This window comes from Streptomyces sp. NPDC087263 (assembly GCF_044744645.1).
GTDB lineage: Bacteria > Actinomycetota > Actinomycetes > Streptomycetales > Streptomycetaceae > Streptomyces.
This window is the reverse complement of the sequence record NZ_JBIUYT010000011.1, coordinates 1-56,413: the sequence shown is the minus strand read 5'-3', so window position 1 is coordinate 56,413 and position 56,413 is coordinate 1. Positions and strand designations below refer to the sequence as shown.

The 56,413-nt window shown below is 69.6% G+C and carries 51 protein-coding genes and 1 tRNA gene (1 of these 52 cut by a window edge); 20 read left to right on the top strand and 32 right to left on the bottom strand.

The genetic code is table 11. From position 1 onward, the window contains the following. The 4 genes from ACIPC1_RS31460 to ACIPC1_RS31445 form a co-directional block, all read right to left on the bottom strand. On the bottom strand, positions 1 to 1,274 hold the 5' portion of the coding sequence (locus tag ACIPC1_RS31460; protein ID WP_402523086.1) for a GH1 family beta-glucosidase. It extends 154 nt beyond the left edge of the window; 1,274 of the gene's 1,428 nt are visible here — the first part of the coding sequence; its start codon is at positions 1,272 to 1,274; its stop codon lies off the left edge, out of view. A gap of 104 nt (positions 1,275 to 1,378) precedes the next feature. Beyond that, on the bottom strand, positions 1,379 to 2,284 hold the full coding sequence (locus ACIPC1_RS31455) for a carbohydrate ABC transporter permease (RefSeq protein WP_384375923.1): 906 nt from the start codon (positions 2,282 to 2,284) through the stop codon (positions 1,379 to 1,381). 35 nt (positions 2,285 to 2,319) lie between these two features. Beyond that, the gene (locus ACIPC1_RS31450; protein ID WP_402523523.1) at positions 2,320 to 3,336 is read right to left on the bottom strand and encodes a carbohydrate ABC transporter permease; all 1,017 of its coding nucleotides are present in this window, start codon (positions 3,334 to 3,336) and stop codon (positions 2,320 to 2,322) included. Positions 3,337 to 3,341: 5 nt separating this feature from the next. After that, a complete protein-coding gene (locus ACIPC1_RS31445; protein ID WP_402523083.1) occupies positions 3,342 to 4,661 on the bottom strand; it encodes an extracellular solute-binding protein in 1,320 nt (439 codons plus the stop codon). 386 nt (positions 4,662 to 5,047) lie between these two features. Here ACIPC1_RS31445 and ACIPC1_RS31440 point away from each other — a divergent pair, with 386 nt between their 5' ends. Then, on the top strand, positions 5,048 to 6,103 hold the full coding sequence (locus ACIPC1_RS31440) for a LacI family DNA-binding transcriptional regulator (RefSeq protein ID WP_402523081.1): 1,056 nt from the start codon (positions 5,048 to 5,050) through the stop codon (positions 6,101 to 6,103). Positions 6,104 to 6,195: 92 nt separating this feature from the next. Next, positions 6,196 to 7,023 (top strand): serine/threonine protein kinase, encoded by an 828-nt coding sequence (locus tag ACIPC1_RS31435; protein WP_402523079.1) that lies wholly within the window; start codon positions 6,196 to 6,198, stop codon positions 7,021 to 7,023. A 2-nt stretch (positions 7,024 to 7,025) separates the two neighbouring features. Here the strand turns inward: ACIPC1_RS31435 and ACIPC1_RS31430 are convergent, their stop codons facing one another. The 5 genes from ACIPC1_RS31430 to ACIPC1_RS31410 all read right to left on the bottom strand — a co-directional run bounded on the left by ACIPC1_RS31430 (position 7,026) and on the right by ACIPC1_RS31410 (position 10,593). Then, positions 7,026 to 7,541 carry a GNAT family N-acetyltransferase gene (locus ACIPC1_RS31430; RefSeq protein WP_402523077.1) on the bottom strand — a complete coding sequence of 172 codons (516 nt, stop codon included), beginning with the start codon at positions 7,539 to 7,541 and terminating at the stop codon, positions 7,026 to 7,028. Between the two features lie 77 nt (positions 7,542 to 7,618). Next, a tRNA-His gene (locus ACIPC1_RS31425) sits at positions 7,619 to 7,691 on the bottom strand. 136 nt (positions 7,692 to 7,827) lie between these two features. Continuing rightward, the gene (gene orn, locus ACIPC1_RS31420) at positions 7,828 to 8,430 is read right to left on the bottom strand and encodes an oligoribonuclease (RefSeq protein WP_384373404.1); all 603 of its coding nucleotides are present in this window, start codon (positions 8,428 to 8,430) and stop codon (positions 7,828 to 7,830) included. Positions 8,431 to 8,545: 115 nt separating this feature from the next. Further along, complete coding sequence (locus ACIPC1_RS31415) at positions 8,546 to 9,781, bottom strand: helix-turn-helix domain-containing protein (RefSeq protein WP_402523074.1); 1,236 nt, start codon at positions 9,779 to 9,781, stop codon at positions 8,546 to 8,548. Positions 9,782 to 10,158: 377 nt separating this feature from the next. Next, a complete protein-coding gene (locus tag ACIPC1_RS31410; RefSeq protein ID WP_402523072.1) occupies positions 10,159 to 10,593 on the bottom strand; it encodes a hypothetical protein in 435 nt (144 codons plus the stop codon). 324 nt (positions 10,594 to 10,917) lie between these two features. On the opposite strand from ACIPC1_RS31410, the gene ACIPC1_RS31405 reads away from it, so the two are divergent. After that, positions 10,918 to 11,445, top strand: a complete 528-nt coding sequence (locus ACIPC1_RS31405) for a universal stress protein (RefSeq protein WP_365436699.1) — start codon at positions 10,918 to 10,920, stop codon at positions 11,443 to 11,445. Positions 11,446 to 11,894: 449 nt separating this feature from the next. On the opposite strand, the gene glmS is transcribed toward ACIPC1_RS31405, so the two are convergent. Both glmS and ACIPC1_RS31395 read right to left on the bottom strand, forming a co-directional pair. Next, positions 11,895 to 13,712: a glutamine--fructose-6-phosphate transaminase (isomerizing) gene (glmS, locus tag ACIPC1_RS31400; RefSeq protein WP_402523068.1), complete on the bottom strand. Its 1,818-nt coding sequence runs from the start codon at positions 13,710 to 13,712 to the stop codon at positions 11,895 to 11,897. Between the two features lie 27 nt (positions 13,713 to 13,739). Beyond that, on the bottom strand, positions 13,740 to 13,997 hold the full coding sequence (locus ACIPC1_RS31395) for a hypothetical protein (RefSeq protein ID WP_266461726.1): 258 nt from the start codon (positions 13,995 to 13,997) through the stop codon (positions 13,740 to 13,742). Positions 13,998 to 14,161: 164 nt separating this feature from the next. On the opposite strand from ACIPC1_RS31395, the gene ACIPC1_RS31390 reads away from it, so the two are divergent. Continuing rightward, positions 14,162 to 15,742: a purple acid phosphatase family protein gene (locus ACIPC1_RS31390; protein ID WP_402523066.1), complete on the top strand. Its 1,581-nt coding sequence runs from the start codon at positions 14,162 to 14,164 to the stop codon at positions 15,740 to 15,742. A gap of 98 nt (positions 15,743 to 15,840) precedes the next feature. Here the strand turns inward: ACIPC1_RS31390 and ACIPC1_RS31385 are convergent, their stop codons facing one another. Continuing rightward, entirely contained in the window at positions 15,841 to 16,701 is an 861-nt protein-coding gene (locus ACIPC1_RS31385) for a DUF4429 domain-containing protein (protein WP_402523063.1), read from the bottom strand. A 108-nt stretch (positions 16,702 to 16,809) separates the two neighbouring features. Between ACIPC1_RS31385 and ACIPC1_RS31380 the strand changes: the two genes are divergently transcribed. Further along, positions 16,810 to 18,357, top strand: a complete 1,548-nt coding sequence (locus ACIPC1_RS31380) for a beta-N-acetylhexosaminidase (protein ID WP_402523061.1) — start codon at positions 16,810 to 16,812, stop codon at positions 18,355 to 18,357. A 58-nt stretch (positions 18,358 to 18,415) separates the two neighbouring features. On the opposite strand, the gene ACIPC1_RS31375 is transcribed toward ACIPC1_RS31380, so the two are convergent. From ACIPC1_RS31375 to ACIPC1_RS31345, 7 genes are all read right to left on the bottom strand, one after another. Continuing rightward, positions 18,416 to 20,188, bottom strand: a complete 1,773-nt coding sequence (locus tag ACIPC1_RS31375; RefSeq protein WP_402523059.1) for an IucA/IucC family protein — start codon at positions 20,186 to 20,188, stop codon at positions 18,416 to 18,418. Next, positions 20,185 to 20,745 carry a GNAT family N-acetyltransferase gene (locus ACIPC1_RS31370; RefSeq protein ID WP_402523520.1) on the bottom strand — a complete coding sequence of 187 codons (561 nt, stop codon included), beginning with the start codon at positions 20,743 to 20,745 and terminating at the stop codon, positions 20,185 to 20,187. The genes ACIPC1_RS31375 and ACIPC1_RS31370 overlap by 4 nt, the downstream gene beginning before the upstream one ends. Before the next feature lie 32 nt (positions 20,746 to 20,777). Further along, positions 20,778 to 22,058, bottom strand: coding sequence for a lysine N(6)-hydroxylase/L-ornithine N(5)-oxygenase family protein (locus ACIPC1_RS31365; RefSeq protein WP_402523057.1), 1,281 nt, complete (start codon positions 22,056 to 22,058; stop codon positions 20,778 to 20,780). After that, positions 22,042 to 23,508: a lysine decarboxylase DesA gene (desA, locus tag ACIPC1_RS31360; protein WP_402523055.1), complete on the bottom strand. Its 1,467-nt coding sequence runs from the start codon at positions 23,506 to 23,508 to the stop codon at positions 22,042 to 22,044. The genes ACIPC1_RS31365 and desA overlap by 17 nt, the downstream gene beginning before the upstream one ends. Before the next feature lie 295 nt (positions 23,509 to 23,803). After that, positions 23,804 to 24,646, bottom strand: coding sequence for a siderophore-interacting protein (locus ACIPC1_RS31355; protein ID WP_402523053.1), 843 nt, complete (start codon positions 24,644 to 24,646; stop codon positions 23,804 to 23,806). Positions 24,647 to 24,712: 66 nt separating this feature from the next. Then, entirely contained in the window at positions 24,713 to 25,759 is a 1,047-nt protein-coding gene (locus ACIPC1_RS31350; RefSeq protein WP_402523051.1) for an ABC transporter substrate-binding protein, read from the bottom strand. Between the two features lie 304 nt (positions 25,760 to 26,063). Continuing rightward, positions 26,064 to 26,852 (bottom strand): amidohydrolase family protein, encoded by a 789-nt coding sequence (locus tag ACIPC1_RS31345; protein WP_402523049.1) that lies wholly within the window; start codon positions 26,850 to 26,852, stop codon positions 26,064 to 26,066. A 99-nt stretch (positions 26,853 to 26,951) separates the two neighbouring features. Here ACIPC1_RS31345 and ACIPC1_RS31340 point away from each other — a divergent pair, with 99 nt between their 5' ends. The 4 genes from ACIPC1_RS31340 to ACIPC1_RS31325 all read left to right on the top strand — a co-directional run bounded on the left by ACIPC1_RS31340 (position 26,952) and on the right by ACIPC1_RS31325 (position 30,496). Continuing rightward, positions 26,952 to 27,308: a MerR family transcriptional regulator gene (locus tag ACIPC1_RS31340; RefSeq protein WP_402523047.1), complete on the top strand. Its 357-nt coding sequence runs from the start codon at positions 26,952 to 26,954 to the stop codon at positions 27,306 to 27,308. Between the two features lie 204 nt (positions 27,309 to 27,512). After that, a complete protein-coding gene (gene argG, locus ACIPC1_RS31335; RefSeq protein ID WP_402523044.1) occupies positions 27,513 to 28,961 on the top strand; it encodes an argininosuccinate synthase in 1,449 nt (482 codons plus the stop codon). A 356-nt stretch (positions 28,962 to 29,317) separates the two neighbouring features. Continuing rightward, the gene (locus ACIPC1_RS31330; protein ID WP_402523042.1) at positions 29,318 to 29,959 is read left to right on the top strand and encodes a hypothetical protein; all 642 of its coding nucleotides are present in this window, start codon (positions 29,318 to 29,320) and stop codon (positions 29,957 to 29,959) included. Between the two features lie 159 nt (positions 29,960 to 30,118). Continuing rightward, on the top strand, positions 30,119 to 30,496 hold the full coding sequence (locus tag ACIPC1_RS31325; protein WP_402523040.1) for a hypothetical protein: 378 nt from the start codon (positions 30,119 to 30,121) through the stop codon (positions 30,494 to 30,496). A 94-nt stretch (positions 30,497 to 30,590) separates the two neighbouring features. On the opposite strand, the gene ACIPC1_RS31320 is transcribed toward ACIPC1_RS31325, so the two are convergent. From ACIPC1_RS31320 to ACIPC1_RS31310, 3 genes are read right to left on the bottom strand one after another with little or no spacing between them, the layout of a single operon-like run. Continuing rightward, positions 30,591 to 30,986: a contact-dependent growth inhibition system immunity protein gene (locus ACIPC1_RS31320; RefSeq protein ID WP_402523038.1), complete on the bottom strand. Its 396-nt coding sequence runs from the start codon at positions 30,984 to 30,986 to the stop codon at positions 30,591 to 30,593. Between the two features lie 25 nt (positions 30,987 to 31,011). Beyond that, positions 31,012 to 31,212: a DUF397 domain-containing protein gene (locus tag ACIPC1_RS31315; RefSeq protein ID WP_402523035.1), complete on the bottom strand. Its 201-nt coding sequence runs from the start codon at positions 31,210 to 31,212 to the stop codon at positions 31,012 to 31,014. Between the two features lie 3 nt (positions 31,213 to 31,215). After that, positions 31,216 to 31,452 carry a Scr1 family TA system antitoxin-like transcriptional regulator gene (locus ACIPC1_RS31310; RefSeq protein WP_402523033.1) on the bottom strand — a complete coding sequence of 79 codons (237 nt, stop codon included), beginning with the start codon at positions 31,450 to 31,452 and terminating at the stop codon, positions 31,216 to 31,218. A gap of 249 nt (positions 31,453 to 31,701) precedes the next feature. Between ACIPC1_RS31310 and ACIPC1_RS31305 the strand changes: the two genes are divergently transcribed. Further along, complete coding sequence (locus ACIPC1_RS31305) at positions 31,702 to 32,853, top strand: polyprenyl synthetase family protein (RefSeq protein ID WP_402523031.1); 1,152 nt, start codon at positions 31,702 to 31,704, stop codon at positions 32,851 to 32,853. Next, entirely contained in the window at positions 32,850 to 33,479 is a 630-nt protein-coding gene (locus ACIPC1_RS31300) for a biliverdin-producing heme oxygenase (protein ID WP_402523029.1), read from the top strand. The genes ACIPC1_RS31305 and ACIPC1_RS31300 overlap by 4 nt, the downstream gene beginning before the upstream one ends. Before the next feature lie 44 nt (positions 33,480 to 33,523). Here the strand turns inward: ACIPC1_RS31300 and ACIPC1_RS31295 are convergent, their stop codons facing one another. Genes ACIPC1_RS31295 through ACIPC1_RS31280 form a run of 4 tightly spaced genes read right to left on the bottom strand, consistent with a single transcriptional unit; the run spans position 33,524 to position 39,226 of the window. After that, on the bottom strand, positions 33,524 to 34,684 hold the full coding sequence (locus ACIPC1_RS31295; protein WP_402523518.1) for an acyl-CoA dehydrogenase family protein: 1,161 nt from the start codon (positions 34,682 to 34,684) through the stop codon (positions 33,524 to 33,526). An 11-nt stretch (positions 34,685 to 34,695) separates the two neighbouring features. After that, complete coding sequence (locus ACIPC1_RS31290; protein WP_402523516.1) at positions 34,696 to 35,616, bottom strand: hydroxymethylglutaryl-CoA lyase; 921 nt, start codon at positions 35,614 to 35,616, stop codon at positions 34,696 to 34,698. A 23-nt stretch (positions 35,617 to 35,639) separates the two neighbouring features. Continuing rightward, positions 35,640 to 37,583 carry an acetyl/propionyl/methylcrotonyl-CoA carboxylase subunit alpha gene (locus ACIPC1_RS31285; protein ID WP_402523026.1) on the bottom strand — a complete coding sequence of 648 codons (1,944 nt, stop codon included), beginning with the start codon at positions 37,581 to 37,583 and terminating at the stop codon, positions 35,640 to 35,642. 8 nt (positions 37,584 to 37,591) lie between these two features. Further along, positions 37,592 to 39,226: a carboxyl transferase domain-containing protein gene (locus ACIPC1_RS31280; RefSeq protein ID WP_402523023.1), complete on the bottom strand. Its 1,635-nt coding sequence runs from the start codon at positions 39,224 to 39,226 to the stop codon at positions 37,592 to 37,594. A gap of 86 nt (positions 39,227 to 39,312) precedes the next feature. Here ACIPC1_RS31280 and ACIPC1_RS31275 point away from each other — a divergent pair, with 86 nt between their 5' ends. From ACIPC1_RS31275 to ACIPC1_RS31255, 5 genes are all read left to right on the top strand, one after another. After that, positions 39,313 to 39,906, top strand: a complete 594-nt coding sequence (locus ACIPC1_RS31275) for a TetR/AcrR family transcriptional regulator (RefSeq protein ID WP_402523021.1) — start codon at positions 39,313 to 39,315, stop codon at positions 39,904 to 39,906. A gap of 171 nt (positions 39,907 to 40,077) precedes the next feature. Then, positions 40,078 to 41,235: an acyl-CoA dehydrogenase family protein gene (locus ACIPC1_RS31270; protein ID WP_402523019.1), complete on the top strand. Its 1,158-nt coding sequence runs from the start codon at positions 40,078 to 40,080 to the stop codon at positions 41,233 to 41,235. A gap of 83 nt (positions 41,236 to 41,318) precedes the next feature. Next, on the top strand, positions 41,319 to 42,185 hold the full coding sequence (gene tesB, locus ACIPC1_RS31265; protein ID WP_402523017.1) for an acyl-CoA thioesterase II: 867 nt from the start codon (positions 41,319 to 41,321) through the stop codon (positions 42,183 to 42,185). A 25-nt stretch (positions 42,186 to 42,210) separates the two neighbouring features. Next, positions 42,211 to 43,185 carry a cation diffusion facilitator family transporter gene (locus ACIPC1_RS31260; RefSeq protein WP_384373474.1) on the top strand — a complete coding sequence of 325 codons (975 nt, stop codon included), beginning with the start codon at positions 42,211 to 42,213 and terminating at the stop codon, positions 43,183 to 43,185. A gap of 95 nt (positions 43,186 to 43,280) precedes the next feature. After that, complete coding sequence (locus tag ACIPC1_RS31255) at positions 43,281 to 43,964, top strand: maleylpyruvate isomerase N-terminal domain-containing protein (protein WP_402523014.1); 684 nt, start codon at positions 43,281 to 43,283, stop codon at positions 43,962 to 43,964. Between the two features lie 16 nt (positions 43,965 to 43,980). On the opposite strand, the gene ACIPC1_RS31250 is transcribed toward ACIPC1_RS31255, so the two are convergent. Beyond that, a complete protein-coding gene (locus ACIPC1_RS31250) occupies positions 43,981 to 44,769 on the bottom strand; it encodes a phosphatase (RefSeq protein ID WP_402523011.1) in 789 nt (262 codons plus the stop codon). A gap of 203 nt (positions 44,770 to 44,972) precedes the next feature. Beyond that, positions 44,973 to 45,452: a DUF6194 family protein gene (locus ACIPC1_RS31245; protein WP_402523513.1), complete on the bottom strand. Its 480-nt coding sequence runs from the start codon at positions 45,450 to 45,452 to the stop codon at positions 44,973 to 44,975. A 47-nt stretch (positions 45,453 to 45,499) separates the two neighbouring features. On the opposite strand from ACIPC1_RS31245, the gene ACIPC1_RS31240 reads away from it, so the two are divergent. Next, on the top strand, positions 45,500 to 46,258 hold the full coding sequence (locus ACIPC1_RS31240) for a MerR family transcriptional regulator (protein ID WP_402523009.1): 759 nt from the start codon (positions 45,500 to 45,502) through the stop codon (positions 46,256 to 46,258). A gap of 5 nt (positions 46,259 to 46,263) precedes the next feature. On the opposite strand, the gene ACIPC1_RS31235 is transcribed toward ACIPC1_RS31240, so the two are convergent. Beyond that, on the bottom strand, positions 46,264 to 47,910 hold the full coding sequence (locus tag ACIPC1_RS31235) for a helix-turn-helix domain-containing protein (protein ID WP_402523007.1): 1,647 nt from the start codon (positions 47,908 to 47,910) through the stop codon (positions 46,264 to 46,266). A gap of 172 nt (positions 47,911 to 48,082) precedes the next feature. On the opposite strand from ACIPC1_RS31235, the gene ACIPC1_RS31230 reads away from it, so the two are divergent. From ACIPC1_RS31230 to ACIPC1_RS31220, 3 genes are all read left to right on the top strand, one after another. Continuing rightward, positions 48,083 to 49,543 carry a sodium:solute symporter gene (locus tag ACIPC1_RS31230; protein ID WP_402523005.1) on the top strand — a complete coding sequence of 487 codons (1,461 nt, stop codon included), beginning with the start codon at positions 48,083 to 48,085 and terminating at the stop codon, positions 49,541 to 49,543. An 83-nt stretch (positions 49,544 to 49,626) separates the two neighbouring features. Further along, positions 49,627 to 50,598 carry an agmatinase gene (gene speB / locus ACIPC1_RS31225; protein ID WP_402523002.1) on the top strand — a complete coding sequence of 324 codons (972 nt, stop codon included), beginning with the start codon at positions 49,627 to 49,629 and terminating at the stop codon, positions 50,596 to 50,598. Positions 50,599 to 50,603: 5 nt separating this feature from the next. Continuing rightward, positions 50,604 to 52,289 (top strand): thiamine pyrophosphate-binding protein, encoded by a 1,686-nt coding sequence (locus ACIPC1_RS31220; RefSeq protein WP_402523000.1) that lies wholly within the window; start codon positions 50,604 to 50,606, stop codon positions 52,287 to 52,289. Positions 52,290 to 52,319: 30 nt separating this feature from the next. Here ACIPC1_RS31220 and ACIPC1_RS31215 read toward each other — a convergent pair whose 3' ends face one another. The 3 genes from ACIPC1_RS31215 to ACIPC1_RS31205 all read right to left on the bottom strand — a co-directional run bounded on the left by ACIPC1_RS31215 (position 52,320) and on the right by ACIPC1_RS31205 (position 56,131). Next, a complete protein-coding gene (locus tag ACIPC1_RS31215; RefSeq protein WP_402522997.1) occupies positions 52,320 to 52,760 on the bottom strand; it encodes an ATP-binding protein in 441 nt (146 codons plus the stop codon). A gap of 95 nt (positions 52,761 to 52,855) precedes the next feature. After that, entirely contained in the window at positions 52,856 to 53,659 is an 804-nt protein-coding gene (locus ACIPC1_RS31210; protein WP_402522995.1) for an endonuclease I family protein, read from the bottom strand. 240 nt (positions 53,660 to 53,899) lie between these two features. After that, on the bottom strand, positions 53,900 to 56,131 hold the full coding sequence (locus ACIPC1_RS31205) for an ArnT family glycosyltransferase (protein ID WP_402522993.1): 2,232 nt from the start codon (positions 56,129 to 56,131) through the stop codon (positions 53,900 to 53,902). Between the last annotated feature and the right edge of the window lie 282 nt (positions 56,132 to 56,413).

Sequence of the window (56,413 nt, the reverse complement as noted above, 5' to 3'; positions counted from 1 at the left end):
AGGGACCAGAGGTAGTAGCCGCGGACGTCGGCGCCGTCGGTGATGGCGCGGCGTACGGCCGACAGGTGGCCGTGCAGGTAGGCGATCCGCTCGGGGTCGTGGACGCGGCCCTCGGGGTCCGGCTTGTCGTCGTAGGCGGCGCCGTTCTCGGTGATGTAGAGGGGCAAGCCGGGGGCCTCGCGGGCGTACCGCGTGATCAGGTCGTACAGGCCCGTCGGGTCGATCGTCCAGCCCATCCCCGTACGCTCGCCCGGGGTCTGGTGGAAGGCGACGTCGTCCGCGCCCGGCCAGGGGGAGTGCGCACTCGCGCCATGGCCGTCCGCTCGCGGGCCGTCCGGCACGGTCGGTGCGGCCGAAACCAGCGTCGGGGTGTAGTAGTTGAGGCCGAGCGCGTCCAACGGCTGTTTGATCAGGGCGAGATCGCCGTCCAGGACGTACGACCAGTCAGTGACGGACGCCGTCGACGCGAGCAGACCCTGCGGGTACGCGCCGTGCAGGATCGGCCCGTGGAAGACCCCGTTGGCGAGGTCGTCGATGCGGCGTGCCGCCGACCGGTCCGCCGGGTCCTGTGAAACCGGCCTGACGACCGAGGAGTTGAGGCTCACCGCAATCGTGTTGCGGTGGGGCATCACGGCGCGCAGGGCCGAAGTGCCCAGACCGTGCGCGAGGTTCAGGTGATGCGCGGCTTTCAGGGCCGCCGCCGGGTCGGTGCGGCCGGGCGCGTGTACCCCGGAGCCGTACCCCAGAAAGGCGCTGCACCAGGGCTCGTTGAGGGTGGTCCACTGCTCCACGCGGTCGCCCAGGGCGTCGCCCACGATCTGCGCGTACTCGGCGAATCGCAGCGCGGTGTCGCGCGCGGGCCAGCCGCCCGCGTCCTCCAGTTCCTGCGGGAGGTCCCAGTGGTAGAGGGTGACGGCCGGCTTGATGCCGTGTGCCAGCAGCTCGTCCACCAGGCGGCGGTAGAAGTCCAGGCCGCGCTGGACCGCGGGGCCGCGGCCCGTCGGCTGCACCCGGGGCCAGGAGACCGAGAAACGGTACGCGGTCAGGCCCAGGTCCGCCATCAGGGCCACGTCGTCGCGGTAGCGGTGGTAGTGGTCGACGGCCACGTCACCGGTGTCGCCGCCCGCTGTCCTGCCCGGCGTATGGCTGAAGGTGTCCCAGATCGAGGGCGTGCGGCCGTCCTCCCGTACCGCCCCCTCGATCTGGTACGCGGAGGTCGCCGCGCCCCAGAGGAAGGCGGGAGGAAAGGTCACGGGCGTCACAGGCTCAGGCATGGAAGCGCTCCCATAGGAGGTCGTGGAGACCGACAGTAAGAGGGGGGAGAGGGAGTTGGGTGGGAAAGGGGCCGAGACAGCGGTGGCTCGGCCCCACCAGGGTGTCATCCCTTGACGGCGCCCTGCATGATGCCGCCCACGATCTGCTTGCCGAAGAGCGCGAAGACGAGCAGCAGCGGCAGTGTGCCGAGCAGCGCGCCCGCCATGATCAGGGACTGGTCGGGGGTGAAGCCGCGGCCGAGGCCGGCGACCGCGACCTGCACGGTCGGGTTGCCCATCTGGGTCAGCACCAGGAACGGCCACAGGAAGTCGTTCCACGTCTGGACGAAGATGAGCATGCCGAGGACGGCCATCGCGGGGCGCGCGGCCGGGAACACCACGTGCCAGATCACCCGCCAGCTGCTCGCGCCGTCCACCCGGGCCGCCTCGATCAGCTCGTTCGGCAGCGCCTGGATCAGGTACTGCCGCATGAAGAAGACGCCGAAGGCGCTCACCAGGGACGGAAAGATCACCGCCTGGAGCTGGTCGGTCCAGTCGAGCTTGGCGACCATCATGTAGAGCGGTATCACGCTGAGTTGGGGCGGGATCATCATGGTGCCGATGATGATCAGCATCATGGCGTTACGGCCCCTGAAGCGCAGCTTGGCGAAGGCGAACCCGGCGATCGTGGACAGCACGACGACGGTGACCGCCGAAATCCCGGCCACGATCGTGGTGTTGAGCATCGCCTCGCCCAGATTGGCGTCCTTCCAGGCGAGTTCGAGCTTGTCGAACAGGCCTGAGCCGAACCAGAACGGCGGCGGTGTCTGCGCCAGCCGGTTGTTGTCGCGCGAGGCGGCGATCGCCGTCCACACCAGCGGGAAGAGCGAGCCGAGGGTGAACAGCACGAGTACGGCGTATGCGATCGGGCCGCCGTGCAACTGCCCGCCCGCGCGCGCGGACTTGGGGCGCCGGACGCGCTTGGGCGGTTCCGTTGCGGGGTCGGACGGAGGCGTCAGGGTCGTCGTCACGGCCGGTTCTCCTGTCTGCTGGCTTACCTGCCGGCTCAGCTACTGGCGCGCAGCCGGCGCGAGATGACGTAGTTGACGATCCCGATCACGATGAGGATCAAGAACATGGTCCAGGCGATGGCGGAGGCCCGGCCCAGGTGCTGGTTCACCCAGCCCTGCTCGTACAGATAGAGGCCGAGCGTCTGGAACTGGTGCTGGGCGCCGCCCGATGCGCCCTTGTTGGCGTCGAAGAGGAGCGGCTCGCCGAAGACCTGGCTGGCACCGATCGTCGAGACGACCACGGTGAACAGGATCGTCGGACGCAGCGACGGCAGGGTGACGTGCAGGAACTGCTTCCAGCGCGAGGCGCCGTCCAGGGCCGCCGACTCGTACAGGTCCTGCGGGATGGCCTGCATCGCCGCCAGATAGATCAGCGCGTTGTAGCCGGTCCAGCGCCAGATGATGATCGACGAAACGGCTATCTGTGAGGGCCACTTGTCGTTCTGCCAGTCGATGTGGTCGAACCCGACAGCGTTCAGCGCCCAGTTGATCATCCCGTAGTCGCGGCCGAAGAGCAGCACGAAGACGAGCGAGGCCGCGGCGATCGAGGTGGCGTACGGCGCGAGCATCGCGACCCGGTAGAAAGTCGAGCCGCGCAGCTTGTAGTTGAGGATGTGGGCGAGACCCATCGCCATCATCAGCTGCGGGACGGTGGAGATGATCCCGATGGTCAGGGTGTTCTTCGCCGCGTTCCAGAAGAAGTCGTCGTCGAAGATCCGCGTGTAGTTGCGCAGGCCCACCCAGTCCATGTCGGTGGGCGCCGTCAGCTCCACCGTGTGCAGCGAGGCCCAGCCGGTGTAGATCAGCGGGAAGAGGCCGAAGGCGAGGAAGAGCAGGAAGAACGGGGAGACGAAGGCGTACGGGCTCCAGCGCATGTCCCGCTGCCAACGGCGGGAGAGCCGGGCCCGGCGCCGAACGTCCGCCTCCGCGGGCGTGGTTGACGGGGTCCGGTCGGCCGGGGCCGCGCCCCCCTCCTGCTCGGGGGGCGCGGCGATGTCGTGCCGGGCGGCCATACCGGTCACTTCTCCAGGTTGTTGTCGATGGTCTTCACGGCGTTGTTCCAGGCCTCTTCGGAAGACTTGCCCTGGGTCACCAGGACCACGCCGTTGTCGGTCAGCCCCTGCTGGATGATCTGGTCCTTCGGGCCGATCGTCTGGACCGGGATGTTCTTGGCGGCCTCGGCGAAGATCGTGCCGAGCGGCGCGGTACCCGTCATGTCGTTCTTCGCGTCCTTCACCGCGGCCGAGTCGTACGCCGCCGGGGTGCTCGGGAAGCTGCCCTGCACGGCGAACAGCTTGGCCTGCTGCTCGGGCGCCGTCAGCCAGGCGGCCAGCTTCGCGGCCTCCTCGGTGTTCTTGCCGGCCTTGGGCACGGCGAGGAAGGAGCCGCCCCAGTTGCCGGCCTTGGGCGCCTGGGCGATCTCCCACTTGCCGGCCGCGTCGGGCTTCGACTTGCCCTTGATGTAGCCGAGCATCCACGGCGGGCAGGACATCGCGGCGAACTTGCTGTTGGCGATCGTCGTGTCCCAGGCGGGCTGGAACTGCGTCTGGTTGCCGATCAGTCCGTCCTCGGCGGCCTGCGCGGTGAGGTCGAACGCCGACTTCACGGCCGGGTTCGTCTTGTAGATGACCTCGCCCGCGGAGTCGTAGAACCGCTCGGTCTCACCGCTGAGGATCGCCTGGAGCAGACCGCCGGGGGAGTCCAGGAAGGTGGTGCCCTTGGGTGCCTTCGCCTGGTACTGCTTGCCGACGTCCACGAACTTGTCCCAGCTGCCCGTCCACAGCTTGCCGACCGCCTCGCGTTCGCTGGGCAGGCCGGCCGCCTCGAACAGGTCCTTGCGGTAGCAGATCGCCATCGGACCGATGTCGGTGCCGACCCCGATCGTCTGCCCGTCCTTGGTGGTGGCCTGCTTCCACTTCCAGTCGAGGTAGTCGCTCTCCTTGCCGTACTTCGACAGGTCGAGCAGCTTGGACGCCTGGGTCTCGACGATCTCGGCGATGTTGCCGACTTCGACCATCTGGATGTCCTGGAGGCCACTGCCGGTGGTGAGGTGGTTGATGAGCGCGGGGTAGTAGTTCTCGTTGCGCTCCACTACGGTCTGCTGGATGTCGATGTCCGGGTGGAGCTTCTCGTACTCCTTGTACAGGCCGGATTCCTCGAAGCCCGCGGTGCCGAAGAGGCCGAGCGTGATCTTGGTCTTGCCGCCGCCACCGCCTGCCGACGAGTTGGAGCCCTCGTCCGTGCCGTCGTCGGCACATCCGGCCAGCAGCCCGGTGCCGAGCGACGCTATCGTCGCGAGGACCACCACCCTGCGGGCGGCTCCTGTACGTGCTCGCATTGCGTCCTCCTGTTGCCCTGACGTGCCGACCCCCCGGCCAACTGCATTGTTGGGCCCGTTTTTTGCACGCTGCGGCTCGGGCGGGGAACGTGCGGGATGTGTATGTGTCAGGTACCGTGGGAGCGCTCCCACAAGTGATGTGTTGAAGAGTCGTCGGTTCGCGCAGGGGTGTCAAGGGAGCGGACGCGGAGAACTGCCTTCAGTTATCGGGCTGTTAGCCAACTGCGGGAGACGGTACGAAATCGGCTGAGGCCGGGGGTTTTTCAGTCCGTCACCGGGGGCCTCCGGTACGGGCGACACCTGTGCGGGGCCCGGGTTCATGAACAGGGCTGTTAGATTCCAGGCCAGTCGCGGAGTGATCCGCGGTGTGACGGGAGGCGACGACGATGGCAGGCCACCGAGCGCGGGGCCGGAGCGGTGGGCGGCCGACCCTTGAGGAGGTCGCCGTGCGGGCCGGGGTGGGCCGCGGGACGGTGTCCCGGGTGATCAACGGCTCCCCACGGGTCAGCGACGCGACCCGCGCGGCCGTCGAGGCAGCGGTCGCGGAGCTCGGCTACGTCCCCAACACGGCGGCCCGTGCCCTCGCGGCCAACCGCACCGACGCGATCGCCCTCGTCGTCCCCGAGCCCGAGACCCGCTTCTTCGCGGAGCCGTACTTCTCGGACATGCTGCGGGGGGTCGGAGCGGCGCTGTCCGACACCGAGATGCAGCTCCTGCTGATCTTCGCGGGCAGTGACCGCGAGCGCCAACGCCTGGCCCATTACCTGGCCGCACACCGGGTGGACGGCGTCCTCCTGGTCTCGGTGCACGCGGACGACCCGCTCCCCGATCTCCTCTCCCAGCTGGAGATCCCGGCGGTGATCAGCGGCCGCCGCTCGGCGGAGGAGATCCTGCCGTCCGTCGACTCGGACAACTACGGCGGGAGCCGCGCGGCCGTCGAGCACCTGATCGCCCAGGGCCGCCGCACGATAGTCCACCTCGCCGGCCGGCTGGACGTCTACGGCGCCCAGCGCCGCGTCGACGGCTACCGCGAGGGCCTGCGCGAGGCCGGCCGGGAGCCCGACGACCGATTGATCGTCCCCGGCGACTTCACCGAGGAGGGCGGCCGCCGAGCGATGGCGGAGCTCCTCGCCCGCTGCCCGTCCCTCGACGCGGTCTTCGCCGGCTCCGACGTCATGGCCGCCGGCGCCCGCCAGGTCCTGCGCGAGCAGGGCCGCCGTATACCGGATGACGTGGCCCTCGTCGGCTACGACGACTCCGCCATCGCCCGTCACATGGACCCCCCGCTCACCAGCGTGCGCCAGCCCATCGAACTGATGGGCCGCGCGATGATCGACCTCCTCCTCGACGAGATCGCGGACCGCCGCCCGGCGGTCTCCCGGGAACTGGAGAAACGACAGGTCGTCCTCCCCACGGAACTGGTGGTCCGGGCGTCTGGGTGACGCCGCCCCTGACTGGGCCGGTTGCCGTCCCCTTCGCCTTCGCCGTCGCCGAAGAGCAGCGCGGGCGCGGTTCGGTGAGGCAGGCTGACGCCATGGTTCTGCATCCCCTGCTCGGAGTCGACGAAGTGCCTGCCGTGGAGCCCTATCTGGGCCGGGTGGGAGAGGTGTTCAAGGCGTACCGCGAGCAGGACTCGGGGTGCGTGTCGTACGGGGTGCAACTGCTCGACGGAGCACGCTGGTTCGTGAAAGAGGCGATCACCGACGACGCGCGGCGGTCCCTGGAGCGCGGCTGGGCGTTCCACCGGACGGTGCGGCACCGGGCGATCGTGCCGCAGGTCCACCGGATCGCCGTACGGCAGAGCTGGGCGGCGGTGATGCCCTGGCGGGACGGCGAGGTGCTGTATCACCCCACTCTCGGCGGCCCGCAGGACCGTACGAACCCGGCCGGCCCGATGGCCCGCTTCCGCGCCCTGCCGACCGACCGCGTCCTCCGCGCCTTCGACCGGGTCCTCGACGCGCACCTCGCGGTCGAGTCCGCCGGCCAGATCGCGGTCGACTTCTACGACGGCGCGCTGCTCTACGACTTCGCGGGCGACGTGACCCACCTGGTCGACCTCGACGAGTACCGGCCGGGCCCCTTCGTGCTGGAGGAGGACCGACTGCCGGGCTCCCGGCGGTTCATGGCGCCCGAGGAGTTCGTACGCGGGGCCGTGATCGACACCCGTACGACCGTCTTCACCCTGGGCCGCGCCGCCCGGCTCCTCCTCGACGCCGGTGACGAGGAACGCGCCTGGCGAGGCACACCCCAGCAGCTGGCGGTCATCGAACTCGCCACCGAAGCCGACCCCGACGCCCGCTTCGAGAACGTCCACACCTTCGCCGACGCCTGGCGCGCCGTCACCACACCCCGGGGCGCGTGAGGTTACGGCCGCAGCGCCAGCTCCCACCGGACCTCGCCGTCCTCGCAGCGGTCGGTCGGCGTCAGCCCTGCCGCGCCGGCGACGGCCGCGGAGGCCCGGTGACCGGGGTGGATGTGGGCGACGACCACGCGGATACGGGGCTGCCGCCCGAGCCGGTCGACCAGCCCCCGCGCCGCTTCGACGGCGAAGCCACGCCCCTGCCAGGGCGTCCCCAGCACCCAGGCGATCTCAGCGACGTCTCCCGTGACCGTCGCCTGGACCGTCCCCACCAGGCATCCGTCCTCCCGGCGCCGGAGCACCCAGTTCCACCAGGTGACAGCGGGGTCCGGGGAGCCCGCGACGAGCCGTTCGTAGCGCGAGCGCAGCGCGTCGGGGGTGGCGGGCCTACCGCCGATGAAGGCGTGCAGCGCCGGATCGGCCAGGACCTGGGCCATCTCCTCGGCGTGCTCGATGCGTAGGGGGAGGGCGTCCAGGCGGGCGGTGTGGATGATCGGGGCGGAGGTGGAGGGCTCGGGCATGGGGGATGTCCATGGCGAAGTCGGGGTGAACACCAACAAGGCCCGGCCTGTTTCCAGGTCGGGCCTTGATCATTCAGGGTGAGTGACGGGACTTGAACCCGCGGCATCCTGGACCACAACCAGGTGCTCTACCAGCTGAGCTACACCCACCATGTCCGGTCTGGGTTTTTCCGACCGGCCGAGAAAAAGTGTACAGGGTCCGAAGGGGTGCTCGCGCCCGGCTTTTGTGGGGGCCCATCAGGGCCCCGACAAAGGTCTGTCCGGTTCCGAAAGGGCCTGGCCGGCTCTACTCGACGGGCAGGACGTGCTTCGCGGCGATGGCGCGGGCGGTCTCCGAGTCGGGGCCGGGCTGCGGGACGAAGACCGCCTCGCGGTAGTAGCGGAGCTCGGCGATGGACTCGCGGATGTCCGCCAGGGCGCGGTGGTTGCCGTTCTTGTCCGGGCTGTTGAAGTACGCGCGGGGATACCAGCGGCGGGCCAGTTCCTTGACGGAGGAGACGTCCACGATGCGGTAGTGGAGGTACTCCTCCAGGGTCGGCATGTCACGGAGGATGAACCCCCGGTCCGTGCCCACCGAGTTTCCGCACAGCGGCGCCTTGCCCGGTTCCTTGACGTGCTCACGTACGTAGGCGAGGACCTGTGCCTCGGCGTCCGCCAGGGTCGTACCCGCGGCCAGCTCGGTGAGGAGGCCGGACTTCGTGTGCATGGCGCGCACCACGTCCGGCATCGTCTCCAGCGCCCTGTCCGGCGGCTTGATCACGATGTCCACGCCTTCACCGAGTACGTTCAGCTCAGAGTCGGTGACCAGCGCGGCCACCTCGATGAGCGCGTCATCCGACAGCGAGAGACCGGTCATCTCGCAGTCGATCCACACCATGCGATCGTTCATGTGCCTCACCCTACGGCCCACCACGCCCGGGTGAACCGCCCGTGCGTGCGGCACGGGCGGGGACCCGAGGGCCCCCGCCCGTGGAGAACGGCGCGAATGGTGGAAATGGTGGGCGTTACTGGACGCCGCGCGGCCCCGGAAGGCTCGCCCGCCCTGCCGCGTACAGCTCAGCGCCCACCTTGCCCGCGTCCATCGACATGGACGCCGACGCACCGACGATGCCCGCAGCCGCCGTACGGCGGGTCTGCGACGGAACCGAGCTCTCCTGGTGGATGGCCGGTGGCGGCCCCGCCGGACCGCCGCCGTCCGGGTCCGACTGCCGGTCGGCGGACTGCGGACGACGGGCCCGGTACGCGGCCCGGTACGCAGCCGGCGACGAGCCGAGCTGGCGCCGGAAGTGGCCCCGCAACGCGACCGGCGAACGGAAGCCACAACGGCCCGCCACCTCGTCGACCGAGTAGTCCGACGTCTCCAGAAGACGCTGCGCCTGGAGCACCCGCTGCGTGATCAGCCATTGCAGGGGAGCGCTCCCGGTGAGCGACCGGAAACGGCGGTCGAAGGTCCGCCGGCTCATGTACGCGCGTGCCGCCAGCGTCTCCACGTCGAACTGCTCGTGCAGATGCTCCAGCGCCCAGGCGACGACCTCCGCGAGGGGGTCGGCGCCGATCTCCTCCGGCAAGGACCGGTCGAGGTAGCGCTCCTGACCGCCGCTGCGGCGCGGGGGGACCACCAGACGACGGGCCAGCGCGCCGGCCGCTTCGTTGCCGTGGTCCGTCCGCACGATGTGCAGACAGAGGTCGATTCCGGCCGCGGTACCCGCCGATGTCAGTACGTCTCCGTCGTCCACGAAGAGTTCTCGTGGGTCGACGTGGACGGACGGGTAGCGCTTGGCGAGCGTCGGCGCGTACATCCAGTGGGTGGTCGCCGGACGGCCGTCCAGCAGGCCCGCCGCGGCCAGCACGAAGGCGCCGGTGCACAGCCCGACTATGCGGGCGCCCTCCTCGTGCGCCCGGCGCAGTGCGTCGAGTGCCTCCTCCGGTGGTGGCGAGGTGATCGACCGCCAGGCGGGCACGACCACCGTGCCTGCCCGCGAGATCGCTTCCAGGCCATGTGGCGCGGTGAGTTCCAGGCCCCCTGTGGTCCGCAGCGGGCCTTCCTCGCCCGCGCTCACCAAAAGGCGATAGCGCGGTACGCCGGCGTCCTGGCGGTCAATCCCGAACACCGACAGCGGTATGGAACTCTCGAAGATGGGGCCGCCGCTGAACAGCAGCACCGCGACGATCTCCTTGCGGCGTCGCCCGGAAAGTTTCCGGGCCGCGGCTTCCGGCGCGGCAGTGGAGTCGTGGCTCATCCTGCTAAGCCCCCCTCGGTGGTCGCGGCTCCTCGGTTGTGTCGCTCCTGCACGTTTCCCCTCGGTCCTGCACGAGTCCCCCGCCGTAAGACGTCAAGATCGAATCTACTGTGTCCCGTGGCGCCAAGGTGACCAGTTCGATACTCAACAGAATGTCGACAAGGCAACTTGGCGTGAAGCATTCGATCACGAAGCGTTGCACTCGTGGGCCGTGCAGGGAAGTACGCCTCGTGCCAGTGGCCAATCCACGTAGGGTGCGCGAGCCCTCTACGGTCCTTTCATTGCAGGTCGAACGGGGGGTGAGGGGTCGTTCGACCACGGAACGAGCCATGCGCAGAAGTTGGCTGAAAAGAAGCGGGCGCGTGCGCGTAAACCGGTCAGTCGACCGGCCTGTTTCCCCCACCGTGCCGACCGCCTCTGTGCGCCCCCGCGCCAGACCTGCCGTGCGGGCCGCCCGCGCCCTGCGCTCCGCGGGAGGCCGGCACTCCGTTGGGGACGGTCGCTCCGCGGGAGGCCGCAACTCCGTGCCCGCCGTGCCGTCCGCGGGCCGGGGTGCGCTCCTGGGCGAGCAGTTGCGCCGCACCCCGCTCGGACTGACGCAGCAGCGCCCGGCAGGCCGCGGTCACGGCCGCCAGGCCCAGTGCGGTACCGGCCGCGCCGGCGAGTGAGGTGCCGTACCAGACGAGAACCACCGGGACCAACACACAGCTGAAGGCCGCCCAACGCACCACATCGCTCGCCGTGTCCGGGACGGCGGGTGTCGCGGCATGCGCCCGGGGGGTGGGGCGGGACGAGGTCTCGGGTCCGGGCACAGTGTGCTCCCTCGTACGTACCTGGTGCTCCATTGCTCCCCCTGGCGGCGTCCGAAAGGTTCAACGCCTGGCCGACCGGCAGGTCACTGTGCGGCATGCCTGGGTGGACCCTGTGCAAACCGCCTGTACGGGGCAGCAACCATTGCGTTACGGGCGGCTCCTCATGCATGCTCCGATGAACGCCGCGTAGCGCACGCGGGATCTGGGCAGAGGAGGCGTGCCGCCGTACCCTTTGGGGTATGGGGTTGGGAAGATGATTCCCGGACACAGCTCTGCCGCACGTTGTCGTCGTCCCACCACGAGGATCCAAACGCCGAGATACCCATGGCCGGTCACGAATACTTCGATCCCGCGGACCGCCAGCGCCCGCTCGCCGATCCCACGGCGGCCGAGCCCCTGGCGGCGGAAGAACTACGCCAGTCCTGCGACCCCGCCTTCAAGCACGGCGTCGTCGTCGGCTTCGACGGCTCGACGTCCAGCGAGCGCGCCCTCGCCTACGCGATCGGCATGGCCCACCGCTCCGGCTCCGGGCTGATCATCGTCCACGTCGCCAACCGGCTGCCCACCACGGTGTGGGCGGGCTGCGAGCCCCCGGTCTTCGTCGATGTGCCGGACCACCGCACCGAGTTGCTCGGCCTCGAACTCGCCTGCGCCGAGTATCTGGCCGAAGTCCCGTGGATCCTTGTCGAGCGCGGCGGCGACATCTGCCACGAACTCGAAGAGGTGGGGCGGGAGTACGAGGCGGACGCGATCGTCGTCGGCTCCACGCACGGCATCGTCGGGCGCATCTTCGGCTCGGTCGCGGGCCGGCTCGCCAAGCGTGCGCAGCGCCCGGTCGTCGTCATCCCCTGAGCGCCGGGCAAACCCTGTCGTTTCCGTTCGGCAACTCGCCGTCGCCCCAGGTGGGATGAGCCGTGGGGCCGGTCAACTCCCGTTCCCCGCTGGGTGGGAAGCCGTGCAGATCTACTTGCGCGTAGAGGTGTTTGTGCGCTTGTGAAGGGAATATATCGGTCACCGCACCACCGCACATGCACGAAGGGAGCCCGCCGTGGACCATGACGCCCTCACCGGTACGACGCCCTTCCTCGACGCGCCGCCGGCCGGCGGGTGACGGCCACCGGCTGAAGTCGGCGCGGGCCCGGGGCAATTGGGCGGCCCCGGCCCCTGAAAAGAATGGGTCCCCGTGTGCTGGTGGCATGCACGGGGACCCGTTCCTTGCGCCGGAACCGGCGCCACTCCCGCGGAGGTGGTTGCTCGCCGTGGGGGTTCGTCAGCTATCGCTTCGGTGACTTCGTGGATATTTACTCCACCGTCACCGACTTCGCCAGGTTCCGCGGCTTGTCGATGTCCCGGCCCAGGGCCAAGGCCGTGTGGTAGGCGAGGAGTTGGAGGGGGATGCCCATGAGGATCGGGTCCAGTTCGTCCTCGTTCTTCGGGACGACGATCGTCTGGTCGGCCTTCTCCTGCTCCTGGTGCGCGACCGCGAGGATCCTGCCGCTGCGGGCCTTGATCTCCTCCAGGGCGGCGCGGTTCTTCTCCAGGAGGTCGTCGTTCGGGACGATGGCGACCGTCGGCAGGGCAGGCTCGATGAGCGCCAGCGGGCCGTGCTTCAGCTCGGAGGCCGGGTAGGCCTCGGCGTGGATGTACGAGACCTCCTTGAGCTTCAGGGAGGCCTCACGGGCCACCGGGTAGCCCCGGACACGGCCGATGAAGAGCATCGAGCGGGCCTCGGCGTACTGCTCGGCCAGCTTCTTGATCTCGTCCTCACGGTCGAGGATCTCGGTGATCTGGCCGGGCAGCCTGCGCAGGCCCTCGATGATCCGCTTGCCGTCGCGCACCGACAGGTCGCGGGTGCGGCCCAGATGCAGCGCGAGCAGCGCGAAGGCGACCGTGGTGTTGGTGAAGCACTTGGTCGAGACGACGCAGACCTCGGGTCCCGCGTGCACGTACATACCGCCGTCGGCCTCGCGGGCGATGGCGCTGCCCACCACGTTCACCACGCCGAGGACCCGCGCGCCCTTGCGCTTCAGCTCCTGGACGGCGGCGAGGACGTCGTACGTCTCACCGGACTGGGAGACCGCGACGTACAGCGTGTCGGGGTCGACCACGGCGTTGCGGTAGCGGAACTCCGAAGCCGGCTCGGCGTCCGCGGGGATACGGGCCAGCTCCTCGATCATCTGGGCGCCGATCATGCCGGCGTGGTACGAGGTGCCGCAGCCGAGGATCTTCACCCGGCGGATCTGGCGCGCCTCGCGGGCGTCCAGGTTCAGGCCGCCGAGGTGCACGGTGGAGAAGCGGTCGTCGATGCGGCCGCGCAGCACGCGGTCCACGGCCTCGGCCTGCTCGAAGATCTCCTTGTGCATGTACGTGTCGTGGCCGCCCATGTCGTACGACGCGGCCTCCCACTCCACGGTGGTCGGCTCGGACGTCGTACGGGTGCCCTCGGTGGTGTACGTACGGAAGTCGTCGGCCTTGAGGGTGGCCATCTCGCCGTCGTCAAGGGTCACTATCTGCCGGGTGTGCGTCACCAGGGCGGCGATGTCCGAGGCGACGAACATCTCCTTCTCGCCGATGCCGAGGACGACCGGGGAGCCGTTGCGGGCCACCACGATGCGCTCGGGGAAGTCGGCGTGCAGGACCGCGATGCCGTACGTGCCCTCGATCACGCGGAGCGCGTCGCGGACCTTGTCCTCCAGCTTCTCCTGCTGGGAGCGGGCGATGAGGTGGGTGAGGACCTCGGTGTCGGTCTCGGAGAGGAACTCGACGCCGTCGGCCTCCAGCTTCTTCCGCAGGTCGGAGGCGTTGTCGATGATGCCGTTGTGGACGACGGCGACCTTGCCGTCGGACGACAGGTGCGGGTGGGCGTTCACATCGGAGGGGGCGCCGTGGGTGGCCCAGCGGGTGTGGGCGATACCGGTGGTGCCGGCGAAGCGCTTGGGGACCTTGGCCTCCAGATCGCGCACCCGGCCCTTGGCCTTGACCATCTTCAGGCCGCCCGTCTTGGGCGTCGTGACGACGATGCCCGCCGAGTCGTAGCCGCGGTACTCCAGTCGCTGGAGGCCCTCAAGGAGGAGGGGAGCGACGTCACGCCTGCCGATGTATCCGACGATTCCGCACATGGATGACGTTTCCTAGCCGTAGATGATCTAGCCGTAGACGATGCGGCGCAGCTGCCTGAGCGTGAGCTCCGGCGGCGCGACCGCGCGGTATTTCAGGTCCGCCTCGATCCGCTCGAAGATCGACGCGTTCACCAGGCCCTGCGCCTGGAGTTCGCGGTGGCGGCGACGGACGTACTCCTCGGTCGTCTCGTCGAAGTAGGCGAGCACGTCCTGGACCACACGCAGCGCCTCGCCCCGGTTGAGGGGCGAGGAGCGCGTCAGATGATCAACAAGTTCGTCGTGCACTCGTCGATCCTGGGGTAAGGCGAGGGCATTCGCAAGAATCCTGCCCGATATCGGGCAAGTGACTGTTGAAACTCTCATGGGATCCTGTTTAGGGCCTGTTCATGCTGTGTCCTGCGTAAGGATGGCTGCCCAGAGCACCTTTTTGAGCCATGGACACTCCTCGCATGGGCGTACCGGAGAAGCTTGCCGCGCGCATGAGCATGGCCGAGCAGCACGAATACCTCCGCGCCAAGTTTTCCCGCCGCACGATGATCAGAGGCGGTGCCGTGACCCTGGGCGCCGTCGCGGGCGGCGCCTTCGTGCCGGGTGCGACCGCACAGGCCGCTGTACCGACGCAGAGCACCAGCATCAGCACCAGCACCAGCACCGAGAAGGTCGACGGGGCGCTCGTCGCCCCCTTCGGCCGTCACCTCGCCTACGGCGCCGACCCGAAGACCGAGATGACGGTCTCCTGGCAGGTCCCGGCCGCCGTCAGCAAGCCGTACATCCGGATCGGCGCCCACCCCTGGGACCTCTCACGCAAGATCGGGGCCGAGGTACGCAGCCTCTACACCCCGACCGGTGTCGGCGCGAGCGCCGACCACACGCAGTACTACCTGCACGCACAGCTCACCCACCTGCGCCCCGGCCAGACGTACTACTACGGCGTCGGTCACGACGGCTTCGACCCGGCGTCCGCGCACCTCGCGGGCACCCTGGGCACCTTCACCACCGCGCCCGCCAAGTCGGAGTCGTTCACCTTCACGGCCTTCGGTGACCAGGGCGTCAGCTATCACGGTCTCGCCAACGACAGCCTGATCCTGGCCCAGAACCCGGCCTTCCACCTGCACGCGGGCGACATCTGCTACGCCGACCCGACCGGCGCGGGCTCGACCACCGACACCGGCTTCGACTCGCGCGTCTGGGACCAGTTCCTCGCGCAGACCGAGTCGGTCGCCAAGCAGGTGCCGTGGATGGTGGCGTACGGCAACCACGACATGGAGGCCTGGTACTCGCCCAACGGCTACGGCGGCGAGGAGGCCCGCTGGCAGCTGCCGGACAACGGGCCCGACAAGAAGAACCTCCCCGGCGTGTACTCCTTCACGCACGGCAACACGGCGGTCATCTCGCTGGACGCCAACGACATCTCCTTCGAGATCCCGGCCAACCTCGGTATCTCCGGCGGCACCCAGACCAAGTGGCTGGAGGCCCAGCTCAAGAAGTACCGGGACGCCCAGGGCATCGACTTCATCGTGGTCTTCTTCCACCACTGCGCGTACTGCACCTCGACCTCCCACGCCTCCGAGGGCGGCGTACGCCAGGAGTGGGTACCGCTCTTCGACAAGTACACCGTCGACCTGGTGATCAACGGCCACAACCACGTCTACGAGCGCACCGACGTCATCAAGGGCAACGAGGTCACCAAGAAGCTCCCGATCGGCGGCACCGCCTACCCGGAGACCGACGGCGTGGTGTACGCCACCGCGGGCGCGGCGGGCCGCAGCCTGTACGCGTTCAGCGCCGACGAGTCCTACGAGGGCCACGTGAAGGACGTCGAGTCCGTGGCCTCCTTCGTCGCCCAGAAGGGCAACGTCCACGTGGCCGAGACGGTCGCCTGGTCCCGCGTGCGCTACGTCAACTACTCGTTCCTGCGCGTGGATGTGACGCCGGCGGCGAAGGGCCACCTCGCCACGCTCAAGGTGCGGGGCATCGCCGAGACGGGCGCGGAGATCGACAACTTCACGGTGGCACGCCGGGTCAAGTAGGCACCTTTCAGGGGCGCGAGGAACTGCGCGCCCGGCCACGACCACCCGCGGATTCGAGACTTCCTGCGGGAGCGGCCCGTTAGCCCGACAGGCGGTCCTCACATCCTCTTGAGGACCGCCTGCTTGGCCAGAGCGAACTCCTCGTCCGTCAGGACGCCCGACCTGTGCAGCTCACCGAGCTCCCGCAACCGCCGGAGCAGGGCGTCGTGGTCGGCAGCGGCGGCCGGCAGTTCCTTCGCCGGTTCCGGGGTGAGCGCCCTCGCCGGGTGTGGCAGACGCACTTGCACCGCCGCCGCGACCAGCGCCATCAGCGGATCCTTCTTGAAGCCCCACAACTCCACGGAGTTGGGGTCGTACTTGGGCGGCGCCTTCGTCTCCGCGCCGCGCACGGTGAAGCGCAGGTACCCGTTCTCCAGCCCGGCCGACGGATGCCATTCGACGCCGGTGACGTCCCCCAGGGCGAGCGACCGCCCCCCGGTGGCAGCCTTCGCGTCCTCGGTCTTCCAGTTCCACTCCAGGCGTACGTGTTCGCCGTCGAAGCTCGCGGTGCCGTCCCCGGCGGACACGGACAGGGGCAGGGCGGGACCCGGCAGCAGATAGGCGTCGACGGGGCCGGACGGCACCTCGTCCAGGAGCAGTGCGTTGCGGACCTCGTCCACGAGGTACTCGGCGACGCCGTAACGGTCGGACTCGACGGTGAGCTGGTACGGGTCGTTCGGCTCCCCGAGTCTGCCGCCGGTCGCCTGGAGCAGGGGGTCGGCGCCGTCGCGCAGTCTGAGCCTCAACCGCCCGGTCTTCCTGCCCTGTTCGAAGGAGATGCCCGCCAACGCGCCGAGCGGGACGGTCAGTTCACCCAAAGTCCTGCGGAGCAGGCTGACGTTCCTGTCGCGCCCGGGAGTCAGGCGCAGCGCGTCACCGTCGAAGATCCAGGTGCCTTCCCTCTGGATGATTTCCGCCATAGGGGGGATTCTTTCACCGGCTGTACGGGGAGGGTGGTCTATACCCATTAGAAGGGAGCGCATGTGAGACAGCACAGAACGCCCCGTCTTCTCAGTACGTTGCTGCTTGTGGCGGCAGCGTCCATCTCCGTCGTCGGCGCGGCACCCCCCACTGCCGACCGGACCGTCACGCCGCTCGGCCAGGTGATCCCGGCCCCCGCCTCGGTCGACGCACACGGAACCCCGTACCGCATCACCGCCGACACCCGCATCCGCGTGGACGAGTCGGGCGAGGTCCGCAAGGTCGGCGAGTATCTCGCGGACCTTCTGCGGCCCTCCACGGGCTACCGGCTGCCGGTCACACCGTCGGCGCACGGCGGAGGCGGCATCCAACTCCGGCTGGGAGCAAAGGAGCTGGGCGCCGAGGGCTACCGGCTCGACAGCGGCAGGTCCGGCGTCACCATCACCGCCGCCGCGCCGGCCGGCCTCTTCCACGGCGTGCAGACCCTGCGCCAACTGCTCCCGGCCTCGGTGGAGAAGGACTCCACGCAGCCCGGCCCCTGGCTGGTCGCGGGCGGCACCATCGAGGACACCCCGCGCTACGCCTACCGTGGCGCGATGCTCGACGTGGCCCGGCACTTCTTCACCGTCGACCAGGTCAAGCGCTTCATCGACGAGGTCGCCCTCTACAAGGTCAACAAGCTGCACCTGCACCTCAGTGACGACCAGGGCTGGCGCATCGCCATCGACTCCTGGCCGCAGCTCACCACCTACGGCGGCTCGACGCAGGTCGGCGGGGGCCAGGGCGGTTACTACACCAAGGCCCAGTACAAGGAGATCGTCCGGTACGCCTCCTCGCGCCACCTGGAGGTCATCCCTGAGATCGACATGCCGGGGCACACCAACGCCGCGCTCGCCTCGTACGCCGAACTGAACTGCGACGGGGTCGCCCCGCCGCTCTACACCGGCACGAACGTCGGCTTCAGCTCGCTGTGCGTGTCGAAGGACGTCACGTACGACTTCGTGGACGACGTGATCCGTGAGCTGGCCGCGATCACGCCGGGCAAGTACCTCCACATCGGCGGCGACGAGGCCCACTCCACGCCGCACGCCGACTTCCAGGCCTTCATGGACCGGGTGCAGCCCATCGTCGCCAAGTACGGCAAGACGGTGATCGGCTGGCACCAGCTGACCGGGGCGTCCCCGGCGCCCGGGGCGCTGGCCCAGTACTGGGGCCTGGACGGCACCAACCCGGCGGAGAAGGAGCAGGTCGCGGCGGCGGCGCGGAACGGCACCGGGCTGATCATGTCGCCGGCCGACCGGGCCTACCTCGACATGAAGTACACCAAGGACACGCCGCTGGGGCTGACCTGGGCGGGCTATGTGGAGGTGCAGCGGGCGTACGACTGGGATCCGGGCAACTACCTTGCCGGTGTGCCCAGTTCGGCGGTCAAGGGCGTCGAGGCGCCGCTGTGGAGCGAGACGCTGGTGACCTCGGCGAACATCGACTACATGGCGTTCCCCCGGCTGCCCGGTGCGGCCGAGCTCGGCTGGTCGCCCGCGTCCACGCACGACTGGGACACGTACAAGGTGCGGCTCGCGGCGCAGGCGCCGCGCTGGGACGCGTTGGGGATCAACTACTACAGGTCACCCCAAGTGCCCTGGTCCACCGAGTAGTTGATGGGGTAGCGGTGGGACTCAGGAGGGGACCGCTGTCTCCTGAGCCCCACCCGTCTCAGAGACCCGCGATCGGGTTCTTCAGGTTGCCGACGAGCTGGAGGGCTCCGGACGGGTCGGCGAGGTCCACCATCTGCTTGTTGTTGCGGAGTTGGAGGCGGTTGAGGCAGGACAGCGCGAACTCCGGCGCGAACATGTCGTACTGCCGGAACCTGTCGGCGAGTTCGGGATTCGCGTCCTGGTAGGCGCGCACCGACTCGGCGACGGTCCGCCAGAAGAGGTCCTCGTCGAGGATGCCCTCGGTGTCCAGGTCCGCCGCGAGGAAGCGGAAGAAGCAGTCGAAGACGTCCGTGAAGATCGACAGGAGCTTCTTGTCCTCGGGGACGTCGACGCGGATCCGCTCGACGGCCGGCGGCAGTACCGCCTGCGGGTCAAGGACCGCGATCTCCTCGGCGATGTCCTTGTAGATCGCCCGCTGCACGACGCCGTCCTTGAGGACCAGGATGACGTTCTCGCCGTGCGGCATGTACACCAGGTCGTAGGCGTAGAAGCTGTGCAGCAGCGGGGTGAAGTAGGCGCGCAGATAGCGGCGCAGCCACTCCACGGGGCTCAGCTCCGACCGCTCGATCAGCGCGCCCGCGAAGGACCTGCCCTCGTGGTCGACATGGGCGAGGGAGGCCATCGTCGCCAGGGTCTCGCCCTCCTGGAGAGCGGGCACCGGGCTCTCGCGCCACAGGGCGGCGAGCATCTTGCGGTACGGGGAGTAGCGGTCGGTGGCGGCCTCGTACTCCAGGTGGCGGTAGCCGACGGCGGCCCGCTCGCGGATGACCGACAGGCCGGTCGACCTCAACACCGGGTCGTTCTCGACGAGTTGGGCGAGCCAGTCGTTGATCGCCGGGGTCGCCTCCATGTACGCGGCCGAAAGCCCGCGCATGAAGCCCATGTTGAGGACCGAGAGCGCCGTTTTGACGTAATGCTTCTCGGGGTGCGACGTGTTGAAGAACGTGCGGATCGACTGCTGGGCCAGGTACTCGTCCTCGCCCTCTCCGAGGCAGACCAGGTGCCGCTGCGCGACCTCCGCCGCGAACGTCACCGACAGCTTGTTCCACCACTGCCAGGGGTGGACAGGGATGAGGAGGTAGTCGTCGGCGTCGAGGCCCTGTTCGGCGAGGGTCTTCGCAAACCGCTCGACGGTCTCCGCGCCCAACTCCTCGCGCAGGAACGGCTCGTACTCGATGCCCACGCCCGCCGTGAACGCCGCCCGTGAGCGGTGCGCGGCCAGCCACACCAGCCGGACCGGGCTCGCGGTCTCGGGGGCGTACGACAGATAGTCGTGCACGCCGAAGCCGAGCCGCCCGTTGTTGGCGACGAAGCAGGGGTGGCCCTCGGTCATGCCGGTCTCGATCTCCTGGAAGCCGCTCCTGGCGAGCTCGGCGACCGGGATCTGCGGCTTGGTGAGCTTGAAGCAGGTGCCCGAGAGGGTGGAGGAGATCTCCTCCAGATAGACGGGCAGGACCTCGTCGCTCAGGCCGAGGGTCTGCTTCAGCTCGATGAAGAAGTCCAGGGCGGCGAGCGGGAGTTCAGCGCCGTCGCGGTGGCGGGTGATCGACTCGGCGTCGACCTGCCAGTGGTCGAGCGCGCGGAGGCGGGCGGTGAAGCGGTAGCGGGTCAGCCCGTCGTCGCTGCGGACGACGTACTGGTCCTTGCCCTCGGCCTCCGGTGTGATCAGCCGTTCGTGCGCGAACTCGGCGAGCGCCTTGCGGACGAGCAGCCGGTTGGCGCGGTCCCAGCGCTCGGGGGAGAGGTGCGCCACGGCGTCGGACAGGGTCATATCGCCACACTCCGTACTTCTCGTATCGCGGCGTCGAACTGTTCACGCGTGCAGAAGCTCAGCAGCGCGCGCTTCTCGGGCTTGTCGATCTCGCGCTCGGGGACGAAGCCGACGGCTTCGTTGAGCGCGTGCACCGCCTTGTTGCTCACATCGGGTTCGACGACCACCCGGTGGGTGGCGGGGTCGGCGAACAGCTCCGTCATGACGGCGGTGATCACCGACCGGGTGAAGCCGTGCACGGGCGTGTCCGTCGGCGCGACCAGGAAGTGCATGCCGACATCGCCCGGCTGGGGCTCGTACAGGCCGACGAGTTCGACGTACCGCGGGTCGTAACTCTCCATCAGGAAGACGGGTTCACCGTCCAGCAGACCGAGGAACGCGTGGTGGTGCTCGGCGGCCGCGATGGCCATGTACTCCCGCTCCACGTCCTGGAGCCTGGCGTCCTGCATCATCCAGAACGCGGACTTGGGGTGCGTGACCCAACGGTGCAGCAGCTCGGCGTCCTTGAAGGGATCGAGGGCGCGGATGGTGAACGTGCCGATGTCGGTGGCGGTCATACGGCTCGTACGACTCCCGCGGCTGAGAGGGCTCATACGGCGAACTCCTGGAACGCGATCGTCTTCTCGACCGGGTAGTACTCGGTGCCGAGCAGCTCGCGGATGATGTACGCGTTGCGGTACGCGCCCATGCCGAGGTCCGGCGAGGTGATGGAGTGCGTGTGGACGCCGGCGTTCTGGAGGAAGATCCCGCGCCCGGTCGTGTCGATGGCGTAGTTGCGGGCCACGTCGAAGTTGCCCCGGGAGTCGTAGCGCAGCCGGTCGTGGACCGGCTTGAGGAACTCGGGCTCGGCGTACTTGTAGCCGGTGGCGAGGATCAGACCCTGCGAGCTCAGCTCGTACTCCTTGCCCTGCTCCTCCTGACGCAGACCGAGGGTGTACGTCCCGTCGCGGTAAGCCGCCGTGTCGAGCGAGGAGTTGGTGAGCAGCCGGGTGGGGACCGGGCCGCCGCCGACCTTCTTCTGGTAGAGCAGGTCGAAGATCGAGTCGATCAGCTCGCCGTCGATGCCCTTGAACAGGCCCTTCTGCTCCGTCTGGAGGCGGTAGCGGGTCGGCTCGGGCAGCGCGTGGAAGTAGTCGATGTACTCCGGGGACGTCATCTCCAGCGTGAGCTTGGTGTATTCGAGGGGGAAGAAGCGCGGCGAGCGGGTGACCCAGTTGAGCTGGTAGCCGTGGACGTCGATCTCGCTCAGCAGGTCGTAGTAGATCTCGGCGGCGGACTGCCCGCTGCCGACGAGCGTGATCGACTCCTTGCGCTGTAGCTCCTGCTTGTGCTGCACATAACGGGAGTTGTGGATGAAGTCGCCGCCGAGTCCGGCGCAGGCCTCGGGTATGTACGGCGGGGTTCCCGTGCCCAGGACCAGATGCCGGGCGCGGAACTCCTCACCGGCCTGCGTGCGGACGACGTACACCTCGTCCTCGTGGCTCACCTCGGTGACCGTCGTGTCGAAGCGGACGCTGGAGAGCTTCGAGGCCGCCCAGCGGCAGTAGTCGTCGTACTCCAGCCGCAGCGGATAGAAGTTCTCGCGGATGTAGAAGGAGTACAGACGGCCCGATTCCTTCAGGTAGTTGAGGAAGGAGTACGGGGAGGTCGGGTCGGCGAGAGTGACCAGGTCCGACATGAACGGGGTCTGGAGGTGCGCGCCGTCCAGGAACATCCCGGAGTGCCACTCGAAGTGGGGCTTGGAGTCGAGGAAGACGCCGTCCAGTTCGGCGATCGGCTCGGTGAGGCAGGCGAGGCCGAGATTGAAGGGGCCCAGTCCGATGCCGATGAAGTCGTGTGTTTTCACGGCGGATTCAGGAAGCGCGGTCAAGGGACTCTCCAAGGTACTGCTCGGCATGGCCGGCGATCAGATCGAGTACGGCGGTGATGTCGTCCGTCGTGGTCTCGGGGTTGAGCAGGGTGAACTTCAGGTAGTGCCGCCCGCCGACCTTCGTGCCCGCGACGACGGCGTCACCGGAGGCGAACAGGGCTTTGCGGGCGTACAGGTTGGCGCGGTCGATCTCGGAGGGATCGGTGACCGCGCTCGGGATGTAGCGGAAGACGAGGGTGGAGAGGGAGGGCGCGACCACGACGTCGAAGCGCGGGTCGGCGGCCAGCAGTTTCCAGCCCTCGGCGGCCAGGTCGCAGACCTCGTCGAAGAGTTCGCCGATCCCGTCGGCGCCCATCACCCGGAGCGTCATCCACAGCTTGAGCGCGTCGAAGCGACGGGTCGTCTGGAGGGACTTGTCCACCTGGTTGGGGATACGTTCCTGCACCGCGCGGACCGGGTTGAGGTACTCCGCGTGATACGTGGCGTGCCGCAGGGTGGCGGCGTCCCGGACCAGCACGGCGGACGAACTCACCGGCTGGAAGAAGGACTTGTGGTAATCAACGGTGACGGAGTCGGCGCGCTCGATGCCGTCGATGCGGTCCCGGTTCTTCAGGGAGGCGAGCAGCCCACAGCCGTAGGCGGCGTCGACGTGCATCCAGGTACCGAACTGCGAGCACAGCTCGGCGATTTCGGGCAGCGGGTCGATGGAGCCGAAGTCGGTGGTCCCTGCGGTGGCGACGACGGCCATGGGGACGAGACCGGCGCTCTTGCAGCGCTCCAGTTCGTGGGCGAGCGCGACCGTCTGCATCCGCTTGTCGTGGTCGACCGGGATCGAGACGACGGAGTCAGCGCTCAGGCCGAGGAGTTTGGCCGACTTCCTGACGCTGAAGTGGCTGACCTCGGAGGCGAAGATCCGCAGTTTGGCGAGGCTGTCCGGATACTCCCACCCTGCCCGCCCCGGCTTGACCTCCTCGCGGGCGAGCAACAACGCCTGGAGGTTGGACTGCGAGCCGCCGGAGGTGAACACGCCGTCGGCGGCCGGGCCGAGGCCGATGCGCTCGTTGGTCCAGTCGATGAGCTTGCGCTCGATGAGGGTGCCGCCGGCCGACTGGTCCCAGGTGTCCAGGGAGGAGTTGACGGCCGAGAGGACCGCCTCGCCGACCACGGCCGGGATGACGACCGGGCAGTTGAGGTGCGCGAGGTAGCGCGGGTGGTGGAAGTAGATCGCGTCCCGGAGGTAGACCTCTTCGAGTTCGTCGAGGGCCGCCGAGGTGTCGTGCAGCGGGCGGTCCAGGTCGATCTGCTCGATACGGGGGGCGAGGGCGTCGACCGTGACGCCGGTGAACGGACGGTCGGTGGTGGCGAGTTTGGCCGCCACCCGCTCTATACCTTCGGTCGCGGAGCGGCGGTACCGCTCCGCGGTCGTGTCGTTGAGCAGGTGCGAGCGCATGTGGGGGTCCTCCGTGCGGGGAGTGTCCGGGCGGGACATGAGGGACGGAATCACGTCTTCAACTTAGGTTAGCCTAACCTAACTCGATCGTGTCACCCCGTCCCGGTGACGTCTTTCTGTCCCGGGGGTGACGAACGGCTCGTCGGGGGGTGCGGGGTTGGTTCTGGGCCGGGAGTGGCTGAGGGTCGCGGGTTGCCGTGGTCCTGGGCCGGGAGTGGCTGAGGGTCGCGGGTTGCCGTGGTCCTGGGCCGGGAGTGGCTGAGGGTCGCGGTTGCTCCCGGTCAGGAACCGCGGATCACTCCTGCTCGCGCAGTTGCTCCTCGGCCAGCCCGCGGCGCCAGTAGCCGACGAAGGTGATGTGTCTGCGGTCGATCCCGCGCTCGCGCACGAGATGGCGCCGCAACTCCTTCACCTGGCCGGACTCGCCCGCGATCCAGACGTACGGCCGTTCGGCGGGCGGGAGTTGGGCGGCTCGCACGGCGTCGACGGCCATGGGGGAGCGGTCGTCCCGTACGAGCCAGCTGATGTCCGCGTCGGCCGCGATCACCAGGTCCTGGATGTCGTCCGTGTGCTCGACCTCCAGCCAGGCCCGGGCGCGGGTGCCGGCCGGGAGTGCTTCGAGGATGGCGGAGGCGGCGGGTACGGCGGTCTCGTCGGCCCAGATGACCACCAGGTCGGTGTCCCCGGGCGGCCGGAAGCGGATCGCTCTGTTGTCCTCGATCGCCGGTCCGAGCAGCAGGACGCGGTCCCCGGGGGCCGCTTCGTATGCCCAGCGGGAGGCGGGCCCCGCGGGTGTCGCCGCCCCCGGTTCGACGCCGTGCAGCACGAAGTCGATGTCGATCTCGTCGGGGTCGCGCCGCAGCGCCCGCAGCGTGTACGAGCGCATCACCGCCCGTACGTCGTCCGGGAGTTCGCGCCAGCCCTGCCACCAGTCGTCGCCCAGCTCGATCGGGACGCGGGGCTCGGCCTGGCCCGGGTGCGGCAGGAAGAGGGAGAGGCTCTGGTCCTGGCCGCCGGAGGCGAACGCGCGCAGGTCAGGGCCCGCGAAGGTCACCCGGGCCAGCGACGGGCCGAGCCGTCTCGTCCGCAGGACCTGGAGAGAGAAGAAACGGAACGGGGCGGCTACGGCCGTCGGCATGAGAGCTCCTGAGGTGTGGTCAGGGTGCGCTGTTGCTGTTGCTGTCGGGGTCGCTGTCCGGGGTGGTCAGGCGACCTTCTTGGCGTTCTCGATGGCCTCGGCGAGGCTGTCGAGAAGCGGGGTGCACTTGTCGTACGAGATGATCGGCTCGGGGGAGCGTGGGATGACCTGGCCTGCCTTGACGGCGGGCAGCTGCTTCCAGGTCGCCTCGGTGATGTCGGCGGGCTGGATGGTCGCGGAACGGTCGTCCATCATGATGATGTCCGCCGGGTACTTGTCGACGTTCTCCCAGCTCAGGCTCTCGTACCAGCCGCCGCTTGCCTTGAGGACCTTGGGGTCCGGCTCGACGATGTTCACGCCGAGCGCCTTGAAGTACTCCAGGTCGATGGAGAGGTTCGAGCCGGAGACGTAGAAGATGTCCTGGCTGGCGGAGCCGGCGAGCACCTTGATGTCGGGGTGCGCCTTGGCGGCGGCGCGCAGCCGCTCGGCGGCCGTCTCGAACTTCTTCTTCGCGTCGACGACCTTCGCGGCCTTCACATCGGCGCCGAGCGACTCGGCGAGCGCGTACATGCGCCCCAGCGACACGGGCAGCTGGCGGTCGTAGACGGAGATGCCGACGCTCGGGGCGAGCTTGAGGATCTTGTCCTTGGACTCCTCGGGGACGTACCAGAGGGTGCCCGCGTCGTCGAAGAGGGTGGAGATCAGGACGTCGGGGGTGAGAGCGGCGTACTTCTCGATGTTGAACTGGCCCCACTCGTTGCCGAGGATCGTCACCTTGCTGATGTCGATGTCGCCGGCCTGCACGTCGGCCTTGCCGTCCGCGGTCTTGGTCGGGCCGAAGACGCCCTTGACCTCGACGCCGTAGTCGAACAGCGCGGCGGCGACGCCGATGAACGCGACGATGTTCGCCGGTGTCCTGTCCAGCTTCACCGTCGTGCCACGGTCGTCCTTGAACGTCCAGGGACCGGCCGCCGCAGCCTTCGTCTCGTCCGCCGAGCCACTGCTGGTCGAGTCGTCGTCTCCGCAGGCGGCGAGAACGGCACCGAGGCCGAGGGCGCCGCCGGCGGCGAGGATGCCGCGACGGGGGAGGTGGGTGGCACGGGCGTTGGACATGTGCGGCTGCTTTCGACACGGGGCGGGAGCGCCCGCCTGACAGGTTCGAAGGTAGGTTAGCCTAACCTCATAAGGTGTCCAAGGGGTGAGGCTTCCCCCTGTGCCCTGTGAGTTGCCGGCAGGAGTGTGTGCGCGTCCGCGCGCCACGGAGCCGATCGGGCGTGAAGCCTCAACTCCCTTCCATCCCCTGGGTGTTCATCCTTTCCTTGTCGTCCGCTGTGACTGAGCGCTTCAGATGGCGGGGTTCGCCATCTGAAGCGCTCAATCTGTCGGGGTCGCACCTGGGGACGACGTCGAGCCGGCCTCAGTCGAGCCCGGCCAATTCGGCGATCGTTCCGCCAAGCACCCGGTCGCGTACCTCGCCCGGGCTGGTGACCCGCTCCACCATTGCCCGGGCCAGGACCGGGTCGCCGTACGGGGCGTCCGAGCCGAACAGGGTCCGGTCCGGAATCTCCTTGATGGCCAGCCGGACCGCGAAGATGATGTTGGCCGTGGACAGCTCCAGGTACATGTTCGGGGTGTCCCGGACCAGCTCGACAGCCTCCATCCAGTTCAGCCCTCCGAGCTGGCTGACCACCAGCGGAACGGTCGGATACCGGCCGGCGAGCGCCGCCAGCGTCCTCAGATCGGCCGCTGTGGTCGGGGCGAATCCGTGCACGACCACGGGCAGCCGACCGTGATCGGCCGCCGCCTGGAGCACCGGTTCAATCACCCCTGCCCGTCCCGGCGGCGGCGTCAGCTCACCGATCCCGTGCATCCCCCGCCCGACGACCTCGCGTTCCACGGTCGCGGCAATCTGTTCCGGCTCCAGGTCCAGCGGTACGGACAGGAAGCCGATGAACCGCTCCGGCTGTGCGGCGAGTGCGGCGTCCAATTCCCGCCACGCGCCGCGATGCCCCTCGGTCGTGCCGGCCCGACCCCCGATGGCCTCGTCCAGGATCGCCATCTCCCGGCGCAGGGAGGTAAGGTCACCGGCCCGCTCCGGGTGTGGGCGGGTGGCGAACAGCACGGCGCGGTCCACCCCGGCCTCGTCCAGTAGCCCCACATGTGCCTCGATGGGGTCGTGGACGTGGCTGTGTGCATCGATGATCAATGATTCACTCCCTCGGTGACGATCGGCCCGGAATGCGGCCGACCAGTGCACTGTTGCTCCCTGACACTGTGGGAAGGTCAAGCTGAAGGGAGCTGGCCGGTGCTGATCGGGGAGCTGTCGCGTCGTGCCGGAGTCAGCGAGCGCCTGCTGCGCTACTACGAGCGGATGGAGTTGATCCACTCAGAGCGCCGCGCCAACGGCTATCGCGAGTACGACGACCAGACGGTGGAGACGGTGCGGCGCATCCGCGCCCTGCTGGCAGCCGGCCTCCCCACCCGCATCATCCGCCAGGTCCTCCCCTGCGCCTTCGACGAGGCGACGCTGCGCCCCTGTTCCGGCGTTCTCACCAGCCTCCGCGACCAGCTGAACGTCCTCGACCAGCGTGCCGCCGACCTGGAGACCGCGCGTCGCCTTCTGCGCCAGACAATCGCCGCCACCGAGAACGCAGCAAACTAAGACCGGATGTCGGGCGCCCGAGTCCCGCGCATCGCTAAGTTCTCGCAGGTGAGAAACCGTGGTCACCCTCCGGTCCGCCGGACCAAGGACTCAGGCCCGCCAAGTCGGACGCTCATCCGCCAACTGAAGCACTCAGCCACATCCGCTGTACGGCGCCCGCGGCTCGGCCTTGCATGATCATGCGTTCTATTGCATAATCTTGCCATGTCCAAGGTTCTCACCTCCCTCCCCACCGGCGAGCGCGTCGGCATTGCCTTCTCCGGCGGCCTCGACACCTCGGTCGCCGTCGCCTGGATGCGCGACAAGGGCGCCGTGCCGTGCACGTACACCGCCGACATCGGCCAGTACGACGAGCCCGACATCGCGTCCGTGCCCGACCGTGCCTTCGCGTACGGCGCCGATATCGCCCGGCTCGTCGACTGCCGTGCCGCGCTGGTGGAGGAAGGTCTTGCGGCGCTCGCCTGCGGCGCCTTCCACGTCAGGTCGGGCGGGCGCCCGTACTTCAACACCACTCCGCTGGGTCGTGCGGTGACGGGCACGCTGCTGGTGCGGGCCATGCTCGAGGACGGCGTGCAGATCTGGGGCGACGGCTCCACGTTCAAGGGCAACGACATCGAGCGGTTCTACCGGTACGGGCTGCTCGCCAACCCGCACCTGCGGATCTACAAGCCCTGGCTGGACGCGGACTTCGTCACGGAGCTCGGCGGCCGCAAGGAGATGTCGGAGTGGCTGCTCGCGCACGAGCTGCCGTACCGGGACTCGACGGAGAAGGCGTACTCCACGGACGCCAACATCTGGGGCGCCACGCACGAGGCCAAGACCCTGGAGCACCTCGACACCGGCATCGAGACGGTCGACCCGATCATGGGCGTGCGGTTCTGGGACCCGTCGGTGGAGATCGCCACGGAGGACGTGACGATCGGCTTCGACCAGGGCCGCCCGGTCACCATCAACGGCAAGGAGTTCGCCTCCCCGGTCGACCTCGTCATGGAGGCCAACGCGATCGGCGGCCGGCACGGTCTGGGCATGTCCGACCAGATCGAGAACCGGATCATCGAGGCCAAGAGCCGCGGTATCTACGAGGCGCCCGGCATGGCGCTGCTGCACATCGTCTACGAGCGCCTGGTCAACGCGATCCACAACGAGGACACCGTGGCCGCGTACCACAACCAGGGCCGCCAGCTCGGCCGGCTGCTCTACGAGGGCCGCTGGCTGGACCCGCAGGCGCTGATGGTGCGTGAGTCGCTGCAGCGCTGGGTCGGCGCGGCGATCACCGGCGAGGTGACCGTGCGGCTGCGGCGCGGCGAGGACTACTCGGTCCTCGACACCCGGGGCCCCGCCCTCAGCTACCACCCGGACAAGCTCTCCATGGAGCGGACCGAGGACTCGGCGTTCGGCCCGGTCGACCGCATCGGCCAGCTCACCATGCGCAACCTCGACATCGCGGACTCGCGCGCGCGGCTCGAACAGTACGTGAGCCTCGGCCTCGTCGGCACCGCTCACCCCACGCCGATCGGCGCCGCGCAGGCTGCCGCGACCGGCCTGATCGGCGCCATGGACGAGGGCGGCGCCGAGGCCATCGCGTCACGCGGCGAGGCTCCTGATGAGGAGAGGTTGCTGGACCGGGCGGCTATGGAGTCGGGGACGGACTGAGCCGGGGGCCGGTCGCCGGGGCCAGTCACCGGGTTCGGTCACGGGGGCCAGTCCCCGGGATCGGTCACCGGGTTCGGTCGTTGGCCTGGGCTGCGGGCCCCGGCGGATTCATTCCGCCGGGGCCCGCCGGTCTTGAGGCATCTCATAACCTTGGCGGTCAGCGACCCCAACAGAGAAAGCGAACGCAGCGCTTCATGAACAGTTCCGGTATACGCCGCTGTGGTGCCCGCACAGCCCGTACTGGTGCCTTCGCGGCCGTGTTCCTTCCCCTTTCCCTGGTTGCCGGTTGCGGCGACTCCACCACTTCCGGTGGTGAGGACGGTGAGGGCTCGGCCTCCCCTTCGACTGCCCGGAGCGTGTCCGAGGCGCTCACTGCCGCTCAGTTGGACAAGTTGTCTCTGGCCGCGAGTGACCTGAAGGGCTTCCTCGTCAAGGAGCCGGGCGCGGCCGAGGTGCTCACGCAGGAGGACGTGCGTACGGGCGAGGCGGACTGTGCGGCGGTCAGCCAGGTCATGTGGGGTGTGGCCTTGGGCGATCCGGCGGCCACCGCACTGCGGCGGGTGACGTCCGAGCTCGACAACGCGGCGATCGACGCTGCGGACTCCGAGGAGGAGTTGGATGCGGCGTTGGCGGTCACCAGCACCACCGTGAGCCTCGCTTCGTACGACAGTCCGGAGCAGGCGCGGACGGCATTCAAGTCCCTCAGCAGCGGGATCGCCGAGTGCGACGGAGGGTTTCAGTCCGGCGCCATCGGTACGGGCGACACCGGCAAGGTGAGTTCGGATACCCCGCCCGAAGTGGGTGGCGAGACTGTCGCCTTCACCGCGACGCTCGGTCAGGACGACGGGGGCCTCCTGGGCCCGACGAGGGCCGTGGTCTTCCGCCATGGCAGCACCATCGCCCAGTTCAGTACCGTGAACCCCAACGCTGGGGTGTCGGACATCGACTTCGACGTTCCGAGCACTCTGGTCGAAGCCCAGGACGCGAAGTTGGGCTGAGAAGCCTGGGCCGAGTTCAAGTGCTGTCCCGTAGCTGGTGACTGCGGTCCAGGGCAGGGCGGCTGGAGTGCGGAAACGGTGTGGCCGTGCGGCTCGCCGTGCCGGTATCGTCCGGTCTCCTGATCAGCCGTTTCGGCGGCTTTCGACATGCAGAGAGCGATGCCCGTGACCAGCCGGCAAGCAACGACGACCCTATGGCGCCCGACCGGCCCCAAGGAGCTGGACCTGGTCCGGGAACTGAACTGGCGCGCCTGGCCGCCCCGCCTCCCCGAGCAGCCGATCTTCTATCCGGTCCTCAACGAGGACTACGCGGTCAAGATCGCGAGGGACTGGAACGTGAAGTACGACGGCGCCGGCTTCGTCACGCGCTTCGAAGTCGAGTCGGATTTCCTCGGCCGGTATCCCATCCAGCAGGTTGGCGGACGGACGATCCTCGAACTGTGGGTTCCGGCCGAGGAACTCGACGAGTTCAACGCCCATATCGTCGGTGAGATCCAGCTGGTTCACGAGTTCACCGAGGGGCGACAGGCGTACTGACGAGCGGGGATACACAGTGCGATGATCAGGTTCGACTCGATGTGCCCAGATGCGCCGACCGTCCCTTCTATGGGCAACGTCCTGCGTCGGTGCTCTATGGAGCCAGGAAGCGCTCCACCTTCTGTTGCAGGTCAGGGGGGAAGCCGGCCAACGTCGAGACGATCACGCGCAGCTCTCGGCCGAGTCCGGGAAACTCGGCCCAGACCGATGGGTTCCTGGTGAGGACCGCGGACAGCAGATCACCTTCGTACATGTGCCCCTCTGCCATCGGGTTCTCCCGCAGTACCTCCACTGCCAGTGGCAGGAGGTAGGGCAGGCCTATGTCCTGCGCGATCAACAAGCGCATGTCCTCGATGGTCAGTGCGCCGATCGGCCGACGCCGCAAGGCGTGTGCAGTAGTGATAAGACGGGTGTCGTCGGCCGACGGAGCTGGCCAACAGGCGCGTTCAAGCTCTTCGAGGGAGCGGCCACGATCCAAGGGGCGCGTCACCAAGCGATCGTCCCACGATCAGATCTCAAACGCGGTCGCAGTTCCTGGATTCCAGGATTGCTATCAGGGCGTTGAGCTGGGGTCGGCCGGTGGTGAGGACGATGCCCGGCTCGTCGCTCTCGTGGAGAAGGATTGTTCCAGCGGGGGTGGCGGCGAGGTGGATGCAGTCGGAGCCGTCCGGGCTGAAGGGGGACTTCTGCCAGGTGTGCGGGGGTATGGAGGGCACTGCTCACAGGCTCCGGATGACGGTGTTGATGAGGTCGCGGGAAGGTGCGGGCTTGAGGGCGAGGGCTTCCATGCGGTCGAGGACAGTTCGGTACTTCGCCAACTGCGCCTGTGCGTCCAGGAAGTCGCACCCGTGGTGCGTGTCCAGTTGCACAGTGCAGATCGGCCGCTGCCCAGATGTGCTCAGGTGTCGGCATGGGCCGTGCCCCCGGTGTGCCAGTCGGCACCCCCCATAGAGCACCTGTTCGACGACCCTACTCGCGTCGCCCGCCCGACCGATGACGGCCGTTGCATCCCGCGCACCCCGCGCACCCCGCGCACCCTGCGCACCTGCCGAATCAGCCCACCAACCCCTGCGAACCCGCCTTTGGCGTCCGCTGCTGTCCGAACGTCGCCGTCTTGTTTTCAGCTTCCTTGCGGCGCCCGCTGGTTGCGATCATGTCCTTACGTGTTCGGCCTTGTGTGTCGGTGATCGGTGATGTTCGGGGGTGTGGTGGAAGCCACGGTGGACGCGACGGGCGTGGAGGCGGTGGTGCGGGGTGACGCGGCGCTGCTGGAGGGCGACTTGGCCGACCTCCTTGGCTCGCTGACCGGCCCGTTGGCGCAGGGGGGAGTGGGGGCGCCGACATCCGTGTACGAGGCGGCGCTGCGGCGGTCCCTGTACGGGCCGGTCGCCGATGCCGTCGGATCCAAGGTGGGGCAGCAGGCGCTGCCGTCCACCGGCGGCGGAGCTCCGCTGCGCCCTTCGATGGTGTACTGGGCCTACCGCAACTACCGAGGCTTCCCTGACGAGTTCGGGAACGAGGCTGCGTCGGCGGACCTGGCGGTGGTCCGTCGTGCGGCAGTGGCGGTACGGATCCTGCTGAAGGCCGCGGTCGCGCTCGACGACATCCAGGACGGCAGCGACGTCCGCTACGGCGAGGCCGCACTCCACGTCACCCATGGCACACCGCTCGCCCTCAACACCGCGTCCTGGCTGATCACCGCCGCGCTGCGGTATGCCGCCGATCCGGCCGTCGTGGAGAGCCTGGTGGGGGCCGTCGGCAAGGGGTTCACCGGTCAGGCTGTCGACATGTCCACGCGTTCGGCGCGCACCCGCGCCGAACTGTTGGCCGCGCCCCACGACGCACGCGTCGAGTTCTGGGAGTCGATGTCCGCCCTCAAGACCGGCACACTGTTCCGTATGCCGCTCGACGCGGCGGTGGCAGGCCTGCGCGTCGAGGAGGCTGAGCGGCGCACACTGGATGACGCCATGCGCAAGCTCGGGCTGGCGAGCCAGCTGTTCAACGACCTGACCGACTTCGTGCCCGAACTCGGCGGGGCCAACACCCACGAGGACTTCGGCGGACTGAGCAACCGGGTCTTCCTCGAACTGCTCAAATCCGCGCCGCCCGTTGAGAGCACCGCGGACGAACTGGTCGGCGAGCGGCTGAAGTCGTACGTGCTCGGCCATCCCCAACTGGAGGAGACGCTCCTCGTCCTCGCGGCGGAAGCCGTGGAACTGAAGCGCGCGGCAAAGGAAGCCGTGCACGGCGTGTGCCGCTCGGACCGCAGTGCGGCGTACTTCGACGTGACGATCGAACGCAAGGGGCACCTCATCGACCGTCTCCATCAGACGGTCCGGCAGCGGAGTGGCACGTGACGACCACAGTGGTCGAGCGCCTGCGGGCGGGCACGCGTGCATCGCACGAAGCGTTGGAGGCCACCGCCTTCTCGACCTCGATGTCCGCCGGGACACTGCCACTTGAGCGCTACGTCGGGCAACTCGACGCGTACAGCGTGGTCCTGGGAGCGCTGGAGGACGAACTGTCCCGCGCGACCGACCCGTTCGTCCGCTCGGTGTGGTCGGCGGACCTGGCCAAACTCGCCCTCGTCGAGCGGGACCTGAGGTACTTCGCCGACTCCGGTACCGTCCCGAGGCCCTGGGCGGCCGCAGAGGCGCAGCTCTTCGCGCAGGACGTCCGCCTGACCGCGGCATCGGACCCCCGGGAACTGCTCGGCTTCCTCTACGTCATGGAAGGCTCCACCCTCGGCGCCCTCATGCTGCGCGAGTACGTCACCGCGGCCTACCGGCTGCACACCACGGACGGCGTCGCCTACTACAGCAGCGGCGACCGCGACCGCTGGGCGTGCTTCACCGCGCGCATGAACGAGGCCCACTCCCGGCCGGAGGACCAGGAACGCGTCATCGCCGCCGCCCAGCGGGCCTACCATCACATCGCCGTGATCTCACAGGCCCTGTCGGCAGGGCTCACGCCGGGCACGTGAACCACAGAGACGATGAGCCGCCTCGCACGAAGACCTGAAACGAGTCAGCCCGCCAGCCCCAACTCCCGCGCGATCAGCATCCGCTGCACCTCACTCGTCCCCTCCCCGATCTCCAGGATCTTGGAGTCGCGCCACATACGGGCCACCGGGTACTCGTTCATGAAGCCGTAGCCGCCGTGGACCTGGGTGGCGTCACGGGCGTTGTCGACGGCGATGGTGGAGGAGTAGAGCTTGGCGATGGCCGCCTCCTTCTTGAAGGGCTCTCCGGCGATCAGCCGGGACGCGGCGTCACGCCATCCGACGCGGGCCATGTGCGCCTTCATCTCCATGTCGGCGATCTTGAACTGGATGGCCTGATAGGAGCCGATGTTCCGGCCGAAGGCGTGGCGCTCCTTCGCGTACTTCACCGACTCGTCCACGCAGCCCTGCGCGAGCCCGGTGGCCAGGGCCGCGATCGCGATGCGGCCCTCGTCCAGGATGCGGAGGAACTGGGCGTAGCCGCGGCCCTCTTCGCCCAGGAGGTTGGCGGCGGGTACGCGTACGTCGGCGAAGGACAACTCCCGGGTGTCCGAGGCGTTCCAGCCGACCTTCGAGTACGGAGCCGCGACGGTGAAGCCGGGAGTGCCGGACGGCACGATGATCGCGGAGATGCGCGGCTTGCCGTCGGGCTTGCGGCCCGTGACCGCGGTGACGGTCACCAGGCCCGTGATGTCCGTGCCCGAGTTGGTGATGAAGCACTTGGTGCCGTTGATCACCCACTCGTCGGTGTCCGGGTCGAGCCGGGCCGTCGTACGCGTCGCGCCCGCGTCCGAGCCGCCGTCCGGCTCGGTCAGGCCGAAGGCGCCGAGGATCTCGCCCGAGCAGAGGCGGGGGAGCCACTGCGCCTTCTGGGCCTCGGTGCCGAAGAGGTGGATCGGCATGGCGCCGAGTGAGACGCCCGCCTCCAGGGTGATGGCCACGGAGGAGTCGACGCGGGCCAGTTCCTCCAGCGCGACGCCGAGGGCCAGATAGTCGCCGCCCATGCCGCCGTACTCCTCGGGGAACGGCAGCCCGAACAGGCCCATGCGGCCCATCTCGCGCACGATCTCGTACGGGAACTCGTGCCGCTCGTAGAAGTCACCGATCTTCGGCGCGACGACATCGTGGGCGAACTCCTCGACCGTACGGCGCAGTTCGTCGAGTTCGGGGGAGAGACGGTGGTCCAGGGACATGGGGATCACTCCTGGTGGGAGAGGGCACGGACAGTGCGGGACGGGCTGGGTCGGCCCAATTGGCCGGCCATCCACACGCTGGTGGCGGTGAGACGGCCGAGGTCCACCCCGGTGTCGATACCGAGGCCCTGGAGCATCCACACGAGGTCCTCGGTGGCGAGGTTCCCGGTGGCGGACTTGGCGAACGGGCAGCCGCCGAGGCCGCCCGCCGAGGCGTCGACGGTCGTGACGCCGTGCTGTAGCGCGGCCAGGGTGTTGGTGAGCGCCTGGCCGTACGTGTCGTGGAAGTGCACGCCGATCGAACTGGTCGGCACGCCCTCTTCGTTGAGCTCGGCGAGCAGGCTCTGCACATGGCCGGGCGTCGCCACGCCGATGGTGTCGCCGAGGCTCAGTTCGTCGCAGCCCATGTCGAGCAGCGCCTTGCTGACGCGGACCACCTGGTGGATGGGGACGGCGCCCTCCCAGGGGTCGCCGAAGCACATGGACAGGTAGCCGCGGACATGCAGCCTCTCCTGCCGCGCGTGGGTCACCACCGGCTCGAACATGGCCAGTGCCTCGTCGACCGTCCTGTTCAGGTTGGCCTTCGCGAAGGACTCCGTGGCGCTGGCGAAGACGGCCACGCGGGTGGCGCCCAGGGCGAGGGCCCGGTCCAGACCGCGTGCGTTCGGTACGAGGACGGGGAGGTGGACGCCTGGCAGATCCCGTACGAGGGGGAACAGCTGCTCCGCGTCCGCGAGTTGGGGCACCCACTTCGGGTGGACGAAGCTGGTGGCCTCGATGGTGGTGAGGCCCGCGTCGGCCAGGCGGCGGATGAACTCCGCCTTGATCTCGGTCGGGACCGTCGCGTTCTCGTTCTGTAGGCCGTCGCGTGCGCCGACCTCGTGGATCCGCACCCGGGCGGGAAGGTCCTGGGCCGGTACGACCATGGGGAGGCCGAGTTCGGGGGTGCTCACGCCGTCGCCTCCCCACGCACGGCTTCTGCCGGTGTGATGACCGCCAGGATCTGGTCCATGGCGACCGTTGTGCCCGGCGTGACGTCCAGCTCGCTCACGGTTCCGGCGTGCGGGGCGGAGATGACGTGCTCCATCTTCATCGCCTCGACGACCAACAGGCTCTGCCCGGCGGCCACTTCGTCGCCGACGGCGACCTTCACCACGGTCACCGTGCCGGGCATGGGAGCGGTGAGCGATTCGGCGCCGGCGTGTGCGGCGCCGGTGAGGGACGCGGCCACGGGGTCGTGGTCGCGGACGTGCCAGGCGTCGCCGTCGCGGCCCAGCCAGTCGCCGGCGCGGTGGAAGGTGTGACGTACGCCGTCCAGGACCACCGACACCCGGTCGGCGGTGACGGTGTGGGTGCCGCGCGGAACGTACTCCACGGGGTCGAGCACGCGCAGCTGGAAGCACACCGGCTTGGGTTCGCCGCCCAGCCGCCAGCCGCTCGGCACCGAGAAGGGGTCGGTCCAGCCGCTCGTGCGGGGCGTGAGGGCGTCGAGGCGGACGGCAGCCGCCGCCGCGTACACCTCCTCCGGCACCTCCGCCGGGACCAGCGAATCCGCCTCCCGCTCCACCAGCCCCGTGTCCAGCTCACCGGCCACCACCGCAGGGTGGGCGAGCAGCCGCCGCAGGAACCCGGCGTTCGTCTGCACCCCCAGCGTCACCGTCTCCGCAAGCGCCGCCCGGAGTTTGCGGAGCGCGGTCGCGCGGTCCGGACCGTACGCGATGACCTTGGACAGCATCGGGTCGTAGAGGGAACCGACCTCGCTGCCCTCGCTCAGCCCGGAGTCGGTGCGTACGCCGTCGCCCTGGGGCTCGTGCAGTGCCAGTACGGTGCCGCCGGAGGGGAGGAAGCCGCGCGCGGGGTCCTCGGCGCACACCCGGGCCTCGACCGCATGCCCGGTGAGCGTGATGTCCGCCTGTCCGTACGGCAGTCGCTCGCCCGCCGCCACCCGCAGCTGCCACTCCACCAGGTCCAGGCCCGTGATCAGTTCGGTGACCGGGTGTTCCACCTGGAGGCGGGTGTTCATCTCCATGAAGAAGTACGAGGAGGGGTCGCTGCCCGGCACGATGAACTCCACCGTGCCCGCGCCCTCGTAGCCGCACGACCGGGCCGCCTGGACCGCCGCCTCGCCCATCGCGGCGCGGGTGGCGGCGTCGAGGAACACGCTCGGCGCCTCTTCGATGATCTTCTGGTGGCGGCGCTGGAGTGAGCACTCGCGCTCGCCGAGGTGGACCACGTGCCCATGGGCGTCCGCCAGGACCTGGATCTCGATGTGCCGGGGGCGGTCGATCCACCGCTCGACGAGGAGGGTGTCGTCGCCGAAGGAGGCGCGGGCCTCGCGCCGGGCGGCCGCGATCTCGTCGGCCAGGGTCGAGGAGTCCCGCACCAGCCGCATGCCCTTGCCGCCCCCGCCCGCGCTGGGCTTCAGCAGTACCGGCGTACCGATCTCCCGGGCGGCGTCGGCCAGTTCCGCGTCCGTGAGCCCGCTGCCGGAGGAGCCCGGGACCACCGGGACGCCGGCCGCCTGCACGGTCTCCTTGGCGCGGATCTTGTCGCCCATCAGCGCGATCGCGTCCGCGGGCGGCCCGATGAAGACCAGCCCGGCGTCCGCGCAGGCCCGCGCGAAGGAGGCGTTCTCCGCGAGGAATCCGTACCCCGGGTGCACCGCCTGCGCTCCCGTCCGCGCGGCGGCTTCCAGGAGCCGCTCGGCCGACAGATAGCTCTCGGCGGCCGACGCGGGACCGATCCGTACCGCCGTGTCCGCCTCGCGCACATGCCGGGCGTCGGCGTCGGCGTCGGAGAAGACGGCCACCGAGCGCACGCCGAGTGAGCGCAGCGTACGGATGACCCGGACGGCGATCTCTCCCCGGTTGGCCACAAGTACCGTGTCGAACATCAGGTCCCTCACATCCGGAAAACGCCGAACTGGGTCTGCGTTTGATCTTTTTGGCCCAGGGGCGCGTTGGCGCAAGCGGTCAAGGCAAGCCCCAGCACCTGCCGGGTCTCCATCGGGTCGATCACGCCGTCGTCCCAGAGGCGGGCCGTCGCGTAGTAGGCGCTGCCCTGGCGCTCGTACTGCTCGCGGATCGGGTCCTTGAAGGCCTCTTCGTCCTCGGCGGGCCAGGACTCCCCGCGCCCCTCCAACTGGTCGCGCTTGACGGTCGCGAGGACGGAGGCGGCCTGCTCGCCGCCCATCACGGAGATCTTGGCGTTCGGCCACATCCACAGGAAGCGCGGTGAGTACGCCCGGCCGCACATCGAGTAGTTCCCCGCTCCGTAGGACCCGCCCACCACCACGGTCAACTTGGGCACGCGGGTGCAGGCGACGGCCGTGACCATCTTGGCGCCGTGCTTGGCGATGCCACCGGCCTCGTACTGCCGCCCCACCATGAACCCCGAGATGTTCTGGAGGAAGACCAGGGGGATGCCCCGCTGGTCGCACAGCTCGATGAAGTGGGCGCCCTTCTGGGCCGATTCGGAGAACAGGATGCCGTTGTTGGCGACGATCCCGACCGGGTGGCCGTGGAGGTGTGCGAAGCCGGTGACCAGGGTCTGCCCGAACTCCGCCTTGAACTCCGCGAAACGCGAACCGTCGACCACGCGCGCGATGACCTCGCGTACGTCGTACGGGGTGCGGGAGTCGACCGGCACGGCGCCGTACAGCCCGTACGGGTCGACCTTGGGTTCCGCGGAGGAGGTGACCGCCCAGGGCAGGGGCCCGCGCGCGGGGAGGGTGGCGACGATGTTCCGGACGATCCGCAGCGCGTGCGGGTCGTCCTCCGCGAGGTGGTCGGTGACGCCGGACACGCGCGCGTGGACGTCGCCGCCGCCCAGCTCCTCGGCGGTGACGACCTCGCCGGTGGCGGCCTTCACCAGGGGAGGGCCGCCGAGGAAGATCGTGCCCTGATTGCGCACGATCACGGCCTCGTCGCTCATCGCGGGCACATACGCGCCGCCCGCCGTGCAGGAGCCGAGGACGGCGGCGATCTGCGGGATGCCGGCACCCGACATCCGAGCCTGGTTGTAGAAGATCCGGCCGAAGTGCTCGCGGTCGGGGAAGACCTCGTCCTGCATGGGGAGGAAGGCGCCCCCGGAGTCCACCAGGTACACACAGGGGAGGCGGTTCTCGAGCGCCACCTCCTGGGCGCGCAGGTGTTTCTTCACCGTCATCGGGTAGTACGTGCCGCCCTTGACGGTCGCGTCATTGGCGACGATCACGCACTCGCGGCCGCTCACCCGGCCGATCCCGGCGATCACTCCGGCGGCCGGGGCCTGTCCGTCGTACAGCCCGTCCGCGGCGAGCGGGGCCAGCTCCAGGAATGGTGATCCCGGGTCGAGGAGGGTGTCCACGCGGTCGCGCGGCAGCAGCTTCCCGCGCGCGGTGTGCCGGTCGCGGGCCCGCTGGCCGCCACCCAGCCGGGCCGCGGCCAGCTTCTGCCGCAGCTCCTCGCCCAGCGCGCGATGGGCCGCCTCATTGGCGCGCCAGGCCTCCGACGCGGGGTCCCCCGCGCTCGTCAGCTCCGGTGCCTCGTGGTGCATTGCGCGGACCCCTCACCTTGTTAATGAGCGTTAACGCGTTTCCTCCAGGTTAACGACCGCTAACCTCTCTGTCTAGAATTACTTTCATGGCCACGAGAACCGACGCCCCCACCCGTCGCGAGCAGATCCTCAAGGAGGCCGCCCGGCTGTTCGCCGAGCGCGGCTTCCACGGCGTGGGAGTGGATGAGATAGGGGCCGCGGTCGGCATCAGCGGCCCCGGTCTGTACCGGCACTTCCCCGGCAAGGACGCGATGCTCGCCGAGCTGCTGGTGGGGATCAGCGGGCAGCTGCTGACCGGCGCCAAGCGGCGGGTCGCGGACGCCGACGGGAACCCTTCGGAGCAGGTCCTCGACTCGCTCATCGAGGGGCACATCGACTTCGCGCTCGACGACCGCCCCCTGATCACCCTGCACGACCGCGAGCTGGACCGCCTCCGCGACAGCGACCGCAAGCTCGTACGACAGCTCCAGCGGCAGTACGTCGAGCTGTGGGTGGAGGTCGTACGGGCGGTGTATCCGTCCCTGCCGGAGCCTGCCGCGCGCTCGGCCGTGCACTCGGTCTTCGGCCTGCTCAACTCCACACCGCACCTGGGCCGCCCGGGCTCGCTGCCGGGCCGCGCCACCACTGCCGCCCTCCTGCACCGGATGGCGCGGGGCGCCTTCGAGGCGGCGGGGGCGTGACGAGCGTCTCGGGACGGTTGCTCTGGACGCCGGTCGCGACTGCCCGGTAACCTAGGGCTGAGCAAGCGCTTAGCCATGGGAACCGCAACCATCAATGGAGCAACCCCTATGGCGAGCAACCATATACGCGAGAGCGGCGTCGGTTCAGCCGCAAAGAAGGGGTGTCGGCAGGTGCGCCGTACTGTGTTCAACGAGGACCACGAGGCGTTCCGGGAGACCCTCCGGGCCTTCATCGAGGCCGAGGTCGTCCCCGTCTACGACGAGTGGTTCGCCGCGGGCCAGGCGCCGCGCGACTTCTACTACAAGCTCGCCGAGCTCGGCGTCTTCGGCATCCGTGTCGATGAGGAGTACGGCGGCGCGGGCATCGACTCGTACAAGTTCGAGGCCGTGATGTCCGAGGAGACCGCGCGCGCGGGTGTCTCCTTCGGCGGCTCCGGTGTGCACGTGCTGCTCGGCCTGCCGTACATCAAGGCGCTCGCCACCGACGAGCAGAAGAAGCGCTTCCTGCCGAAGTTCGTCTCCGGCGAGGAGATGTGGGCCCTGGCGATGACCGAGCCGGGCACCGGCTCCGACCTCGCGGGCATGAAGACCACCGCGAAGCTCTCCGAGGACGGCACGCACTACGTCCTGAACGGCGCCAAGACCTTCATCACCGGTGGTGTGCACGCCGACAAGGTCATCGTCTGCGCCCGCACCTCCGCGCCCACGGCCGAGGACCGCCGCTTCGGCATCTCGCTCTTCGCCGTGGACACCAAGTCCGAGGGCTACTCGGTCGGCCGCAAGCTGGACAAGCTCGGCCTGAAGACCTCCGACACCGCCGAGCTGGCGTTCGTCGACGTGAAGGTGCCGGTCGAGGACCTGCTCGGCGAGGAGAACAAGGGCTTCTACTACCTCGGCGGCAACCTGCCCTCCGAGCGCTGGGGCATCGCGTTCGGCGCGTACGCGCAGGCCGCGGCGGCCGTCCGGTTCGCCAAGCAGTACGTCCAGGAGCGCGTCGTCTTCGGCAAGACGGTCGCCCACTTCCAGAACACCAAGTTCGAGCTGGCCGCCTGCCAGGCCGAGGTGGACGCGGCACAGGCCGTCGCCGACCGCGCCCTGGAGGCCCTCGACGCGGGCGAGCTGTCGCCGGCCGAGGCCGCGAGCGCCAAGCTGTTCTGCACCGAGGTCGCGCATCGCGTCATCGACCGCTGCCTCCAGCTGCACGGCGGCTACGGCTTCATGAACGAGTACCCGATCGCCCGCCTGTACGCGGACAACCGCGTGAACAGGATCTACGGCGGCACCAGCGAGATCATGAAGTCGATCATCGCCAAGGACATGGGCCTCTGACGATCCTTGATAAGGACGATGATCCTTGACAAGGACATGGGCCCGTAAGGTTCTCGAAATTACTGGCCAGTAGAAATGGCTCCATGAGTCAGGAACTTCAGTCTCTCCTCGATCTGCTCGACCTCGAGCAGATCGAGGAGGACATCTTCCGCGGCCAGTCCCGGTCCTCCGTCGTCCCCAGGGTCTTCGGCGGACAGGTCGCCGCACAGGCACTCGTCGCCGCGGGACGGACGGTCCCCGAGGACCGGTTCGCGCACTCGCTCCACTCGTACTTCCTGCGCACCGGCGACGCGGGCGCGCCCATCGTCTACACCGTGGACCGCATCGGTGACGGCCGCTCCTTCACCACCCGCCGGGTGGTCGCGATCCAGCACGGGCAGCCGATCTTCCACCTCTCCGCTTCCTTCCAGAAGCACGAGGAGGGCTTCGACCACCAGACGCCGATGCCGCCCGCGCCCGACCCCGCCACGCTGCCCACGGCCGAGGAACGGCTCACCTCGTACGAGAACCTCGACCCCGAGGTCGTGGCGAGGATCCTGGAAACACGCGCCGAGGTCGATCTGCGCTACGTCGACGACCCGCCGTACGGCAGGTACGGGCAGCCGCGCGAACCGCGCTCGCAGGTGTGGTTCCGCGCCAACGGCAAGCTCGCCGACGACCCGCTGCTGCACGTCTGCCTCGCCACCTACGTCTCCGACATGACCCTCCTCGACTCCATCCTGCTCGCCCACGGACGCGGCGGCTGGGCCGTCGGCGACGTCGTCGGCGCCTCCCTCGACCACGCGATGTGGTTCCACCGGCCCTTCCGCGCCGACGAATGGCTGCTGTACGACCAGGAGTCGCCGTCCGCGTCCGGCGGGCGGGGCCTGGGCCAGGCCCGTATTTACACCCAAGACGGACAACTGGCCATCACGGTGATCCAGGAAGGCGTGGTCCGCGTCCCACGGTGAGCGTGGCCCGGGTATGACTTGAGACATGGCTGAGGTTTCTGAGCAGGACAGCGGCGGCGGCGAGAGCACCTCCACGGTGCTCGTGGCCGCCGCGGCCAATCTGGGGATCGCGCTCGCCAAGGCCGTCGCCGGGGTGATCAGTGGGTCCAGCGCGATGCTGTCCGAGGCGGCGCACTCGGTCGCGGACACGGTCACCGAGGTGATGCTGCTGGCCGCACTGAAACGCAGCGAGAAACCGGCGGACGAGGACCACCCGCTCGGCTACGGCCCCGAGCGCTACATCTGGGCCCTCCTCGCAGCCGTCGCGACCTTCGTCGGCGGCGCGGTGTTCTCGCTCTACGACGGCATCCACACCCTCGTCGCGGGCGAGGAACTCGGCGACCCGCTGATCTCGTACATCGTGCTCGCCGTCGCCTTCCTCCTGGAGGGCTACTCCCTGCGCACCGGCGTCCGCCAGGCGCGCGGCGAGGCCGAGCGCTTCGGGGCGTCCTTCAAGCTCTACCTCCGGCACACCCCCGACACCGCCGTGAAGGCCGTCGTCCTGGAGGACACGGCCGCCCTGGCGGGCCTGCTGCTCGCCGCGGGCGGCCTGCTCGGCGGCCAGCTCACCGGCTCCGGAGTCTGGGACGGCCTCGCGTCCCTGTGCATCGGCGTACTCCTGCTGTACGTCGCCTGGGTCCTCGGCCGTTCCAACGCCGAGCTGCTCATCGGGCGCCCGCTGCCCAAGCCGATGCGGGAGCGGATCAGGGCCGAACTGCTCGCGCTGGAGCACGTGGAAGCCGTACTGGACCTGACGACCCTGGTGCAGGGGCCGCACGAGGCGCTGGTCGCGGCGAAGGTCGACTTCCGGGACGCGTCGACCGCCGCGCAGATCGAGTGGGCTTGCGAGCGGGCGGAGCAGCGGCTGCGGGAGGTGTTCCCCGCGGTGAGCCGGGTGTACCTGGATCCGACGCCCGGGTATGCGCAGCGGCGGGAGGAGGGGCTCAACCCGTGGCCGTGACGGGCGGTACCGGTGGTCAGGTTCTCCCCACCCGGACCTGTGAGCGGGGGTCGGCGGGCGGCAGGATGGGACGACCGGGCGCGCGAGGGGGAGACATGACCATGACCGAGGTGGACGGCGGTACGTGGAACTGGCGCGGGCCGGGGATTCGGGAGGCCTTCGTGGACGCCGCGGCGTCCGTCGTGGGACTGCTCGGCGAACCGGCCGTCGCAGGGGCATGGGAGAAACCCAGCGCGCTGCGGAAGTTCAGCATCGGGGGACTGGCCGGGCACACGGCCTGGCAGGTTCTGTTCATCCCGGAGCTGCTGGCCTCCCCGTCGGCCGACGGGGAGACGGTGTCGCTGCGCGAGTACTTCCTGAACCGCGTGGCGTGGATCGGCGCGGACGTCGACAGCGAGTTCAGCATCGGTATCCGGCGCAGCGGGGACACCGTGGCCGCCCTCGGCCCCGCGGAGCTGGCGGCGCGCGCCGGGGCCGTGGTGGACCTCCTGCGCGCCGGGCTGCCCGAGGCGCCGCCGAGACCGGTCCGGCTGCCGTCCTGGGACGGCTGGGCCCTCGGCCTCGACGACTTCCTCCTCACCCGGCTGCTCGAACTCGTCGTCCACACCGACGACCTGGCCTTCAGCGTGGGCATCCCGACGCCCGAACTGCCCGACCACGTCACCGAGCCGGTCGTGGAGCTGCTGGCCCGCCTCGCGGTACGACGGCACGGGACGGTTGGCGTCCTGCGGGGGCTGGCACGGGCGGAACGGGCGCCGTCGTCGATCGCCGGGATCTGAAGCGACGCGCGGTGCTCTACAGCAGACCGGCCGCGTTCAGCAGGTACGTCGTCATCGGGTCGTAGTACCGCGGGCTGGTGACGTGGTCGTCCAGCGGGATCACCACCTGGAGGGTGCCCTCGGACTCGGCGAGGAACAGGGCGGGGTCGTTGCAGTCGGCGTACCCGATGGAGTCGAGGCCCTGCTGGCCCGCGAAGCCGGCCCAGCCGTGGTCGGCGAAGACCAGGTCGGGCAGCGGCCGGCCCCCGCGCTCCAGGCCGCCCAGGATCGCGCGCATCGGCTCACCCGAATGGGTGTGCCAGAGGGTGGCGCCGTGCTCGAGCACCGCGACGTCCGCGAACTGCATCACGTACCCCTCGTCCGTCTGTAGCCCGTCCGGGATGACCACGATCTCGCAGCCGGCGGCGCGCAGGGCGGCGGCGGTCGCGCGGTGCACGTCCAGCAGGCCGCCGGGGTGCCCGGTCGCGAACAGCACGCTCTGGGTGCCGTCGGCCGCCTTGCGCAGCCGCGCCGCCGCCCGGTCCAGGGCGTCGACCGTCAGCTCCGGGTCGATGGTGTCCTGCCCGTAGCGGTACTCCGGGTCGTCGTTCACGCCGCAGCGCTCCGCCATCACCGCGAGCACGTCCTGCTCGTCGGTCCAGCGGTCACCGAGCTCAAGCCCGAGCCACCAGTTGCGCTCGCCGTTCGCCAGTTTGCGGTAGTGAGAGAGGTTGTTCTCGCGGGGCGTGGCTACGTCGCCCGCGATGCGCGTCCTGACGAGGTGGTCGACGAGCTCTTGGCGGCTGGGGATCCCGGGTATCGGCATAGGTCCATTGTGCCGTCGCTCCCGGTGCACGACCTGGATGTCCCGAACGCTGGGATACGGGTCACTTGCTTGTACGGGGGTGGGCGGGCCCCAGCTGCCTTCTCGCCGCTGGCTTGTGCGGGCCCGCCACGCCGCGCCGCGGCGTCCTTTCCCCGACCGCTCCGCGGCAGGACCATCCCGTCCGCTCCGCGCCGACCTCTCCGTCAGCCGTTCTCCAGCGGCGTTCCGGCTTCGTGCCGCCGCGCGAACCTGGAACGAGCGGCATCGTGGGCCCCGCGCAGAAGCCGCACGACCGTGTCCGTTGTCCTGTCGGCAGGATTGACCACAGAGATCCAGCTGAGTGCGCCGTATACCGGATGCGGCATCACAAGGTCGGCGGCCGCGTAGTCGCGAGGCAGGGTGAGGCTGTGCGGCATCTCCCCCGTGAGTTCCCGGAACGTGGCGCGGTCGACGTGGATGTTCACACGCCAGCGGCCCGGAGGACCCAGGTCGGAGGCGGCGTCGTCGGGGTAGTCCTTGACGACGATGGTTCCGTACGGCTGGACGTTCGGAGGCAGCCGGGCGTCGGGGGCGTAGTAGAAGAACGCATCCCCCCAAGCGAGTTCGGGGAAGTTGCCGCCCGGCTCCGGGACGATCACGAGGGCGCCGGCGAAGCCTCGCACGGTCGCGATGATCTGTTCCATACTCATGGTTCAAGTGTCACCTTCAAGTGCTGGTGTGGGGTTGGCCGATGGGCGAGCTGGTGAGCGGTTCGAGCGGTTCGCAACGGGTACCGCTCCGAACCGTCGATGTCGCAAGGGAGTCCGGGTACTCGGTGCAACAGGTCCGCGATCTGGAGCGGTTGGGAGTCATTCCCCCCGCCGGTCGATCGAGCAACGGCTACCGCTCCTACACCCCGCTTCACGTGCACGCGCTTCGTGCCTATCGAGGACTCGCAGGTGCTGTGGGGCCCGTCGCGGCCCGGCAGCTGCTCGCGGAGCTGCGAACAGAGACGCTCGCGGAGGCGGCAGCAGCGATCAACGCGGCCCATGTTCGGCTCGCCGGGGAACGGGAGGAGACTCTGCGCGCTCAACAAGCGCTGCGCGTGATCCGGGCCGAGGCCGACACCACCGGGTTCGAGCAGGAGCGCGACGCGATGACGATCACGGAGCTCGCCGCAGCGCTAGGTGTACGTCCCTCGACCCTGCGGTTCTGGGAGCAGGAAGGGCTTGTCAGCCCCGAGCGGGTGACGTCACTGCGAGCACGTCGCTATGGGGGTTCAGCGATCGGGGCGGCCCGCATCGTTGTGGCTCTCCGCGGCACCGGCTACGGCATTCCCGCAGTGCGCGAGATCATGGCCTCCCTGAACCGGCTTGACGGCCTGGACGAGGCCCAACACATCCTGCGACAACGTCTTGACCAGATCGCCGGACGGACCGTGGCGCTCCTACGAGCGGGCGCAGACCTGGCAGCCGTCGTCACGTCCGCCCAGGAGCCGACGCTCACCTAGTCCGATTAGTCCGATCCAGGCACGGTCGTGTCCCGCAACGCGAACCACAACTCCATCCGTACGTCCGGATCGTCGAGGTCGGTGCCCAGCAACGCCGCACAGCGTGCGATGCGTTGGCGGACCGTGTTGCGGTGGACGGACAGGGCCACCGCCGTGCGGTCCCAACTGCCGTGCAGGGAGAGCCAGGTGCGGAGGGTCTCGGTGAGGGCGGGGGTCGCGGCGATCGGGGAGAGGAGGGCGCGGGCATGGGCCTCGGCGTCGGACGCGGGGACGAGGTCGGCGAGGGCGGGGCGCTCGCCGTGGCGGACCAGAGCGGTACGGGTGGCGCGGGCGCGGGCCAGCGCGCGGGCGGCCTGCGTGTCGGCCGCCGCCCACTCGTGCGGTCCTGCGGGCGCGCTGACCCCGCAGGTCCAGCCCGCCTGCGGGGCGGGTTCACGGTCGCCGGGCACGAGGACGCGTACGACGTCCCCGCCCGCGTCGACCAGCGCGGAGCCCAGCGCCGCCCCGAGCGCGGACGCGGCGACGGTGTCCGGCGCGGGGCCGTCCCCGGCGGGCCGCGCGTGTACGACGACCCAGCGCTCCCCGCCGCCCAGCAGGGGGGCGACCGCCTCGGGGGAGGCCCCCAGCAGCAACCGCACGAGCGCCGCCGACCGCGCCGCCCCGCTTCCGCTCCGGTGCTCCCCGGTGAGGAGGGAGAGCAGCACGGCCGCCACGGAGGCGATGGTGTGATCCCCGGGCTCACGACGCGCCGCCTCGACCCCGACCCCGAGTACGAAGCCCTGTCCGGCCCCGAGGGCGTAGGCGGCGAGGTGGGTGCCGCCCACGGTGTCGGTGGCGGAGGAGGGGGTGGCGCCGCCCTGGATCCCTCCGGGCCGCACGACCCCGGCCAGCTCGGCGAGGGCCTGCGCGCCTGGCGCTTGTCCGCCCGGCGCCCGCTCTGCCGAGGTCTGCCCGCCCGGCCCCCGCCGGACCACCCCCCGTCCGACCACCCCCCGCCCGGCAGCCCCCTTCGGCACCGTCACCCTCCCCGCCCGAGCCAACTCCGCCCCGTCCGGTCCGTACAGCACGGCCCAGCCGCCCACGCGCTGGGCGAGCTGCCGTAGTACCGCCGGTACCGGATCCGGGCGGGCGGCGGCCGCGGCGAGGCTCTGCTGGGCCTCTGTCACGCGGCGGAGTTCCGTGTGGCGGGCCTGGGCCATGAGCTGCCAGACCGCGCGGGCCACGCCGGAGAAGGTGGTGCGGGGCGGGACCTCGATGAGTGGGAGGCCGTACGTGTCGCAGGCCGCGACGAGCGCGCGCGGGACCGTGTCGTGGACCGGGGCCACGCCGAAGCCGAGGGCCGCGCCGCCCGCGGCGACGATGCGGGCGACGTAGTCGTCGAAGTAGGTACCGGAGCCCGCCGCCTCCGGGATGTGGACACCGGCGGTGAGGAGCAGCTCGCCGCCCAGCAGATACGGGTACGGGTCCGCCATCTCCGAGGTGTGCGCCCAGTGGATCGCCGTGTCCGGATCGGATGGACCGGCGATCCGGACCAGGCCGAGATCCTCCCGGGCCAGCAACGCGGAGAGCAGCACCGGAGGGGTCGGCGGGACGGGCGGGACAGGTGAGACAGGCGGGGCGGATGCGTCCGGCACAGTGGACGTTCCCTCCATGCAGATCGTCGGCAATGGATGAAACGTACACTTCAGTGCCGCTTTCCGGCCACCTAGTGTCGTGACCGCCGGCAGCCGCGGGTACGGGCGGATGTCCCCGCGACCAGCACCGGCCAAAGCGCCCCCACACACCACCTGCACGACACGCCACCGAGCGCGCGGAGGAGCCCCCATGGCCGTCGACTACACAGTGATCGTCGTCTATCTGGCCGGCATGCTGGCGATGGGCTGGTGGGGCATGCGCCGCGCCAAGTCGAAGAGCGACTTCCTCGTCGCGGGGCGGCGCCTCGGTCCTGCCATGTACTCCGGGACCATGGCCGCGATCGTCCTCGGCGGCGCGTCCACCATCGGCGGGGTCGGCCTCGGCTACCAGTACGGGTTCTCCGGCGCCTGGATGGTGTTCACCATCGGGCTCGGACTCCTCGCGCTGTCCGTCTTCTTCTCCGCCCGCATCGCCCGCCTGAAGGTCTACACCGTCTCCGAGATGCTCGACCTCCGCTACGGCGGCCGCGCCGGAGTCATCTCCGGCGTCGTGATGTGGGCGTACACCCTCATGCTCGCCGTCACCTCGACCATCGCGTACGCCACGATCTTCGACGTCCTGTTCGACATGAACCGGACGCTCGCGATCGTCCTCGGCGGCTCGATCGTCGTCGCGTACTCGACGCTCGGCGGCATGTGGTCGATCACCCTCACCGACATGGTGCAGTTCGTCGTCAAGACCATCGGTGTACTGCTCCTGCTGCTCCCCATCGCCGTCGTGAAGGCCGGCGGGTTCAGCGAGATGAAGGCGAAGCTGCCGACCGAGTACTTCGACCCGCTGGGCATCGGCGGCGAGACGATCTTCACATACGTGCTCATCTACACGTTCGGCATGCTGATCGGGCAGGACATCTGGCAGCGCGTGTTCACCGCGCGCAGCGACACCACGGCGAAGTGGGGCGGCACGGTCGCCGGTACGTACTGCCTGGTGTACGCCGTCGCGGGCGCCGTCATCGGTACGGCGGCCAAGGTCATGTACCCGACGCTGCCCAGCGCCGACACCGCCTTCGCGACCATCGTGAAGGACGAACTCCCGGTCGGGGTCCGGGGTTTGGTGCTCGCCGCCGCCCTCGCCGCGGTGATGTCGACGTCCTCCGGCGCGCTCATCGCCTGCGCCACCGTCGCCAACAACGACATCTGGTCGAAACTGCGCGGCGCGGTGAAGCGGGACGGCGAGGAGCGCGACGAGGTCAAGGGCAACCGCGCCTTCATCCTGATCATGGGCATCGCGGTGATCTGTACGGCGATCGCGCTCAACAACGTCGTCGAGGCGCTGACCGTCGCGTACAACCTGCTGGTCGCCGGGCTGCTCGTCCCGATCCTCGGCGGACTGCTGTGGAAGCGCGGCACCGCACAGGGTGCGCTCGCCGCCGTCGTGGTCGGCGGCGGCGCGGTCATCGGCCTGATGGCGACGTACGGCATCCTCGCGAACGAGCCCATCTACTACGGGCTGCTCTCCTCGCTCGCCGTGTACGTGATCGTCTCGCTGGCCACGCCCGCGACCGACGCCGCCGTACTGGCCGCCTGGCGTGAACGCCTCGCGGGCCGGCCCGCCGAACCCTTGTCCGAGCCGGTTCCGGCTCACCCGTAGAGTCGTACTAGTAGTGCTTAGTAGTACTTAGTTGTATTTAGCTGTGCATACGCGATGTTGCGCAGGAGAGAAGGCATTTCATCATGAGCAGCAACGAGACGCCCCGCGGGCCCGTCGACTCGTCCCGCATCCCGCGGTACGCGGGCCCCGCGACCTTCGCCCGGCTGCCGCGCCTCGACGAGGTCCCCGCCGCCGATGTCGCCGTGGTCGGGGTGCCGTTCGACTCGGGCGTCTCCTACCGGCCGGGCGCCCGCTTCGGCGGCAACGCGATCCGCGAGGCGTCCCGGCTGCTGCGCCCCTACAACCCCGCCCAGGACGCCTCGCCCTTCGCCCTCGCGCAGGTCGCGGACGCCGGTGACATCGCGGCGAACCCGTTCAACATCAACGAGGCCGTGGAGAGTGTCGAGGCGGCGGCCGACGAACTGCTAGGCACCGGCGCCCGGTTGATGACGCTGGGGGGCGACCACACCATCGCGCTGCCGCTCCTGCGCTCCGTCGCCAAGAAGCACGGCCCCGTCGCGCTGCTCCACTTCGACGCGCATCTCGACACCTGGGACACGTACTTCGGCGCCGAGTACACGCACGGCACGCCGTTCCGCCGCGCGGTGGAGGAGGGCATCCTCGACACCGAGGCGCTCTCGCACGTCGGCACCCGAGGCCCGCTGTACGGGAAGCAGGACCTCACCGACGACGAGAAGATGGGCTTCGGCATCGTCACCTCGGCGGACATCTACCGCCGCGGCGCCGACGAGGTCGCCGACCAGCTGCGCCAGCGCATCGGCGACCGTCCCCTCTACATCTCCATCGACATCGACTGCCTCGACCCGGCGCACGCGCCCGGCACCGGGACGCCGGAGGCGGGCGGTATGACCTCCCGCGAACTCCTGGAGATCCTGCGCGGGTTGTCGTCCTGCAACCTGGTCTCGGCGGACGTGGTGGAGGTCGCGCCCGCGTACGATCACGCCGAGATCACCGCGGTGGCGGCGTCCCACACGGCGTACGAACTCACCACGATCATGGCCCGCCAGATCGCCGCGGCCCGTCAGGAGGCCTGACCCAAGTGACCCACGACCACGACCTGGTGCTCCGCCCCACGGCCGCCCAGACCTCGGCCGCCCTGAACCCGCCCCCCGGGCGCACCGGCGGGGACCTGGTCGTGGAGACCCTCACCGGTCTCGGCGCGACAACCGTCTTCGGCCTGCCCGGCCAGCACGCGCTGGGCATGTTCGACGCCCTGCGCCGCTCGTCCCTCCAGTACGTGGGCCTGCGTGTCGAGAACAACGCGGGGTTCGCGGCGGACGCGTACGGCCGCATCACCGGCGAGGCGGCCCCCCTGCTGCTGTCGACCGGTCCGGGCGCGCTGACCTCACTGGCCGCGCTCCAGGAGGCGGCCGCGGCCTCCTCGCCCGTCCTCGCCATCAGCAGCCAGATCCCCACCGCCGGGCTCGGCGGCGGACGCCACGGCTATCTGCACGAACTCCCGGACCAGCAGGCGTCGTTCAGGGGAGTGGTGAAGTCCGTCCACACGGTCCGCAGCCAGTCCCAGATCCCGTCGGCGATCGCGGCGGCGTGGGAGTCGGCCCTGACGGTTCCGCACGGCCCGGTGTGGGTGGAGATCCCGCAGGACGTCCTCCTCGCCGAGACGGCCCTGCCGGTGGTGACGGCGATGGACGCGACCCCCGAGGACGTCGTCCCGCGCCCCGAACTCACCGCGGTGGCAGCCCAGTTGCTGTCGCACGCCGCCCGCCCCGCGATCATCGCGGGCGGCGGCGTCGTACGGTCGGACGCGTCCGGCAAGCTCCGCCGGCTCGCCGAGAAGCTGAACGCCCCGGTCGTCACCACCTTCGGCGGCAAGGGCGCCTTCCCCTGGGAACACCCGCTCTCCCTCCAGTCCTGGCTGGAGGACCGCCACACGACCGACTTCCTGGAGGACGCGGACGTCCTGCTGGTGGTCGGCTCGGGCCTGGGTGAACTGTCCTCGAACTACCACACGTTCAAGCCCCGGGGCCGGGTCATCCAGATCGAGGCGGACCTCGGCAAACTGGAGTCCAACCACCCGGCACTCGGCATCCACGCCGACGCACGGCTGGCCCTGTCGGCGCTCCTCGAAACCGTGTCCGACCGCGAGGACGACACGGCGCCGGAGCGGGTGCGTACGGTGCTCGCCCGTGTCGGGGAACGCATCGCCTCCCAGGAACTCACCCTGGAACAGGACGTGTTGGCGTCCGTCCGGCGGGCGCTCCCGGCCGGCTCCCCGTCCTTCTGGGACATGACGATCCTCGCCTACTGGGCCTGGTCCGCCTTCGACCCGCGCGGTGCGAACGCCATGCACTCCGCCCAGGGCGCGGGCGGCCTCGGCTACGGCTTCCCCGCCGCACTGGGCGCGGCGACCGCCGACCCGACCCGGCCGGTCCTCGCGGTGTCCGGCGACGGCGGCGCGTTGTATTCGATCGCCGAACTGGCCACGGCCAGGCAGTACGACCTGAACGTCACCTGGCTGATCGTCGACGACGGCGGCTACGGCATCCTCCGCGAGTACATGACGGACACCTTCGGCCAGTCCACGGCGACGGAGCTGACGCGCCCGGACTATGTGGCCCTCGCCGAGTCCTTCGGGGTGCCGGGCGTGCGCACCACCCCCGAGACGCTGGAGACGGACCTGGCGAAGGCCCTGGCGGCGCCCGGCCCTTCGGTGGTGCTGCTCCCGGCGGTACTGCGCATGTTCGCGCCGACGCACCTGGACTGACCGCCCCGACCCCCCTGGGGGTCACCTGGCTCACCTGGGCAGCGCCAGCTCCGCCCAGGTCGCCTTTCCGGTGCCGTGCTGCCGGGGGCAGAAGCCCCAGCGTTCGGCCAGCGCCTGGACGAGGGTGAGCCCTCGGCCGCCTTCGTCTCCGGGGGCCGCCCGACGGGGAACAGGCCGGCGGTCGTCCGCGTCGGCGACCTCCACGCGCAGGAGTCCGTCGTACGTCGCCAGGCGCAGACCGAGTTCGCGGCCGGGCGGGGTGCACGCGTGCTTGAGGGAGTTGGTGATCAGCTCCGAGAGCAACAGCTCGGCCGTTTCGGCCACTTCGCCGTCGATCTGCCAGTCGGTGAGCTGGGCGCGGAGCAGCTGCCGGGCGTGCGGAGCGCTGCGCGCTGCGCGGGGGAGCTGCCAGGTGGCGTCGGTGACGGTGCTGTTGGTGACAGCGGTGTGGGTGGCGGCGGCTTCGGGCATCGGGGTCCCCTCCTGGCCGAGCAGGTTACGGAGGTTGAACTCCCCGCTGGATACGGGGAGTTCAACCGGTCGGACCGTGCTACCGGATCACCGTGCTACCAGATCGCCTCGACCCACTCGGGGTGGTCGATGAACGGGTTGCGGTTGTGCTGGTAGGTGTCGTAGATGACCTGGTTGCGCTTCTCCTCGAAGGCGCTGGGCGGGTCCGCCTCGTTCCACGCCTTGAGTACGGAGAGCTTGCCCATGTAGGGGTTGCTGCCGTTGTTCACCAGCTGGTTGGGCTCAAGGTTGGCCCAGCCGTCGTCGCCCTCGTAGCGGACGGCCATGTAGAGGATCATGCGGGCGACATCGCCCTTGTCGGCGGCGCGCGGCTCGAACGAGTCGGTGTCCGTGTAGCTGCCGGTCGCGCCGCTGACGGCGCTGCCGCCGGTGTCGAAGTCCTTGTTGCCGCGGATGCTGTTGACCTGGACGTCGGCGGGACGCAGGTGGTGCAGGTCGGTGCCGGGACCGGTCGCCTCGCCGAAGTCGCCGTGGGACTTGGCCCACACGTGCTCGCGGTTCCAGTCGCCCACGTCGCCGCCGTTGAGGGACTTGGCGCGGGAGGTGCCGCTGTACAGCAGGATCACGTTGTTGCTGTTGTTCGGGTCCTGGTCGGTGACCTTGAGCGCGTTCCAGACCGCGTCGTACGAGATCTTGGTCTGGGGGGCGATGATCGTGTGCAGCGAGGACTTCAGGCTCGTGCCGGTCTTGCCGATCGCGTTCTTGTAGTACGTGGTGTCGTACGCGGTGGTTGTGGCGGCGGCGGGGGACGCGACCACGGTCGGGAGGGTGACGCCGACGAGAACGGCGGACGTGGCCACCGCAAGCGCCTTCCATCTGCCTATCTGCGCAACGGACATGGGGGGTGCCCTTTCCCGGAATCGGCACGCTTGTGATCGCGGTGCTCGGCTCAACGAGGCTGCGATCTACGCGTGTTGACTTTTTTTCGTAACCGGGAGCGTGGCATGTCTTGGGGGTCGGCCGTGTAACCGGTGAGAGGCGTTTGTGTGACGTTCCGGAATAGAGAGCAACCCCTGACCGTGGGAACGGTCAGGGGTTGCTTCAGTCGAGGGTTTACCCCAACTGGCCGAGGGTTTCCCCTAGTTGACGTCGGACGGGTCGAGCCGGTACAGCGACTGGGTGTTCTGGGTTCCGGTCGCGGTCTCGGAATCGGAGGACGAGGTGGTGCTGCTGTACTCGCTCGCCTTCACCGCCGTACCGTTCTTCTCCACCCAGGCCGTCACCTCCGCGCTGAGGCTGTCGGTTCCGCCCTGGCCGCCGCCCATGCCGCCGCCGAGCTGGACGTAGTGCAACTCGCCCTTCTTCACCAGCTCCTTGAGCTTGGCGAGTGTCATCGCCTGGTCGGTGCCGGTGAAGCCCCACATGGAGATCACGGGCTGCCCGGTGCTCACGATGAGCTGCGAGGCGGCCTGCGAACCGGACACCGCGAGCAGCCACTCGGCGCCGTCACGGTTCTTCTCCAGGTAGGTGATCAGTGCGGTGTCCGTACTTCCGCCCTCGCGGCCGCCCATGCCCCCACCCATGGCGCCGCGCTGGCCACCGGCAGCACCGGCAGCACCGGCAGCACCGGCCGCGCCGGTCCCGCCCGCGCCGTTCGGAGGCGTACCCGTACCGCCGCCCGGTCGCGTACCGCCCTGCTGCCCCCCAGGCATCCCGCCGCCCGGCGCACCGCTGGGCATGCCGCTCGGCGGCGTGCCCGTACCGCCGGCCTGACCGCCGCGTGCTCCGGCCTGGCCGCCGGCCATGGCGGCACCGCCGCCCGGACGACCGCCCCCGCCACCGAAACCGCCGCCGCCGCCCGTCGAGGGCCCGGCCGTCGGGTTGGTGCCGCCCATGCCGCCGCCCGTGCCCGAGGGCACCGAGGCGGCGTACGCGGCCGGTCCGGCGAGCGACGCCACGATCGCCGCGACGACGGAGGCCGCCAGCAGCCGTGCCCGGTGACCGGAGCGGAAGACGAGCAGACCCACGATCGCCAGCACCATGACCACCGTGATCGCCGGCCACAGCCAGGCGTTCCAGTCGGTGGCCCGGCGCAGCAGTACGACGGCCCAGACCGTGGTGACCGCGAGCCCTGCGGGCAGCACCCACGCCCACTTCTTGTCGGTGCGGAAGGCGCGCAGCAGCAGCGCTCCGCCGCCGCCGCACAGTGCCGCGATGCCGGGTGCGAGCGCGGTCGTGTAGTACGGGTGCATGGTGCCCTCGGCCATGCTGAAGGTGAGGAAGTGGAGCACGGTCCAGCCGCCCCACAGCACCAGCGCGGCGCGCGTCAGGTCCGTGCGCGGCGCGCGGCCGATCAGCACCAGGCCGCCGACCAGCGCGATGCCCGCGAAGGGCAGCAGCCAGGAGATCTGGCCGCCCAGGACCTCGTTGAACATCCGGCCGATGCCGGCGGTCCCGGCGAAGGTACCGCCACCACCTCCGCCACCCGCGCCGTTGCCTTCGCCGCCGAAGACGCGGCCGAAGCCGTTGTAGCCCATGATCAGGTTCCAGGCGGTGCCGTCCGTCGAGCCGCCGATGTACGGCCGGTCGGAGGCGGGCACCAGGGAGACGGCCGCCGCCCACCAGAAGCTGGAGACGGCCAGTGTCACGGCGGCCAGCGCCAGGTTCACGGCCTTCTTCTTCCAGCCGAGCTTCGACGCGTACAGGTACACGGCGAAGACCGCGGGCAGGGCGATGTAGGCCTGGAGCATCTTCGTGTTGAAGGCGAGTCCGAAGCAGACCGCCGAGCCGAGCAGCGGCAGCAGCCTGTCGTCCCGCGTCGCACGCAGCGCCAGTGCCGCGCCGGCCACCATGAGGAAGACGAGCAGTGTGTCGGGGTTGTTGTCGCGGTTGATGGCCACCGTGATCGGGGTCAGTGCGAGGACCAGCGCGGTGACGAGGGCCGCACCGTGTCCGAAGACCCGCTTCACGGAGGAGTGCAGGATCCAGATGGTGCCGAGCGCGGACGCGATCAGGGGCGCCATCATCTGCCACGTGCCGAAGCCGAAGACGCGGCAGGACAGGCCCATGACCATCAGTACGACGGGCGGCTTGTCGACGGTGAGGAAGTTGCCCGCGTCCAGCGAGCCGAAGAACCAGGCCTTCCAGCTCTGCGTGCCGCTGAGCACAGCGGCGCTGTAGAAGGTGTTCAGGCCGGACGAGGACAGACTCCAGGAGTACAGGATCCCGGCCAGCAGCAGAATCGCGATCAGTGCGGGGAGTGACCAGCGTGGCGCCTTGTCCGGTGGCCCGGAGGTTACGGGCGGCGTCGGAGTGGGCGAGTCGGGGGCGGCCACAGGGGCGTGGGGGAGTGGGTCGGTGGCAGATGTCACGGGTGGATCTTCCGCGACGCGTGTGGGCGACAGCTGTGCTGAACCTGGGGCTTCGCTGTGGGTGGGTGAAGGGGGGCCCATGAATGCGTATGAATGTGTAAAGGGCACCCTTCCGCGACCTCGCCGACCCGGACGACGTGTCGCGCAGATGCGGTGCCGCCGCGGGCATGGCCGATGTCGCCGAGCTCCCCATTACCGTCTTCGTAGCCCCGCAACGGGGTTACCGGCCTTCGGAGTTGGCATGACTACCTCCCCTTGTCGAGTGCATGGCCCGGGGGGTGG

Coding starts and splice junctions, on each gene's coding strand:
- ACIPC1_RS31405 (WP_365436699.1), top strand. CDS start 10,918: ATGGCCGGTCACGAATACTTCGATCCCGCGGACCGCCAGCGCCCGCTC.
- ACIPC1_RS31235 (WP_402523007.1), bottom strand. CDS start 47,910: ATGGAGGGAACGTCCACTGTGCCGGACGCATCCGCCCCGCCTGTCTCA.
- ACIPC1_RS31440 (WP_402523081.1), top strand. CDS start 5,048: ATGGCAGGCCACCGAGCGCGGGGCCGGAGCGGTGGGCGGCCGACCCTT.
- ACIPC1_RS31230 (WP_402523005.1), top strand. CDS start 48,083: ATGGCCGTCGACTACACAGTGATCGTCGTCTATCTGGCCGGCATGCTG.
- ACIPC1_RS31370 (WP_402523520.1), bottom strand. CDS start 20,745: ATGACCGCCACCGACATCGGCACGTTCACCATCCGCGCCCTCGATCCC.
- ACIPC1_RS31450 (WP_402523523.1), bottom strand. CDS start 3,336: ATGGCCGCCCGGCACGACATCGCCGCGCCCCCCGAGCAGGAGGGGGGC.
- speB (WP_402523002.1), top strand. CDS start 49,627: ATGAGCAGCAACGAGACGCCCCGCGGGCCCGTCGACTCGTCCCGCATC.
- ACIPC1_RS31350 (WP_402523051.1), bottom strand. CDS start 25,759: ATGTCCAACGCCCGTGCCACCCACCTCCCCCGTCGCGGCATCCTCGCC.
- ACIPC1_RS31385 (WP_402523063.1), bottom strand. CDS start 16,701: ATGGCGGAAATCATCCAGAGGGAAGGCACCTGGATCTTCGACGGTGAC.
- tesB (WP_402523017.1), top strand. CDS start 41,319: ATGAGTCAGGAACTTCAGTCTCTCCTCGATCTGCTCGACCTCGAGCAG.
- ACIPC1_RS31375 (WP_402523059.1), bottom strand. CDS start 20,188: ATGACCCTGTCCGACGCCGTGGCGCACCTCTCCCCCGAGCGCTGGGAC.
- ACIPC1_RS31215 (WP_402522997.1), bottom strand. CDS start 52,760: ATGCCCGAAGCCGCCGCCACCCACACCGCTGTCACCAACAGCACCGTC.
- orn (WP_384373404.1), bottom strand. CDS start 8,430: ATGAACGATCGCATGGTGTGGATCGACTGCGAGATGACCGGTCTCTCG.
- ACIPC1_RS31325 (WP_402523040.1), top strand. CDS start 30,119: ATGCCCGTGACCAGCCGGCAAGCAACGACGACCCTATGGCGCCCGACC.
- ACIPC1_RS31280 (WP_402523023.1), bottom strand. CDS start 39,226: ATGCACCACGAGGCACCGGAGCTGACGAGCGCGGGGGACCCCGCGTCG.
- ACIPC1_RS31255 (WP_402523014.1), top strand. CDS start 43,281: ATGACCATGACCGAGGTGGACGGCGGTACGTGGAACTGGCGCGGGCCG.
- ACIPC1_RS31260 (WP_384373474.1), top strand. CDS start 42,211: ATGGCTGAGGTTTCTGAGCAGGACAGCGGCGGCGGCGAGAGCACCTCC.
- ACIPC1_RS31245 (WP_402523513.1), bottom strand. CDS start 45,452: ATGGAACAGATCATCGCGACCGTGCGAGGCTTCGCCGGCGCCCTCGTG.
- argG (WP_402523044.1), top strand. CDS start 27,513: ATGTCCAAGGTTCTCACCTCCCTCCCCACCGGCGAGCGCGTCGGCATT.
- ACIPC1_RS31430 (WP_402523077.1), bottom strand. CDS start 7,541: ATGCCCGAGCCCTCCACCTCCGCCCCGATCATCCACACCGCCCGCCTG.
- ACIPC1_RS31210 (WP_402522995.1), bottom strand. CDS start 53,659: ATGTCCGTTGCGCAGATAGGCAGATGGAAGGCGCTTGCGGTGGCCACG.
- ACIPC1_RS31390 (WP_402523066.1), top strand. CDS start 14,162: ATGGGCGTACCGGAGAAGCTTGCCGCGCGCATGAGCATGGCCGAGCAG.
- ACIPC1_RS31445 (WP_402523083.1), bottom strand. CDS start 4,661: ATGCGAGCACGTACAGGAGCCGCCCGCAGGGTGGTGGTCCTCGCGACG.
- ACIPC1_RS31250 (WP_402523011.1), bottom strand. CDS start 44,769: ATGCCGATACCCGGGATCCCCAGCCGCCAAGAGCTCGTCGACCACCTC.
- ACIPC1_RS31290 (WP_402523516.1), bottom strand. CDS start 35,616: ATGGTCGTACCGGCCCAGGACCTTCCCGCCCGGGTGCGGATCCACGAG.
- ACIPC1_RS31285 (WP_402523026.1), bottom strand. CDS start 37,583: ATGTTCGACACGGTACTTGTGGCCAACCGGGGAGAGATCGCCGTCCGG.
- glmS (WP_402523068.1), bottom strand. CDS start 13,712: ATGTGCGGAATCGTCGGATACATCGGCAGGCGTGACGTCGCTCCCCTC.
- ACIPC1_RS31415 (WP_402523074.1), bottom strand. CDS start 9,781: ATGAGCCACGACTCCACTGCCGCGCCGGAAGCCGCGGCCCGGAAACTT.
- ACIPC1_RS31240 (WP_402523009.1), top strand. CDS start 45,500: ATGGGCGAGCTGGTGAGCGGTTCGAGCGGTTCGCAACGGGTACCGCTC.
- ACIPC1_RS31435 (WP_402523079.1), top strand. CDS start 6,196: ATGGTTCTGCATCCCCTGCTCGGAGTCGACGAAGTGCCTGCCGTGGAG.
- desA (WP_402523055.1), bottom strand. CDS start 23,508: ATGCGCTCGCACCTGCTCAACGACACGACCGCGGAGCGGTACCGCCGC.
- ACIPC1_RS31275 (WP_402523021.1), top strand. CDS start 39,313: ATGGCCACGAGAACCGACGCCCCCACCCGTCGCGAGCAGATCCTCAAG.
- ACIPC1_RS31355 (WP_402523053.1), bottom strand. CDS start 24,646: ATGCCGACGGCCGTAGCCGCCCCGTTCCGTTTCTTCTCTCTCCAGGTC.